We start from the raw sequence: 51,537 nt of genomic DNA, 5'->3' as shown, positions 1-51,537 counted from the left end.
TCCTGACAAGCGCCCACACGAATTATCTGACCAATCTGTTAAAGAGCGCTTGAACGTGTCGTTCAAGTGAGGCGCATATTCTACCGAACGCCGCGTTGAAGTCAATCTTTATTTTGCAACTTTTTCGAAATCTTCCGGCTGCAAAACCTGACTCCAACCACCAATCACAAAACCTTGAAAAAATGTTAAATATCAAGATCTTACTAACCAGCATCTTCTCATCTCAGCTACCTGTTTGGCAGCCTCCTTGGGAAGAGGTGCGCATTCTACAGACTCCCCAAAAGGAGTCAACAGCCCTGCCTTAAAAAAGTGATAATTATTGCAAAAACATACTGAAAACAACAAAGGCGCCACGCGGGCGCCTTTGATTACTACTTAAAATACCTAAAGCCAAACAGCGTACTTAAGCCCCCTCAATAACCAACTCATAGTTATGATAGTCAGAAGAATCATCTAAACATGCAGTATCAGCATACTAAGTTCCAAACCAACCACAGCCACCCCTCCTAAATTAGCCACTTACTTGCAAATCACCGGAAGCAGACTATAGTTATCTGAAGCTCAGGATGAGCTTATGGCATGGAAGGCATTCTCAGGAAGAGAACCCGCATAGGATGGCTGGCTTACCACGGAGGTAATTGCCTTCCTGCTATTTTACATACTCACCAAAGACACTAATCCCCCCCAGCGTTTTCGCTTGCGACAATAAGGTAAATAGCTTGCCAGACAAGCACAGGACTTAAACCCGTCCGCTTTCGCCTTATCCATAAGACAGAACAGTTTAGCACTGGCGCGCCCGCCTGGCTCGCAGAGAAAGGCCTGAGGTTTTCGACCTATCAAAACGGGACGTATCGCATGCTCAGCATGACTGCTGCCAATCGACTATCGCTAAAGCCGCGCAGCACCAGGAAGATTACAAGTAATGAGATATTTTAAACGACTGAATAGGATGATGGTGCCCGGAGCCGGAATTGAACCGGCACGCTCTTTCAAGCGCAAGATTTTAAGTCTTGTGTGTCTACCAATTTCACCATCCGGGCTGGATTCTCCGTTGCAGCTTTTGCTACTGGAGTAGGTGGAGGCCGTAAGTAAGCCCCTGTATCTCGTTGAGATGGGGCGTATTATCCGAATATTCTGAATGATTACAAGTGTTTTATTTCAAAAGCTTACAAATTTTTCCCGAGTCATTATGACAACCTCAAAATACTTGTATTAACACGCTCTTTACTAAAAATTCATCAGATTACATGTATTCTTACCTTTTAACTTATGCTCCATCTACAGCGCCTGTTTTTTATTTCAGCATTTTTTTCAAGTCATCCAGTCCCAATCGGATCGCTTTGCTCACTTCATCATGTCGTTTTGGCAGCTCTTTAGTACGTGTTTCGAGTGCTTCAGCCGTGCTTTTTGCCAACACGTTAGGTATTTCAGAATCAGCAATCATTGCCTGAAAGTTATCACTTTTTAATACCGACAGTTGTACTTGCGTATTTTTGATTTCTGCTTCGGTACGTTTTTGCATTCGTGCTTCAAAGTTATTTAAAGCATCGGCTAACTCTTCAGCTACCTGGTCACTTGAGTTTTCCAGGCTTCGGGTAGTTTTAACGCGAAGATCAGGTATTGAAGGCACACGTAAAATAGTACCTTTTTTCATTTTACTGATGTTTCGTAGTTGAGGGTTTGCTTTTAATAGCTGCTCAACCACTTTTTCACGTTGAGTATCGTTCAGCCTGGCAAATAGGTTTTCAGCAATATCGGCTACATTACGTTCACCACGAAAAGTTGCTATACGCATAATCTATCTCCTTCAAAAGCCAATAATATTCGTCAGATTAATATCAGCAGGTACTGGATCGCCCTGAACGATAATCGGGCCACTCGCGGTATTTCCAATCACAATTGCACGTTTAATCCTTGTAGCTAAGTGCAACGTATCCCGGTCTCGCGCGCCTATCAGATGGTTATTACTGACATTCAATGTTCCTGCTCTAAGATCCCCCAGCAAGAACTGCTTACTTGTCTCGCCGGTCACTTCACAGTGATTTTCTGTGAACAAACAGCTATCGATCTGAGCACACTGATTGAGCGCCACATCGGTCAGGTGTGCACGTAAATGATTACCCCTGACTGATGCAGATGGTACCCGAAAATCAACAGCAGAAACCCCCGTCGCTGTTAGCAGGTAAGCCTCACCGCCCTTCTCTGTGCTAATAAAGCTAGCTTCTGCGAAATATCTCAATTGAACAGCTTCTGGCGACATATTTATTGCCTGCCAATTAATAGAGGTCGGTTTTTGACTCTCATCACCAAGACGCTCAACACTGTTATTCTCAAAACTAAGATGATCAAAAGGGGGCAAAAAATGTGCTGCATTAACCGTGGCGGCGCTGCTAATGCGGTCGGGCCCTATCGCAAAAAACCTATTCCCGGCCACTCGTAACTGACCGGTTGCTGCTGTGCGGATCGCATCAACACCAGGGCTGGTAATAGATAACAACGCAACGCTGCCTATAACATTATCCAGCACATCACAGCGTGAAACACGGATTAGCTGTATCGCAGCAAAAGCGGTATCGTCATCCCTTGCCTGAAGGCCAAGTTTATGACACTGATTAGCGCTAAACGTCAGCAAGTCTGCCGCTGCGCTTTCACTCATCACCAATGCACCGAGCCCAATTTCTTTGATCAGATTTTGCGAAATGATGATACTTTCAATACGACAGTTGATAGTAATAGCATTGCCATTAAATCCTGAAATTCGATTCTCAGATATGATGATTTGATCGATAGCAGCTGGATCAATACCTTGCTGCAATACAATACCCTGGCTACTCTGCCTTCCTGAACCACTTAATTTATTGCCTCTGACGCTAAGACAACCAACACCTGCACGAATACCATCACCCGTGGTAGCGATCGTATTATCAGCAATAAACATCTGAGATCGTTTCAGGACAGCACCCGTCACAACAATGGCGGCATCATTACCGGTTAACATCAGATTAGCTGTCATCCGGCTATTGCCAAAGTGCAGGCTTAGCGCATCGAAACTGACAGCGCGTTGGCTACAAAAGAACAGATTATGTTCGATATGCAACTCACCGGTAATAACGAAATTTACTTTACCGGTTCCGGTAACCGCGATACCACGCTCGGCAATAATGGCACAATGGCTGATATGAGCACCTAAGACCAAGCCGGATAAGCCAAGCCCAACGCTGGTACTACTGTCTACAGCTAGCCCTATCAAGTTGATGTGATCAGCACTCAGATCAATGACATTATGCGCCGCAATGACACTGCTTACCCCAGATTTTCCTGCAGAAGCAATGGCCGTAAAATATTCCAACGAGACACTTTTACTATCAGCAATATTAAAAATACCACCGGGCTCTGTGCCTACCAATGACGTTCTCCACCCCTGACCTCGTATAGTCAGCACTCGCGCACCGATTACGTCCAGAGGACGACCAATGTTATAGGTCCCGATCCCCAGACACACAGTCCCCCCCGTATCTTTAATGCTATCAATCGCCTGCTGGATCGTTCCTGTACCGTTATTATGGCTTTCTGCACTGACACAAACCGAACAACTACAGTCTTCTCCCTCAGCAATCGCAGGCCATAAAGTTCTGAAATCGGTTTCATCGTCAGGGAAACGGACACGTGCCAAGCGCGCATAATGGTGATGAATACCCAACGGTGCTGCCCTATCCAGCAATTCCACACTGGCATCTGCACTGCGTGCGGCAAACACCCAATAATCACCGCTTTTAAACTCACCACCAGACGGATGTAACGCTGCATCAGGACTTAAATCAAAATGCACGACAATACCGTGCTCAATAAACAAACCAGTAGCGGTTGGTGGAATAACGATTTCACCATTACTCCCCGGATCGTTAAGATTCTGCGCAACGCTACCATCGTCACGACGAACCTGTCCGGTATGATCCCAACGACGAACGCGGGTATTGCGGCTTGAATCTGTTGCATTATTGCCGCCAACAGGAAAATTGCAGGGATCATTAATACTGCTCGGTTCTGCAGGTAAAGGCCTATCAAACGCCAGCGTACGTGCAATTTCATCGACACCACCACCGGCTTTAATCCGCCGTAATTCACCCGGCAGGTTATTTAATTCACGCCAATCATCTGTAACCTCTACCCAATCTCCATCGTTAAAACGCAACAGGTCATCACGGCCGATACTTTCAACGGTGATCCGGTCCCGTTCAGGGTTGATATGAGTAACACGTGACGCAACCGTTGCATTATCTCGCGACCATTTAAAGGTGGCGGTTCCCAGAGACCCGCCTGTATGAACCTCAACACGATACAGCTGGTTCTCCAGTCCTCGATACCCGGCGGTTGGCGATATCAAACAGGGATTATCCGCCTCATCGGGAGGCGATCCAACGCCTACACTTAAGCGTGCAGCCGAAGGCTCAGTGGCTTCGCGCCAACCGGGAATATTTTCTTCGGGTGTATCGCGGCTGATATTTCCGACATTCTCCAGCACTTTGACTTGCCAGACCGTCTGACGGCGGCCTGTGGTATCCACGCCAACTGCGGTTTCGATCAAGTCCGGTTGTTCTACAGCACTGACATCACGCTGCCACACATCTACATATGCCAGGTGCGGCCCTCCTTGTGGTAAGGCGCTATTGTTAAAATCATCAGACGGATAGGGTCGTAAATACGGCTGGCTAGCGTAATCAATAGCGGCTGTACCGCTGAGCTCTGCCAATTGTGGATTCCAGGCTAATGGTGCTCCGCCATGATTTTCAGCCAACAAACCATCAACATAGATTCGGCCAGCGCCAATACTGAGCGCACCACCGGCTGCCTCAATAAGAAACCCTTCAGGGGTGATACGTGGCACTACGCTACCATTAAACATATCCAAAGTGCCCGCCTGAAGGCGACGTGACAATTGCGCAACCCATTCATTCCAGTCGGAATCCAACTGAACCCGGCCTTGTTGCATTACGACGCCTAAAAAGTCCTTGCGAGCATCAAAGCGAATGCGACTGAGATCGAAAGTCATAATATGTACTCCCTCACGATTCGTAAAAAATTCCGGCGCGTAACCCTACCCGCAGGTACTCCGCAAGACGTATACGCAGATTAGTGTCGCGCTGAGCGCCGTATAAATGATGAAACATGCCCATCTCGCTCTCGTCATCAGCGCCTCTGATTATTTGATCAGGAGTGCTGCCTGCAAGCTGACCATAAGCAGGCGTGCCATAATGGAGCGATGTAAAACCTGGTGTTACCTGCAGGCCGGCCTCTGCTGAATCCGGTTGGCACTGGTAGCGCGCCGGAACAATAGAGCTGAAAGGCAACCAGGAAAATCGCACACACCCGGCCTGCTTTCGTTCAGCTCTAACCGGCACAACCCAGGAGTCTGTAGCAGAGAGCGCTGCCAACAGAATACTATTTGAAACAAGCGACATTTCACTAGCATGTACTTTACCGATTAGGGTACAAGCAAGCAGCGATAAGACAGCACCAGGCGACTCACCATCTATACCTGCATAGGCAACCGCCTCCGGATTATTGGCATCGATACAGCTGTCCTCTGCCCTCACACTACTTCGTTCATGGCAACGAATAGCACCCAAAATGCATTTTTGAATACCGATATCTACACCATGAATAGCGACTATCAAACTCGCGGCACCCGCTTGTCGCGAAGAACCATCAGTGTTCAATTCAATACCCGGCACCAGCGTACAGTGAATAAGATCTAGTTTGGCAAGCTGATTATCTGCTTCATCCGCGATGTCTAACGGTGCGCCACTGATGACTAAACCATTAAAAATACAGCTACTGTTCTCGCCTCCGGTGACGCTGAAGCCACCCAGATCCAATACAGGCCGACAATTATTACTTGCGCGAATTTCTACACGACCTTCATCAACAACGTTAATCGCAACTATTTCGCTGTAGCGGCTATTATCAGTAATTTCAATCACACCGTTGCCAGCAATCGCCACTAAAGCACTTGCCAATGTTGAATGCTGATCCGGTACACGCACCAAGGTGGTAAGATCCGCCGGAACAGGCAAACTATCACCACGTTCATATTCACCACCGCCGATATCGGCACTAAAACCTTCGTGCCACTTCAGACGGACATCCGATGGATCGTCTGCTTCTGCAGGCAAAGCGACACGTCCCAGTTGCGGATCAATCGCATAAATACCCCCGGGGGGTGGGCTATTAGCCCAACCTACGTCATCATCACTGAGATTACAGATTCGCACCTTATCTCTTTCAATCAAGACACCATCAACAAACAACTGAAGACTAGGATTAGGATTATCTAGCGTCCCTGCAACACTTGCTCTTTCTCCATAATAGCGCTCAAGATGATGATGCATTCGACGCCGGGACAGCGGCCAGGGTACATTATCAGGATCAGCCAGATGGGTGATTTCAACCTCCGCCTGCGGATGATTGTAAATTGGCATATCAAACCCAAGCGGATTAATCCGATAACGATGCGGGCCTTCTCTGTGTGCCGCAGACAAGGTGCGTGGATACGCCTGAATCCGCCACAGATGTAATCCAACGTTAGGGATATTATGCCGTCCTGAAGACTCGATCCGACGAACATTGACGGTGCGATTGGCGGTTTCGAAAGCACTCCCTGTCCACTCCAGAGCTTCTCCCTTGCGTAAATCTGCTGATTGCAGATTATCTAAGCGTGGATGGTTCATATACTGGGTGGTATTTAATCGCTGGAAGTACTCAACCGCGCGTGCATCCCAGCCGGTTACATCGCGGGCTAATTGTTCAAGGACCAGTGCCGTGCCTTTACGACGCCGCAAAGCGATCGTATGTGCAACTTCCGCCCGTGAACTTGCTACCTTGGCAACCACATTATGTAAGCTCTGATAGCCAATCAGATCACCGATATAAGGTACGACCCATTCAGCACATGTCTCAATAAACAGATCATCATAGAGCTGTTCCAAACTCTCATCAGCGACACTGATCTGTTCTGCTAACACGCCAATAAGCTCTTCCAACGGACCTCGCTCAAGACCGTTAGCTTGAGCCATTTCTGCATCCCGGATGCGGTGGATGGCGGGTAAAAGAACGAATAGAGCCTGCGTATCGAAACTCATGGCAACACCTCCAGTTGAATCGCATTTTCATCAACTGTCAGCAGCTCGGCAGCGAGCGGCAAACTGCTCAGTGATGCCACAGGTAAACGTGCAAATAACCGGGGTATAACGTTGGCAGGTGGTGGATCACCCGCGCGATACAACTGGGTAATATGAACGCCTGCAATACCACGCACCGCTTGTGCTACCGCGACCACCTCATCTGCCGATACCGTCTGCCCAAACCGTCGTTGTGCAAAACCAAAGTGGCTACGTATTGCTGCATCGACGTTATCAATTACCGGATCAATTTCATAATCATCCTGAACCTTGATGGATAAGCGGCAACGAAAGCGCGTATCAATATAGTTAGTCATACGCAGCGGTATCTGCGGATCACCATATATCTGTAAAGCACCCAGAAGATTCTTAAATGTCTGACTGGTTTCTGGCACCATCGCACCATCAACACCGGCTATACTGAGAAACATTCCCCGTGCCGGTCCCGCCGGAACCCATAAAGCATGCGCTTTATCAATCCCTGCAAAAGCACGGGCAAAGTTTGCGTAATCTTCAACAGAAACCACCCGATCAAGTGTGAGGACGGTCAATGGCGCGTTATCCCGAGCGCGTGATAATGGCTCGGCATCTTCTCCTCCTGTTGCCGCAACAGGATTAACCGCCTCACTCACGCCCAGCGGTCGGGACAATAAGGTTGTCAGCGTTCCTGCATCAACATTACCCGCTAAGCCGATACCCTTGCGATAACTAACACGCAGATTACTCTCACCACTGGGCAAGCGAGCACCTTCAATGCCATCGCCAAACTGAAGGGTGGTGTGCGCAGTATCATCCTGATTAATCTCATACACTCGCGCATCGGATTCAGCACCATGCAGCATAGGCACTTCAGTCCAAAGCACATCCCCAACCCTAACCTGTAAAGTAGAAGTCCGACCGGTGGGAGTATTGGCACTGACAAACGTCAGTGGTGTTTGCGTTAAGGTAAAATGCTGATTAAAAACGCTACCATTGCCACTGCCCAGTATAGTATTGGCCACCGTTTCACCCTGAGTGGCAGGCGCAACATTGGCGTTAATACGCGTACTGATTCTTTCATAGCACTGCTGCGTTGATGCCGTAAGCTTCAGATAACTACGATTACGATCTTGAGTAATCGCCTCATCGGTATCGACAAGAAAAATGATTTCAGACACCAACGCATCATCTTTATATGCTTTTTCCAATGCGATTTCTGATCCTCTGAGTGCAACCTGACCAACACAGCCATCACGGTCCTGTAAGGTCAAACGGAACCATATGTTGCGTTTACCGAGTAACCGGGCAAAATCCTGCGGGGGTAGATAATTAGTTGTCTCACCCGTCAGACGCTCAGGTGCTTTCATCATTAACAAGCTATCGCCTTCGACCAACAGGCGCTGGCTACCATCGTCACAGCTAAGAATCCGATTGCTGATTCCCCGTAGCATGATGACACGCTGTCGTTTACCACTCAGCGCCAGAGGCTGCCCTGCAAGTAATCCCTCCACATGACCTGCCAGCGCTATGCGCTCACCATAAACCGGATAACTCAGCGGTATTTCAGCCAATGCAAGTTGCTCACTGTCAACATGCACTGACAAACTACGTACCGCATGTTCAAACTCTGCTGGTAAGCGCCCATTCGTTAACTCACCCTCAAGTTCGACCCGCGTGGTTTGTCCAGACATCAGATACTCTGCCCGGCTGGCCGCTACTGCACTATTGATCCGGTACAGCTCGGTAGAATTAGGCACAGACAATAATGCCCAACTTCCTGCTACCACTGAGTCATGGACCCGGCTCAGGTCAATCCTATCCGGGGAACGAACCAATGGAGCGCGTCGTGTCGAAACGTTCACTACTTTACCAACAAGCGCACGCTCAACATCAGCAACAATGCGTTGATAAGCGGATTCAGCACCACTACGAGGTGAACTGAGCAGATCATCAACATCACCCAACAGCGGCAACAATTGCTCTGCAAACTCAACAGGCGCCTGCAGCGATGTTGGCATAAGAGTCTCGATTTTCGCCAGCACGCTACCCGCTGCGGCTTCACTTGCTGAGCTACCACCTGCGCGTGCTACGCCCAAAGCGGCAAAGTGACGTGCTACTTCGGCAATGCTTTCAGGCGTTGCTGCCGGAAACGGAGGTGGTAAATTCTGTGCGATAGTAACCGCTGTGGTCACCAGCGCAGCGACGTCGGCTGTCGCTGCAGCACTCAACGCAGCAACACCCGCGTGTCGGGACTGTTCACGCATTTCAGAAGCCGCATCATTAAGTGCCGCCAACGCTTCTGCAGGATTCAGCAGAGCAGCCGTACCAGCAATCCCCGATTGCGCCTCTTGTGCCATTTTCGCCACGTCCTGGCCTAGTTTAGAAAACATAACACCGGTTGAATTGGCGATTTCATCCTGCATTTGCTTGAGTAACAACACAACATCAGATCCGACGGTAAAGAGGCCTTCGGTCCACTCCTGAACGCTTTCAAATACGCCATCAAAATTTATTATCTTCTGAAAGTTTTCTCCGCTGAATTCAGTACCAATAACCGTTTTAAATGCCTCAATAACCTCTGCCATAATTGATGATGTAGTACTGAGACCATTACTTAAGGAAATATCACCCACTCTGGTTTTTGCTTCTTCAAGAGCTTTTTCTGCTCCTAAAAATGAACCCACGATATTATCCAACAAACTTCCGAGGTCGCCTTTTACCGTTTCTATTGTACCGATAGCTTCAACAACAGCATCACTCCAGATTTGCTCTAAACCAGGCAGTGGGTCTACCGGATAGTTCTCATTCCCAAGCTGTAAAGAATCTATCAATTCGTCTAACACAGCCTCAGCAATAGCGATCCGGTCAGTTAAGCCTTGAGCAGTCAAATCCTGAACTTTCGCGGGTAGCGCTGCAAGACTATCGGCAATTCCTTGTTGAAAAAAATCCCGCGCGATTACACGTGCCAAATCTTCGGCTGTCAATTGCAATGCTTGCAACGACTGCCCCTGAGAGTGAATCAGCGTGCGCGCACGTTGAGTTACTTCATTAACCGCCAGATTAGCCACCTCACTCAGCCCTTCAGCACTTTCGCGCGCCATATTCATGGCTGTTTCAGCGATCTGACCACCGGCCATTACTACACCGCTACCCGCATTAGCCGCTTTATGCATGGCCATTGCTGCTGCACCCTGCGCAGCACCATTAGCGGCGGCTACAATTTCCTCAACGGTAGCAGCCCTGTGCACTTTTGAAATATCCGAACTGCCACTACGACGTTCAGGGTAAAGCGGTGCCAGCACGCTATAATCAGGCCACTCCTCGATATCTGCGGGCCGGATAAGCTCATCCGGACTGAGTAAACCGATATAATCGGCTTTGCTCTCATCAGACAACGCCCGCCAATCCGGTGCGGTATGGCCAAAAACAGCCGCTCGGGTGCGAAACGTATAAATCTGTACGCCTTCACTCGCGGGCAGAACAAATGGCCGACTATGCCCAAGCGCCTGTTGCCAACCGACACACGTCAATTGCCGTGGCATATCGATATTCAGCCGGGTGATCACCCGCACATCCCAACGCTCATCCTGGGGAGCAGCTTCGTGTTCAGCACCCACAATCAGGATCAAATCACCGACGGCCAAGCCACTATCAATACCCTCCAGCCAAAGCTGTGTGTCACCATAGACAGGCAGTTGAAACTCACTCTGTTGAAGCTTGATGGCATTCCATTGCGCACGCGCTGCAGCCGGAGCAACCGTCTCAAATGTTTGTGCTTGTTCATCTTGTCCCGGCACACTCTGGACACGCGTCCCCATCGGGATTTCTATAGGCTTAGCAGGCGCGCCCGGCACACTTTGCAGGGTAAATGCCAGATGAGTACTGGCGGCAACACCCGGCGCTAGTTCATAGCCGATCAGGCGTGCCATCGCACCCACTGATAAACGCTCAGTCGCTGTTCGCAGATAATGTTCATGTGCGTAGCGTTCGGTGTAAAAGCTCAGAACATCCAGAGAGCAGGCCAATGCATCACCGATGGCAAGCGTAAAGTCGCTACTCTCTCGGGTGGTGAGTGCTGCTAATGCCGGATTATCAACACTAGACAGACGTGACTGGATAGACTCAAAAAAATCACTATGACGCCCTATCCGGTAAGGAAACTGTGTCAGCCCCGGCGGATTATCAATACGACGAGGTGTGACTGCATCAACGCCACTGCAGCAATCGCAACCAGGTTTTGTACTATTGTGTCCGTTCATCATTTTCCTCCGTGCAGCTCAAGCCGCAGCACGCCGCGCTCTGGGAAGTTGGGGTTATTATCCAGACGCGCAATTTCAAATCGACCTAGCGTCATATAACCATCCGCTAAGGGTTTAAGATCTTCCTGATTCTGTCGCTGAAAACGTGTGATCTGAACAGAATCGACACCGGCCACATGTCGCGCCGCCGTATACAACGGACTCAGAAAAACAGTTTGGCCGAAACTAAAATTATCCGGATGAAATAAGCCAAGCGAGCCATCAGCGCGAACAGTGCTGCTGAAAATATCCAGCAAACCACGGCGCACATCACTACGAAAATAGTGCGCGTTAACACACACCAGCATGTCGATTTCAAGTGATACATGCAGTGGATCATTGACCTTCAGATCATGGCCAGCCATGCGGTACCGATCCATATGTTCAACAACCGATTTATCAAAACCATCCTCATTAACCTGCATACCGCCATCACGATCAACGGTGGTGAACACCGTATGCCAGCTTCCGGTCCAACGCAGGCTCGCCGCTGCGCGCTGAACACCGTCAAGACGCTCAGCGACACTGGCGTAATCGGCTGGAGTGACTGCGCGCTCCTGTGTACGAAATGCATAAGGCGCATGTCGCCGTACCTCGCTAATCGTTTCAGCCGCCAGACCACCGTATGCTGGCAGTAAATTAGTAACGCGATTAATACGGGTTTCACTACTCACCACATGCACAATGCTATCTGCACCCACATTACCCTGTGGGCCGTTACCAACACGATAATGGGGAGTGAAAACCATACCAATATCCGGGCGGCGACCATGAACATCATCACCGAAACGCACATGGGTGCTCCCATCATTTTCGCTTTCAAGTACAAAGTTTTTATCGATAGCACGGTTAGATAACAACTCACGACTTGGATGCCAATTTTGACTTCCATCATGCAAGCGGACAACAGGTACAGCATCCGCACATTGCCATTCAAACGCTGACTTGGCAGACCCTTGAGGATCAAACGGCAGCTGGATACTGCGACGAATGCCCTGCTCAACAATGGTTTTGGTTATCTGGCCCTGATAAGTCACCGGCCCCTGAGCCAAGTGCGGTTTAAAACGTGGCGGCAAGGGTTGGCGATTCTCCCTGTTACAGCTGTTGTTTTTTCCAGAGCTGGCGGTCGAATAATGTAGCTGAGCAGCGGGAACAGGCTCAGTCGGTGCATCAATAATACTGGCACCATGATCAACCAACACATTGTTCCCAAAGGCAAGGCTGACATTATTCAGTAGTAGATCATCGTGCGCCTGGTCAGTTTGCGAAGAGATACAAAGTGGAAATGGCAGTGCATCCTCGCTATGCCAGCGTATTTCGGTTATCTCAATATCATGCAATGGATCTAGCAGCGGATCAGTACCGTCAAAAGCATTCACTGCAACTAACCTAACGGCATGTCGATGTGTAGGATCGGCATCTTCGGTGGTGCCACTGAGCGCGCCTATGATTTCACGAAAAATAAGTACATCACCCTCAACCAGATCCGGCCAGTGCCCCCGCAAGGTTGCCTGAGTTGCCGCAATGGGTAAGCAGCAACGTTCATCCCCCCATGTATAGAATTCGAATTGATTGTGCTCTGCCCGCAAAGTGATGGTATGCATCGGCTCAAACACTAAGGGTGTCGACTGTAACGCTTTACGATCTTCAGCAGAGCCTGACAAGAAATGTATTGGCGCACCCGGTACATGCGTATAAAAACGTATATCAGGGGGCAAAGGAAATGGCCCACCGTTAACATTAATATGTAACCATGTTCGCGCATTACACCCTTCATGCATGTGGTAATCCACCAGCAGCGCATGCCGGCGAATACTGCTGCGTAAACGGGCAGTATGCAGATAAGCTTCAGTGGCAATGGCATCCAGATGGTAGTGCTGCATATCGCCAACATAGGCAATAAGTTCTGCTAATGTCGTTGCCAGATCAGCAGGACTACGGTCGCGCCAGCCGGGCATCTGCCGGCTCATCCGATCTATAACTAAGCGACGTAAACTGGAAAAATCTCGCGCCAGATAATTAATGGCAGGAGAACTGGCGGGTTCTTGCTGACAATCCGTGTTGTCAGCACAATCAAAATCACTGGGGCACTCTACTTTAAATGTAAAATCAATCGACGATAGCCGTGGATCAAAGTCTGTTAGCGGCGCATCATTGTTGCTACCACTCACCAATTTCAACTGATACTCAGAAAAGTCACCGCTGCTGTCGGTGCGTATCAATAGCACATGATCAGCATCCGGCAACGCCGCGAATACGGTTTGTTCGGCCAACGTCATCAAAGGCGATAAAGGCGCCTCACTGGCAATTTCCAGCCACTCAACAGAGATATGGCGGATGCGCTCACCTCCCTTAATACGCACATTCTCTGGTGTTAATCCTGAGGGCACCGGTTTCAACAATCGCAACATCAAGGTTCGCTGACGAGGGCTGTCTGCAGGCGCATCAAGATCCAGCACTTCAAGCCAATCGATCCCATTCAATGTGGCATGAATCTCAACAGCTGCGCGGCGGTTCTCTTCGCAACAGGTGTAGATCATATGCCACCTCCTTGTGCCGTTTCCTGTAAAAAGGTTTCCTGATAACGGTTACCGGTACGGCGAATCGCATAATTGATATTCACCGATAAACTCGCATCAATAGCAGAGATCTCAACACGCTCGACCGTGATAAGGTCTGCCATCCATTGCTGCAGCGCGCTCTGAACCAAAAACTGCGTTGTCGCGGCCAGTTCAGGGCTATTTGGCGCAAATACCAATTCACGCAGGCCACTGCCAAAATCAGGTCGCATCACTCGTTCACCCGGCATCGTAAATAGCACCTGCTCGATTAACCCCCGAATCCACAGGGCTTCATCATCGTCACGGGTTCGACCTCGACCATCAAACTGTAGGGGAAAATGCACATGTAATGTCATTGTTAACTCCCTATCACTCGCGTTTGCGCGTTAACCGGCATCAGCGGTGTTCCATTGGGCGCACAAACAGCCTGGCTATCCATTAATAGCAGTGGCTGGCCGTTCGATGTCACTCTTGTCGCCGCCACTACCCATTGACCGGTCACACACGGAACCGGGCTGCCTGATACATTGAATGGGCAACCTGCAATGGCATAAACCGCGCTCATGAGCACCGTCGGCTGACCACCCACCAGTACCCGCGGATTAGGGACCGTAGGGGTCGCAGTTCCGCCGTGTGCACATAACACGGTTGCGCCTACATGCAATATCGGTCCTGGCATATCAAATCACCGTGAGTGCGCCGTTATTAATCGTCACAGTGGGGCCGACCAGCGTAATCGCTGCCCCCTTGCCGTTCTGAATATAAATACCCGTATCATTCACAATAAGAGCGGCCCCCGTTGTACTCTTCAACATGATGCCGCCTGTTGGTCCTGGCATATCCGATATGGTCATGCCATTTTGCAGTGGTGTTTGAAAGGTAATCGCGGGTGTAGTGGGCGGGGTAAGCAATGCCAATGCAGGAACCTCGGCGGTACTGCCCCAAAAACAACCCACCCAAATGGGATAATCCGGATTCCCCTGCTCAAACTCCACCCACACACCCGAACCAATAATGGGCAAGGCCACCATGCCATTTTGAATACCCGCCAGTGGTACACATGGCATCGCCCAACTGGTAGGCACTAAGCCAGCCACATCGGGTACCTGTATCTGCAATCGACCCTGCTGCATCGGATCAATATTATTCAGTACCACGCCACGGTATTTGCCAAAATATGTTGCACTCATACAGGCACCCTCGGTGTAATAGAGATCAGGCCATTACGCGTTAAGCTAAAACTCTGTTTGAACTCACCTCGTTTAAGTGTGCTGGTTACACTCCTAACGTAATACAAACCGTCATAAGCCACCCCCACGCCGCGAACCCCCACCAGCTTGCGCGGCTTGAGAATGTGCCCATAGCGCAACACATCCAGACTCCCGGTACCGCTCACCGCATCCAGGGATTTTTTCGCTTCATCCAGCCCTTTGGAAATCGCCTGCATCGGATTCATCTTGGCGGTATCTTTCATCAGCTTGAGATTCGCGATGGGTGTCGGTAATAAACCCAACGGTGGCTGCAAAGGATTCACATTAGGGATCGGAATGGGTATCGGTGCACGCGTCAGTTGATTTTGAATATACACAACAGGCAGCACGCCCTTGGTGGGATCAAAGCTGAAATTCAATGACTCCACATTGGTATGCGCATCCATATCCAAATTGAGTGCCGGTTGCGGAGGCCCTACTTTTATCTCCGGGCCGAAGTAGGCGATATTGGTCAGTGGCGCTTCGCCCGGTTCAATATAAAAAACATAACCCACCTCATTCGCTAACTGCTGTAAATACGCCAGATCAGTTCCTTGTTGAGCAGGTATGTGTTCAACCGGTATAGGAACATCCGGAAACAACGCAGGAACCGGCAGTGGAATGATGCCAAACGCCGCATATTTTGCGCAGATCAACGCAACCCGTGCTGAAACCGGCATAGCAGGATAAGGGAGCCCACTAAAATCAATCAGATCCATCACCTTAGTGAGGTCATCCCCTGTCACCGTAATGCTGCCAGGCTGGCCATTTTGCCCGGCCTGCACTTCGACCTTGGTCACGACACCATCAAACAGAGGGCGCGGTCTGCCGTTCAGTGTGACAATGAGCACCACGCGCAACGGCGGTGTGCCCACACTGGCGTTCTGGCCGACGGCGATCAGGAAAATAGTATTCAGTTCTGATTTATTATTAATTTTAAAGCGCATCTGAAAACCGCTGGCAGAATCTGCAGAACTGGTCACGGTGGCTTCTTCCAACGCATTAATCATCATAGCTGGCACCGGGATCGGCACCACAGGCCCAATCAGCAAGCTCATGTGAATGGCGCTAGACATCGGAGCCTCCGGGCACACCTTCCGGTAAGGTAATACGTAAACGTTGGCCGATGGTCTCTGTTAATTCATTCGGTCTTATCGCACCATTACCGTCACACAATCCCCAATATTGCTGCGGGTCTCCCAGGTAAGTCGCTGCCAGATTATCGAGTCGATCACCTTCAACCACTTGATGCTCCTGTATCGTGGCAAAATTTTCCGGCGCGGGAATAAAACGACGTCGTACATAGGTGATGAGCTCGCCATCCGGTTGCACCCATTGGGCGGTATCCAATCCGTGGTAACGGCTGCCTGGCGCAAAAGCGGAAGGGCTAAGCGCATTTGCCTGCATAAATGCTTTCAAGGGATCAATCATGGTATGCCTCCTATTCCCAACGCATCAAATCCAAAAGTGGCGGCTTTGGATGCCAGCTGCTCACGCGACTGTAAATAGGCCATAAACAAGCCACCACCTTTGTGGTCAAAACCTAAATCATCAATCGTCAGCACACGCAGCCCTAAATTCACTTTGGCTCGAATTGGATTAAGTGATGGATCAAAAGCCTCTTCAGTGATAGAAAATTCAGTCACCTGAACCGGTAAAATACGGCTGGCACCCCAGACAAACAGGGTTAACGACGACTCCATCGGCGCTATCTCCAAGGTACCGGCATTCGCCAGCGCCTTGTTGCTCAGCAAGGCGGCACTGGTGGGGTTAAGCAGTGCTTCCAACACCGCCAGCTGCGGAGCAACCCCGAAGTCGACGACTGATTGATGCTGATCAGGAAATTCCAGCTGATCCGCCGCATCGATCTCGGCTTCCAGCTTCAACGTCTCCATCGCCGGGCCTTTAAGCCGCAGCGCTTCGGCATGAGTAGCGCCCTCTCCTAAATGCTGAGCCTGAAATGTTCTCGTCAATGTACTCGGGTTGTACTGCAGTGAAATCACACGATTTACCCTGCCAGATGCCGGGTCTATGAGTACAATTCCGCCTTTAACAACGCGGGGAGAGTTAGGAAAAGTCGTCATCCGTTTGCCGCTCCTATTTGACTGAAGCTAACTAATTGAAGCTATGTGTTCCAACCTATGTAATTAAAACGATTTTCAATGCCCAACGATTTAGCTTGCCCTGATCGACACCGGCATGATCCGATACCTTGAGTTTCCAGGCACCCTTAACGGTTTCGCCCATGAATACCTGTAAGGCCGTGGTATTGATAAGGCTGTACGTTTTAATGATGTTATTGGCCGAGCCACCCGTACGGTTATGTAGCAAAACAGAGGTTGAGCTAGGTGAAATCAGCTCGACAACCAGATCTCCGATATAGGTATGGGTAATATCCAGCTCGACTTCGATACTATCCAAAAGCCCTGCTTTAGAGACCGACAAGGTCCGTTCAATACCGGCATCCCGATTATCCGGAATACCCATACCGGGGCTGTCTTCAACTACCACAGAGGTGTCCTTCTGACCGCTGATATCTAAAGACCAGCCTTTCAGGCGGCCTCGATCAGCCAAGGCGAGATCCTGCACATGCAGTGCCCACTCCCCCTTCACGGGTTCTCCGGTCAACGCCAGCAAACCGGGTACAGAGGAGATATCAAAATCAACTTGCAGATCGTTGGCACTACCACCGGTACGATCATGTAGAGGAACAACGCTGCCAGAGGGAGAGATCAAGCTGACACGCAGATCCCCAATATAGGTGTGGCTGATATCAACACTCACGGTAATAGCCGAGAGTCCAAACACTTTAGTGCAGTCGATTTTATCCTTGATACCTCTGATATTATTGTCAGGAATACTTTTATTCGGCTCAGAGCTGGCTTTAAATACCTTGTTGCCTACCGGCTGACGGCGGCTTAACGCTTCTGCTACTGCCGCATTTGCATCCACACGGCCATGACCAAACCAAGGGCTCCAGCTACCTTCCGCATCGCCATTGTCAATAAATGCACCATTATTAAAGGGCGCCACGGGAGACACATCCCAGCCGGTATCCGCATCAAAACTTGCGGGGGGCGTACGAGGATAATCACTAAAATTCAGATCTTTAGACGCGGTTTGCTTAAGGATCGAGATCACCTCAAGCGCACTCAAATTTGGGTTTGATGAGATAGTCAGTGCCGCAACGCCAGCCACCAAAGGCGTCGCGCTTGAAGTACCGCCAAAACTATTTGTCACGTTGCCCGATTCACCCGTAGTGGTGGTAATACCCAAGCCCCGGACGGTCATCCGATAATAAGCATGGCTGTTACTGGATGGCGCACAAACACCGATACCCGGCCCATAGTTAGAGTAGTGACTGCGTCTGGCAGTGCTGGCCAATGCAGCAACATGCATCACACCAGGAATTCCTACAAGATTGTTACGAAACACACGCGTCGTATTAACACCCACCCAGACCAGAGCGCCGCCTTGCACGTCAACACCGTGATCGTATGGGACATCCTGATTAGCGGTATGGTTGATCAGGCAATTTTCATTCCCTGCTGCCCATAAAAACACAATCCCTTTACCACGACGACCACCGGTTAATGCCAAACTTTTAATACGGTTAATAACCGGCAACGCCCATACACTGGTAGGCACACCACCCCATGAGTTCGACATCACATCGGCTTTATCAGCAATATAGTTAAGCGTGGTGAGTAACTTAGAATCACTGATAAATAACGAAGGCCCTGACGACTCCCATTGAATCGGCAACAACTGGCAACCCGCTGCTGCACCCACCGTCAGCACCGAGTCAATCTCACCACCAATTACACCACAACAGGAAGTTCCATGATTAGATCCTGCCTTATACATCTGCCGGGGATCCGCGTCGATATCCATGGGGTTTACCAAACGCGAACCACGAAAGTACCCCCATGAAGCAAATTTATCAGGCGAATCAAAATCGTGATGATCCAGCTTGCAACCATCATCAGATACAGCAATAACAACCTCCTCACTGCCAAATCCATCCAATAAGCTCCAGGAATTCTCACATAGGGCGCTGGAACGCACATCAAAATCCGGATCATTCAGATGTGTATGTAAATGCCATTGTCTTGAATAATCAGGATCAGTAGGAACAGAGAACTGCTCAGCACTCATCCGCTGATTCAGGTCATGCTCCGCTGCCTCTATCAAAGGCTCCTCTTCTGTAAGTTTCACCACCAATTTAACCGGATTCATGCCGGTATGATTAGTGAGCTGAAACAGGTAATCCCGATCACTGTACGTGGCAACTTTCACTAATGCATAATGTCCAGCGAGTGCGTCAACATCCTGATCAGAAAGCGCCTCTTTAAAGGTGACAAAAATTCGGTCCGTAATTAAAAACTCAGACCCTGAATCCGCTTCGTAATAAGCATGATGCGTAGGCGCGACAACACGGCTACGCTCCATTAAGGCATCAAGATCTGCGCCACGAGTATTGATTCGGGTGGAGGCGGATGACACCTGCTCAGATGAAGCAATAGCGGCATCGTCCAAACTCGCAGGCAATGCTCTAACCACCATCTGATCAGGACTTTTTTCCAAAGCGACCTTCTCGCCTCCGCGATAGGTGTAAGTTTTAGCTGACTTATTCATCACATGCCTCCTAACCGCTTACTGTTGTCGTTCCTCGTTTTACTTCTTGTCTTAACTTTTAATTTTAATTTCAGATATCAATAATCATTTACATATCAGAGCTCGCTCAGGCAGGGTGCCTCACTCGTGTAATAACAAACCAACGACCATTCACATTTCCTAAGCGGCTTTCATAATTACTAATTTGAATTCGATGACGACTTCCTGCCAGTTGTTGCTCCTGATTACTAGCGGGCCATAAATTATCAAAACGATCGTACTCTTGCCCCCTCAGGTTTAATTCCCAAACATGATCGATATCTAAGCCTGCACGGCTGTATCCCAGCGCATCAACCAGACGTTTGAAGCGCTCTTTTTCAGGATCACTGCGGCTATCGTAAGGGGTGTACTGAAATTCATGACTAACGGCAGGCCAATCATCCACACCAATGCGCTCATAAACAAAGCCATCTGGGTCAGGGCTATATTTCTTTCTATCGCGGCTTGGAATAAGTGATACTGGAAAACGAATTTCGGTCTGACCGTCATCCCTACCCAGCTGTTGAGGGTCATCAGCATTTGGCAAAGCCATATTCAATGGATAAAGGTCGATCGGTTTATACCAGTCAAATGGAAGTGCTTTATCCGGACTAGAACCATCCGGAGCATTAACCTGCACCCGTGTTTCATCCAATATAGCTTGAACCACATCATCCTCATCAACTTCTGCTGTATCAGAATGGTAGCTGCTATCATCTAGCACCTCATCATCGGCAGACCTTCCATCCAAACTATCACCAACACCAAAAGCACCTAGGTCCCAATGTATGCCTGGATTAGGACTGTAACGTAGCCCCCCATTCCAAGAAACGCTGGGGTTATACCGCACCAAAGGCCATGTTTGGCTCCATAAATTAACACCCGCAATACTGAAGCCTGCTGAAAGATCAACCTTAAAGAGAAGACTTGCCCGTCCTCGTAATCCTACCGAAGCGGCTATATCCAAATCTGTTATGGTAGATTTATCAATGGCGACTGACCCTGAAGTTGTTGAATCGCTAGCCGTTGTGTCTGAACTAGCTGAGCCCGAAGATTCTGAATCAGCTACCGCGTTACCCGCTCTTGTTGCCTTCGCTAATATGTCAACATCCGCATCAATCTGCCCAGATAAAATAGCCTCTCCTAATGCATTTAATTCACCCGTTGCAGCTGCCACTTCAATAACACTAAGGTAATCGCCAGTAATTTTTAATTTCCCATTACCAGTCAATCGAATAGCCGCACGAGCTGGCATACTAAAATGAGCCCGCCCACCAACACCAATAGTTGTGCCATCAGAACCGCTATCAACAAGATGAGTTAGACAGAGATTACTTAATCGCCCAGGCCCATAACTTGCTGCAAGATTCCCCGACAACCCACCAGTGGCTTTCGCCACTACCGCCACCCAACCAAATTGGCCCAAAGGTATTTTGTGATTCCAGATCTCTTTTTTGAATTTTTTAGGTTTAAATAAATCTTTTTTTAGTGAATCTGACTTCACTAGGTCACGATCATCTAGCCTAATTGAGCACTGAGGTTTTTTACTTAATTCCCCTTCTTTATCAGCTTTTTTCTCAATAGACTCTTGAGGCGCAGCGGGTACTTCACTTACTACATCAACATGTACACTTGGCTGTTCGCTTAAATACGTCGCCGGATTTTCTTGATCAGCCTCAACTTTATATGTAAATTCAAACGCTTCGCCCTCCTCTGCTCTTTTGCCGAAATCAAGATGGAAATCGTTGTTCGATACAGTCACCTGGGTTTCATATGACCCCATAGGTAATGAACACTCAGTCAAGACATAGGTATAGTTGATAGCAGAGGTCTCTAGACGCAGGCGCTGCTGAGCACACGAAATATAAATTCGTTTGACTTTATCGTGGCCCGGAGAGCGCTCTGGCGTAAAATCAACCGGAGATACATCCTTACTAGAGTTTGGAAGTTTTTTTGTCGATTTAGACTCCGACTTACCAGACTCACCTTTACGCTGAAGTCTCTCGCCACCAACAGGTGAAAAGTCAGCAGAACGACCACCAGACTGCTGCACAACATGTGTCATCTCATGGGCCAGCAATCGTCGGCCGCTATAGGTTTGTGGGGCAAACCGACCTGCAGCAAATACAATATCCTGTTTCACCGTATAGGCTTGTGAGCCCAGCTCCCGTGCTGATTGATCAGCAATGCTGCCGGTATGTACCCGCACACCCGAGAAGTCATAACCAAAGCACTGACTCATCTCCTGCTGCAATGACTCATTAAGCGGTTGCCCCTGACTTACCAATGCCCGATCGACACTCTCTGGCGCTACACCTGAGGCTTCGCCAGATGATATTGAAAATCTCTGAATACGCGGCATGCTCACCGCTGATGAATGCATTGGCATCGATATAACATGCTCAGCGACCCGATCAGCCTCTTGCTCTAACGGGTCATTACTGGCCCCCACCATCAACTTACGTTGCAGCTTATGTTTTTTCTTAGCGCACTCTTCGCATTCGCCCCTTTGCGAATGCTGCCCACAAGCGCACTTACGTTGCAAAACGCGAGACACCGATGACAGGGTTGCCGGCGATTTGTTGCTTGTTTGCTCAGTGCGTTCATAAGACATGATTTGCTTCCACACTCACTAAGTTAATTACGCAGAACCACCACCGCTACCAGTATCCCGGATACCCGCAGCATCTAGGATCGCTATGACTGCTGCCGCTGCCGCTGTCCCTAAGCCAGCAACGACCAGCCCAAATTCACAAGCCCCCGAGGCAAAACAAGCGATAACGGCCGCCGTAGCCGCAGCGCCTAATAATGCAGCTAGCCAGTAAGGTAGTGCATCACTTACTCTTCGGCTCACAGGAGGTGGTTCATCACCAGACTGATCTCGACAGCGACATCCGTATGTAACACCTCCCCATTGGCACACACCCCGCCGACCACTTACCGCGACACAAGGTGCACCTGCGCAGTTTTTATACGTACGCCCTCCACACCCCGCCCGCTGTATCACTCGCGATACCTGACTATTGGTCGATTGCTGAACAACATGGGTCAACTCATGAGCGAGTAAGTGGCGTCCTGCAGCACTATTAGGGGAAAATTGGTTGGCTGCAAATACCACATCACTGCCGACGGTATAGGCTCTGGCATTAATAGCGCAGCTTGATTCATTGGCTTTAGCACCGGTATGAATACGCACAGCCGAAAGATCTATAGGCTTTTGTGCCTGTGTTGCAGCAGAAAAACGAGGTATGCTGGATGACAAAGCAGCAGCCACATGATCAGCTTCTTTTTCATAAATGCTATCTGGTGCACCGAGACGTAAACTACTTGTTGTACTGCTAGCAGCCACACCTCTTTGTACTGATCTGACCGGTGCATTAATCAATGTTTGCGATAAGTGCTGCTCCATAAAGGTACGCGTCTGGCTATTTAATGGCTGCCCGGATGAGCGTAATGCTTCGTATACTACGCCAGGAATCTGACTCCCTTCAGCTTTCTTGTTACTGCATGCCTCGCAGGGACCATTTGCCCTTCTATGCTGCCCACAGGCGCACTTGCGCTGCAAAACCCGTCCTGCTAACAAAGCAGTGGATCGATCTATATTTTTGACTTGAGGTGTACTTAACATAGTCATTTTCTGATCCCCCAATAAACCGCATTGCCAATTTTTTGGCCCATACTTTCCATACTCTGGCTGCGGTTAATGGAAATTTGGCCAGCGTTAACAGGCTGGTTTTCAGGTATACCGGACGCTGCAAAGGCTGTTGCAAATGGAGATTGTGAAGACGTATCGGCTTGATTTTGTAACGTCAACTGATGCGTTAAAACAGCTTCAACCGCCTCTTTTAATGCAAGAGCCTGATGCGGCTGGATATCTAAGCCATTAAGCACGAGTGTATCGATGTGCAAATGAATATTCATACGACAACTCCTTCGGCCTGTTGCCACAAGAAATCGGATTCTTTGGCCGGTCGTTCCAGTTTTTTATATTCGATACGTGCAGCGCTTAACACCAGCGGCATACTAATCTTCACACCTTGCTGTGCCGCCAGAAAGGCGGCGTTCAGTGCGACGTTATGAATGTTGCCGCCTGTCAGGCTCAATTTAGCGAGATGTTGGCAGTCCAGCATGCCCTCAATCGGCGTTTGAGGTGGGAACACCTTTTGCCAGATTTCGGCTCGTTGCTCGATGCCGGGGAATGAAAAATCCACAATAAAACGCAAACGTCGTACAAAAGCCTTATCCAGCGCACTGCGCATATTGCTGGCAAGTATGGCGAGGCCACGATAGGTCTCCATGCGTTGTAACAGATAGTTAATTTCGATATTGGCGTAACGATCATGGCTGTCTTTGACTTCGCTGCGTTTACCAAACAAGGCATCGGCTTCATCAAAGAATAAAATTGCACCGCTATCTTCGGCTGCATCAAATAACTTGCGCAGATTTTTTTCCGTCTCGCCAATGTATTTGCTCACCACAGAGGACAGATCAACCCGATATAAATCAAGCTTAAGGTCATTGGCAATCACTTCGGCAGCCATGGTTTTACCGGTGCCGCTTTCGCCGACAAATAAGGCATTGATACCCAACCCGCGGTTCATCTGGGCACGAAAACCCCAGCCTTCATAAACATGATTGCGGTAAGCCACCTGACCAACAATACTCTGCAGAAGTTCTTTTTGTTCGTTGGGCAAGACCAGCTGATTCCACGTCGCTTTAGTATCAATACGGCGTGCCAGCTGTTCCATACTTGCCCGGGCAGCAAGACGACAGGCCTGCCAGAGTTCACCATTCAAAGCGGTTTTACTGCCTTGGCAGTGAGTCAGTGATTTTTTAGCAAGATGCTGGATCACATCCTGAGAAAAGGAGAACTGTTCGGCTAAACGTTCTGAATGACCGTTATCATCGTCTTGCAACACGTCCCGCCACAATAGCCGTTGTTCTTGTGGTGTTGGCTTACTGATTTCTACACAGATGCTTTGTCCCTGTTTGTCGACACCGACATCTTCTATTCCGACAAAAGCAACGCCGTTACTCCTGTCTAAAAAGCGTTTAAGAAGTCTGCGCTCTGCTTCAACAGGGCTATCCACCTCGATATATAGCGCCAGCGGCATTAACAGCGACTCCCGCTCCCAGAGGCGGACGAAGGTTTCAAAATCGGCGCTTTGCTCGGGTATGGATTTCAGATTAATGGCAAAAAGCTTAAGTCCTAAGTCCTTGGAAATTCGCCAAGCAACCGAGCGTTTACTGACGGCATCATGTCCGAGCAATTCAACAACGGGCGTGTTTTGTCTCCCATAACTGGCTTGTAACGCTTCAATGACCTTATCAACTTCGTGCTGCTGTGATTGCACTAACAAGCCATCGTTATCCTCAAGATCAACCACATCCATTAAAGGCGCTAACCTGTCATCCAGGTAATTGAGCCCTTTCAGGTAGTTAACTATCCGTTCATCTGTGCCCAAAGCAGCGCTTGTCAAAGGCTGCGTGCCTGGCTGGTTAATATCCAACAGACGCCAATAACGTAACGGCGCATGAGGCGTTAAAACATTCCAGTCAGGCTCATCAAAAAGTGCAAACGCCAATGCAAATGTCGGATAGGGCTTATTCGGATCGCCTTGCGCTTTGGCACATAACCCGCTCATACAAGTATCCAGCTCCATTGCAACACACAGCGCCAATACCTGAGTATCGAAAGTGGATAAACCCAGTGCACTCGATAACAACAGCATAGCAGGAGGCGGTTCATGACTTTCACATGCCTGTACTGCATGCCAGGCTTGTTTTACCTCGGCATCATCCGGTTTATGTGAAGAACAGGAAGGTGGCTGTTTAACCTGACAATTGTCGGTTTTTTTAATGCGTTTAAACCAGCTAGCTGAGGACACATCAGGGGGTTGCTGCTCTTCAACAACCGGAGATATCATTCGCTGCAACGAGAGCCGCAACCATGCCAGCATAGCCGCCAAATATGCCTCATTAGCATTCACCCAGTCTGACTGCTGATTCATGAGATGATCACCTCCATCGCACTATCAAAAACCGCAGGGGTAACCGAGCGGTCTATCAGTAAGCTATCGACTCCATCAACTCGCAAACGAATATAACGGGAGCCAACAGGTGCGTTATCAACAACAAAAATAAGTGTATCGGTTTGTGCCGGATGCGCTTGAGATGGTACTTCGCGATCACCCAAAAGCAGTGTTACCCGCTGCTGTGGCAATATTTCAGGACGACAACTGATCGTTAATGTCACAGCGCCTGAACCATTGCGAGGAACTGGGTTTAGCGGTGCTATCGCCGTAATAGCGGGTGCCAGCGTGAGTGGATAACCATTCGTAACTCGCTGCCCACTCGCTTTGCTGATAACGGCCTCAACGGCATAAAAACCTACCCGCCAATCCGCTGACGCATCAGGAATATCAATACGAATCCGGGTACCCGAGCTCGCTGTTAATACAGGTACATCAATAGGATTTACAAGCAGCGGATGTTTAAAGCGTACATTTACGCTATCTCCATCCAAGTAATGGCCGTGAAGAGTCAGGCTATCTCCCAGCACCGCATTTGGCTGCTGGCTCAGTAAAGCAATATCAGTAATCGCAGGGTATGGCGGAATCAGATTTGCCTGCGCTATCACACCATGATCTGCTTCTCCTCTGGTTAAGACCGGCAATGGCGTAATTGACGGGCGCGTACTCTCAATCAGCACTAAGGATACTTCGTAGCCCACTGATAATCGGTATTCTGCCGACTGAAAGCTTGCCCAGAGTTTAGACATCTCATCCAATGACAATCCATCAGCGGTAACACGGATGCGCTCTGTCTGATGATCCAGATCCGAGTCCGGCATGATGCCAACAATATCTGTTGGCCCAAGAATCGGATGATCATGTAGCAAACTCATCAACTGGCCCATTAACTGTTGGCCGGAAATATCATCGTCATTAGCACCGTAGGCGGTAATCAGATATTTAAGCGTTAAAGGCAAAGGCGGATGAGCCGTTTCTCCGTTACGCGTCACTCCAGGCAAAGGTGCATTGTTAAAGGCCGTATTAATCTGCGTACTGTATAAAAAAATATTGATCTGATCATCGTCGCCAGTGCGGGCTTTACTGGGTGGCTGAGTAGTCACTTTAGCCTCATCATCAACCAGAGGATGTAATAAACTTTTCAGTGTGGCGGTCACCGTCGCTAAAGCATCTGGGCTGCTCATACAGGCCCCCTGCTATCACGCTGCTTCAGGTAACTGTCTAATGTCATGACGCCACTGGGTAACGCACTTTTTTTACGCGGTGGTTGTGGTGAATCTGCTCTCACTGCACGCACTTCGACACGGCCGATGGTGACATTGATAACAGGTTCAGCCTGCGCCTGCTGATTCAGTTCTTGCCAGCGATCCTGCAAATCGGCTTGTATTTGGCTGAGCCAATCAGGCGTCTGTAATAACCCGGAATTAAGAAGTGGCGCTGGTGATGAGGTCAGTTGTGATGCAAGTACATGTTGCGGTGTATTCATGAATCCAGCTATAGATTGTGCCGAGTGTAGTTTATTCTGAAGCGTGCTCTTTTGATTTCTATCCAGGACGCCGTGTTGAATACTGTTTTGGGTACTGCCCGGGATGCTATTTTTCGCATTAGGCTGCAAACCCTGCTGCATATCTAACTGCATGCCTGACTGAATAGATGCCTGAATCAAATGCTGCTCATTTGCCGGCAGAGAGGCTCTCGACATGGAGGCTGACTTTCCGGGCATCTGCCCTATTGGCTCCATTGCCGGATGATCAAGACCGCTTTCATTACCACCTGCCTTAGCACTAAGCTTGTTTAACGGCTCATTTGTCCCCTTGTCTGCACTCTTATGTAAGCTCTTATTTATATCCCTATCTATATTCTTATTTCCATACTCACTATCTCTTGCAACTTCCCTGTCCAATTCTTCAAAAACGGCTGCGGTTAACGGCCGAAGATCAGCAGATTCCTCTGGGATTTGTGCATCAGACAAATTTGCCTGACTCATATCTGCTGCTGGCATAAGAGACTCTGAGCCGCTTTCAAATCTTAACTTTTGACGTGGCTGTACTATTACCGCAGCACGATGTAACCCCGCTATCGGCTGAGTCGTCTCCGTTTGGTGGCGTATCATTAAATTCTGAAGAAAATCCATTACGCCCCCATCAAGCCAAGATAGAGTTGTCGGCGAACCGGACTAAGACGGAGAATCTCCTGCTCACTCCAGCCATAGGCTGCGGCTAACTGATAGACCGTTTGCAACATTCGCTCTGACCAATCATTGACCTCCGTCCATAAAAAACTGGCGATATCAAATAACACAGTCCACTCATGTGCGCATTCTGGGCAGGTCAGATTAAGCCTGATATCCGCCTGAGGATCTAATGCTTCGAGACGGGCTGAGAGGGTTTGAAGAACAGCATCAGGTAATTCCTCAAAGTCACATCCATTACCTTCCTGTTCAATCTTCAGCAAACAGCGTGATAACAGCTGCCGTTGTTGAGGTTGTAGTTGATGTAGTTGCTGTTCTTGTAAGTGATGACTGTTGATAACGGCAGCGATATCAAGGCTATTGGGCAAGCGAAACAGCAGCTGATACCCACCTGTATCCAAATCAAACTCATGTAGTTGGGCTTTATGTAGTGGAGCTTTAGTTTGATCAGGCGACAGTAAAAAATCGCTGAGGAGATTCTGCCACTCAAGGCGCTCAGCGCATTCAGGACAAACAGCCGTATTGAGTAATGCCTGTCCAAACAAACACTCACGAAGTTGCATCAGCAAGCCGTCACGTTGGCCGATACTCATTTGCGCAAGATTATCCGGGGGTATTTCGGGAAAAGCAGCGGCCAACAAAATCAATGCCCGCCGCAATAAAGGCTGATTCAGGCCCTGCTCCCATACCGTTAATAATTCATCTGCGCTCAGCACTTTCATTGACTGTCACCACCGCCCGTTAACCGGGTTCCGTGAATTCGGGCTCTGCAGGTTCAGTTACCTCATAATCCCGCTCCCAGCCTTCGTTTTCTAACTTCAACGTCTGAATCGCCACGGCGTTAGCGCTGGCATCCAGCTCAGGCAATGCCTGATACTCAGACACCCAGCAGCGAAACACCTTATAAGCGATAGCCAACTGGCCCGCTTCGTTGTACATCTCAATAACGATATCTTTACGAAAATCCTTGAGAGAGACTTCAGCACCGAGGCCAGAACCAAAATTCCAGATCTTGTTCGCCCACTTCTCAAATTCTGTATCGTGCGTTACGCCTCGCTCCAACGTGATCGCTTCATATTTTGTTTGTCCGGGTGATTTACGCTCGGTGCTGGGGTCGCCACCCTCACGATGCGTCACCGGTTCATTAGTGCGTTTCAACGCACCCACTTTACTGATACCCGCGACATACTTGCCATCCCATCTAATGCGAAACTTGAAGTTCTTGTAGGGATCAAATCTTTGTGGATTTACACTAAACTGAGCCATGATTTACTCCTTCAAACTTCAAGTTGGCCAGCAATCTGCTGGAATTTGATAATGACGAACTCAGCAGGTTTTAATGGCGCAAACCCCACCACGATATTGACGATGCCTCGATCAATATCATTCTGCGTTGTGGTTTCCCTATCGCATTTAACGAAATAGGCCTGGCGTGGCGTTATTCCCTGAAATGCCCCCTGACGAAACAGGTTGTGCATAAAGGCACCGAGATTCAGCCTGATCTGCGACCAAAGCGGTTCATCATTAGGCTCAAACACAACCCACTGAGTACCGCGATATAAACTTTCCTCAAGAAACAACACCAAACGCCGCACCGGCACATACTTGTACTCATCTGCCTGCGCGTCTGCGCCTTTCATGGTGCGCGCTCCCCAAATCACTTTTCCATAAGTTGGAAAGTTACGTAGTGCGTTTACACCGGCCTTATTAATTCCGCCATTCTCAATATCATTCATCGGTGCACTGATAGCCGCCACACCATTTAACGTAGCATCCGTGCCGGCTGGCGCTTTCCAAATACCGCGTGAGCTATCAGTTCGCGCGTAAACACCGGCAATAGAACCTGAAGAAGCCATCGCGTTTTGTCTAAAACTATCGAGCGGATCAGCCACTAATACGCTCGGAAAATACACCGCCGCATTGCGTGATTGAGAAACACCATTGGCCCAGCCGGCAATAGTAGAGAGATTGAAACTGCTAGGCGGATCCACAATGCAAAATGCGCGCTCATCTTCACAGAGCTTGATCGCTGCCTGAATAACAGGATCGGCCTGCCCCTGAGAGAGGTCACGGGTTTCAGGAATACACAACAAATTAAACAGATCCACATCGAGTAACGCGTACATACCGGTTTTAGTTGATTGATTCCCCATCAGCTCAGTAGCCGCACCTTTACTGCCATCATTACCATTTGTCTGCGGTAGTAGGTTACTCACCACATCAGGACGATGTTCTGAATCCCCGGTAAACTCGCGCCCACCCGCAGCTAAACCTAAACCAATACTCGAAGTCAGCCCTCCCGGTGCACCCACAGCAGCCACAACTGAAGAGGATTCATCCGTCGCTAACGAGGCAATTCTGACACTACCAGTTCCTGCCAGGTCTCCATCAAGCCCTGACTCTGCAGCCACCATGCGTGAATCCAATCCCGCCGTCGCGATCGCTGCATTCAGATTGGTTACCAGGGCACTCATATCAGCGAAACTGGCGGAAAGCGCCAATAAAAATGACGCATTACCATCGATGCTGCCGGCTAACGTGGTATCCGTGAGATTGAGAGGAAAAGTAATACTTTTGCTGACAACAAAACCTTGACGCGAAAACACCAAACCCGGTGCCTGAGTTACCCAAATAGTGGCTGAAGCGGCATTAACCACAGACACCACATAGTTAGGAGAATCAGGATTCAGGTTGAGGTTTCGATGAGTCTCAAGGGGTACGGTTTGCGATGCGCCTCCCTGAATGACCAATTGCGACACCACCAGATTAAACTCGGCATCAGGGTTACGTGTTCCGTTATGCTCAATGCTAATACGCAGATCATTACCCCAAACACCGGGGCTAGAAGCAGCAACATCCAGCACAGCACCCGCGCTATCATCTATCTGCCAGCGAACTGGGGCATAACCGGTAGCAACCCTTACGACATAAGCTTCACTCCCACCATTGGCATAAAACTGTTTTATCGCATAGGAAAGCGGACTGCCTCGATCTAAACCACCGTGGCTGCGCTCAAAGTCTGAAAAACTCGTAATATGAACCGCCTTATCAACCGCACCTTTTTTGGTGTAGCCAACAAAAGCAGTAATCGATGTTGCAACCCCAGCAATGGTACGTACACCGCTGGGGACTTCCTCAATATATACACCGGGATAAGTGGGAGATACTGGCATGTCCTTACTCCTCTCTACATTCGAGACCTTTAGCGTTATTTGTCATCACGTAATGGAGCAGCCCCAAAATACAGGTACCTACCATCGGGGCTGGTTTTTCGTTCTATCCGCGATTCTGAAACCAGATAATCTAGTGCCTGCTGTACCAGCAAAGATGTTTCTTCAATACGCTGCCTGGGTATCCACCATCGAGTAATGCCATCAATCGTATCTCCTCCGTGAGGATGGTTACCCAGATAGCGATTTATCTCACTGGCTATGCGCTTAATTTCAGTGTCATCTATGTTGATATTCGACATACCGTCTTCTCATCTTCGTAACAGCAACGCTTTAAGCAAAAGCAATACAAGAGACATGCCAAAAAATAATTATTTGATTAATAACAACTAAATTTAAAATAGTAGAAAAATAGGGGCAAAAAAAACCCAGTGATAGGCCGCAGCGACTGCGTGATAGTTTTTGATTAGGGAGGAATTGTTAATTAATTCAGAGGATTAAACTAAAAAGGGGCACTTTCCGAATAAGCGGGTTATTTTTAACCCACAAGAGTAAGCCTGGTTACTCCTCGCCCTCTCTCAGTCCATGTTTTTTAATTAACTTACCCAATGAGCGCCGCTCTTTTCCAGCAAGCCGCGCGGCTCGGGTAACATTTCCATCGGCTTTGAGAAGCACATGCATTAAATAGCTCTTTTCAAACGCGCCAATAATAAGGCTTTTAGCCTCATTGTAATCGGTATCCCAATTCATACCCGATATATTAATTTGCTGATTAGCCTCTTCCCATTGGCGTGGTGGAGGTACGATAATGCTTGGCCCTTCTGATTCCAGAAAGCCTCTCAACAAAAAATTTTCCAACTCACGTACATTGCCTGGCCAGGAATATTGACGCATCCATGTATAACACTGAACTGATAAAAAGCGCTCATCTTCACCATATTCGACACAGAATCGTCGAATCAAGTGATCTGCCAGTAATGGTAAATCATCAACCCGCTCCCGCAGTGAGGGCATGGTGATCTGCATAATATTGAGACGGTAATACAGGTCTTCTCTAAACTCGCCACTAACAGATAATGCTGCCAAGTCCGCATTGGTCGCCGCGATTAATCTGACATTGGCATCCTCATAACCCTGTGCTCCCAATGGTTTAAATTGATGGTCTTGCAAAAACCGCAGTAACGCCACCTGGGATTTTAAAGAGAGTGCATCAATCTCATCCAGAAAAAGCGTCCCACCTTGCGCTTGAGCCACCAAACCCGACTGGCTCTTTTTAGCATCCGTATAAGCTCCCTGAGCATGTCCAAAGAGTTCGTTTTCAAAGATATCTTCAGGTAATGCGCCACAGTTAACCGGTATAAAAGGGTGAGAGGCACGCGAGCCCATATAATGAATAGCGCGCGCTGCCAACTCTTTACCCGTACCCGTTTCACCCAGCAGTAATGCAGCAACATCATGCTTAGCCGCTTTTTCAATCTGACATAGAGATCGCAAAAACAACGCCGACTCACCAATAAAATTCATCTTAATGAATGCATCGCGAACCGTCGGATCCAGCGCTTTAAATGTATGAGTATTCACTTTCGTCCTCCTTTTAGAAAGTGCATGTTCTAAATATCCCGTTTACCTAACCTCACGAAACGTCTATTAACTAAGCCCCACGAACAAATTTCTTATTTGCCTAAGTTCAGAATCGAAGTCCTACGATCTTCATCATCCGGATACACTCTCCCTGTCAACAAACATGAAAAGATATGCTTGAATACTTTACCTGGGGAGCCTTTCTTCGTACCGGATCGAAAGTAGGAGTGCCCTTTAGGCTTATCGTAACGGTTATTGACATCATCACAGTCTACCGAATAAACATTACGCGGCGTTTCATCCATTTTCTCCGGTCCCGTATGTCCTAAGCGCCGGGAAGCGATCTTATTTTTGAGATTGGATATTTTACTGGCGCGCAATGCCAGATCATCAGAAGCATGATAAACGACAACATTACGAGATGCGTGGCAGATAACTTCTCCTTTCTGTCCTTCATGCAGGGTTTCATTGACAACATCAGCTGCAACCAGGAACGTATTTCTGAAAATTAACGGCACTCCCTGAGGAAGATCATATTTACGCCAAACTGATAAGGTTTCACGCAACACACGATTGCCCATAGAGTGGGCCAGAATATTAATACGTTTCAGGCATGGATCTTCGGCTGGGTTGTATTCTTCAGAACTACGCCAGGCTAAAAACTTTTCCAGAACACGGGCGAAAGGCATTCCACTCTGATCTGCGGCTTTCTGATCATCCCAATAATCCTGAACAACCCCAAGATCATTATCACAAGGCCAGATGATCGGAATGACTAACACCTCCTTACTCTTTTTCTTTTCACACAACAAACTAAACTCTTCGGCACCATCAAACACATCTTCCGGGAGATTAGAAAAACCATGAATATAGATCAGGACCTGCCGGTACTTTGAGTTTTTTAGGCGGGTCATAAAATCAATACTGCCAATCTCCTTGTATTCTTTTTTACCCAATCGTTCACAGAAGAATACAGAGTTGCTTGATGCGTTATTTTCTAAATCAAAATCGAAGCTGCGTCCGATCTCAGTTTCTATGCTCTGCTTGGGAAATCGATTCGTAATAAATAGCATCCCGCCTCCTAACTGAGAGGCCCTAGGCAAGTAACATACCGTTATACATTACGCACGGTCTTCGTTACGAATCTCAGTTTTTATTATCAATTATCTGATACGCATGCTGTATGCCGTTCTTACACAAAATAAGAATGACGATACACTCATGTATAAAGAAGGGATTAATGAAGATAATGCAGTCTTTTACTGCTCACTGATAATAAGCATGCACATTATCATTACTGCTCTGACTTCAACTGCTAACACCACGTCTCATCTTCCAGACTGCTCGGCGCAGCAGCGCAATTCAAGCAAACGTTTGATTTTTAATACTAAAGTATAATAAGAAAGCATTGTTCTTGCCCCGAATACCATAACTGCTGCTTAACAACAGACATCTAATACTCGTTTATCGTGACACTCATGCTACAAACCCAAAGAACAACATATAAAAACGAACTAAAATCCATAATATAGTCAAAAATAGACTACAGTTAACTGGAATGGAAAAAATAAAAGCTTGGAGCTATAAAATGAGTTACACAATATTTAGTAAAGAGGGACGCCCCGTCGGGGATATCCACTCCAAACAGATGAGTCTTAAAGCCGCCAAAGCCCTTGCCGAAAAATGGTTTGGAGCTGGCAGCTCGGTTAAAGCTGAAAAATAAGTACCACGATTTACCGCTTGGGCTGTTATTTCCTCAAAGCTCAAGCGGCCTTCTACAATAAAACCTAAACGTTTACCTCCCCCACTTTTTACGTCCATAGAATAATCAAGCTAGATGCCCTTCTGATAAAAACCAACCCCAAGTGTCTTTACAGAACAGCTAATATCAAATAAAAATAGTGAGTAGGGTATTGTCGATGTCGGGTATGTGTACTTGCATATCGACTCCTGATCTTCCGTGCGAAGAGAGTACTTATAACTCAAATGTCGCGGGTAAATTCAGCCTACGAGGTAGTCACTGCAGTGACAAGTATTGGAAAAGAAAGTTATAAACAACTGGATATCGAACTCGCTAAATGCTCTAAATACAGCAGTGTATGTGGTGATAGGCTATTACTGAACATTTCTTCAATATTAGTTTATACCGTCATGAATTATATCCGGGATGAAATTTTCAGCTTATAAGTAAAAAAGTCATACTATTGACCATTAGGCAAACCTGATTGTTGCTGTTCTCGGAGAGACTTCTTTGTATTGATTCAATGGATTGAGTTTGGTTAAAGCAAAAAAGAGATGCTTTGGCTAAGGAAGAAAGGGAAGAAATGGATGTTTGGACTATTAAGGTTCTTGTTTTTTCGTCAGATGTTACCGCCACCGGGTCAGTGGATTCGCCAGATCCTTCTTTCATGCTGTCTTCTCATGATGTCCGAATGGGCTCTCACCGCTAATAGCCCCCCGCTCGAACCTCTAAAGCTGACGGCACAAGAGTCTTCCTGGCTGAATGAGCACCCTGTACTAAAATTAGGCATCAATCGCAATTTTGCTCCTTATGAATGGATAGATGAACGCGGCACCTATAACGGTATCGCCGCAGATTACATTCACCTTCTTGAGCAACGTTTGGGTGTTAGAATTGAACCGGTAATCTTTAAAACATCATGGTCCGATGGACTGCAGGCGGCCCAGGCTGGCGAGTTCGATATTGTGTCCTGCCTGGTTGAAACTACACAGCTGGAAACCTATCTGTTGTTCAGCAAGCCTTACCTTTCCAGTTTTGCAGTTATTATCAGTAAACAATCTAAGGGTTATATAGATAACCTGCATCGGCTGGACGGTAAAACTGTCGCGATCCACAAAGGCCATTATACTAATAAGCTTCTCAAGCGGGATTACCCCGCCATCAATATTGTAAACACTCCTACTCTTACAACCGCTTTACGGATGGTCTCAGAAGGCCGTGCCGATGCCTTCGTCGGTGATGCTACCGCTGCCAGCTATACCATGAAACAAGAGCGTATTCTGAATCTCAGTTTTTCCGGCCATACCGATTACCAGAGTGATTTCAGAATGGCGGTCAATAAAGATAATCCTGTGCTGTCCTCTATTATTGAAAAGACTCTGGCGAGTATTACTCAGCAGGAGCGTGCCATTATTTATGATCGCTGGAGCGGACTGGAAGCATCCTCAGGGATTCAGCCTAATGAGCTCGTTAAATATACCGCGGCGGTATTTTTGTTGCTGTTGGTGTTCATTTTTTGGAATTACCGCTTAAGAAGATCAGAGATTTCACACCGGGTAAGTGAACAGCGGTTTCGTGAACTGGTTGATACTACTGATGCCATTGTTTGGGAGGCCGATGTTGTCGGGATGAATTTTAACTCGGTAAGCGCTAATGCCGAACGTTTACTCGGTTATAAACGGCAAGACTGGACTCGCAAGGGCTTCTGGCAAGAGCATATCCATCCGCAAGACCGTCAGCGTTCTATCACTTTTTGCCATAATGAAACCAGCCAGCATAGGGATCATGTTCTTGAATATCGTTTTAGTAATAAGCAAGGTGAAACGATTTGGCTGCGGCATATGGTTAACGTGGTGCTGCAAAATAAAAAGCCTCGCTGGTTGCGGGGATTGTTATTGAATATTACTGACCAGAAAATGGCGGAGCAACTAGTTCTTGAAAGTGAGCTGCGTTTTCGACAGGTAATCGAGAGCCTGCCGGCTATTGCGGTACAGGGCTATGATGTTGAGCGCCGGGTAATCTATTGGAATGATGCCAGTGCTGACCTGTATGGTTACAGCAACACAGAGGCAATCGGACGGCGTTTAGAAGATTTGATTATCCCTCCTGAAGCAAAAGAGCAAGTGATTGAAGCGCATCAGAGCTGGCTTAGAAGTGAATCCCCGATACCTGCAGGTGAGGTTGAGTTGCTGAATAAAAAAGGCGCTCGCATTCCAGTTTTCTCCAGTCATGTGATGCTATATTCCGGGGGGCAGCAAGAAATGTATTGTATCGATATCAGTCTCGCCGAGCAGAAAAAAGCAAATGAACGACTTGCTTACATGGCACACTTTGATCCGTTAACTCAGCTACCGAACCGAACTACTTTTTATGATCGGTTAGCGTTTTATATGAAAAAATCCTCCCGCAACCGACATCAGGTGGCTGTGTTATTGATGGATCTTGACCACTTTAAAGAGATCAATGATACCTTGGGTCATGATCATGGCGACCTGTTACTTCAACAGGCCGCTTGTCGTTTGCAGAGCTGTATCAGGGATACTGATACTGTAGCGCGACTGGGCGGCGATGAGTTCACGATTATTATCGATCAACTGGACGATTTCACTATAGTTGAGCGGATCGCGCAAAATATTTTAACGAAAATGAGAAAGCCTTTTAATCTGAATCACAACACAGCTTATGTATCTGCCAGCATCGGAATTGCCTTCTATCCCAGCGATGCAGATAGTATTGATATGCTGTTGAAAAACGCAGATCAGGCGATGTATGCCGCTAAATCCAAAGGGCGAAACAGTTTTTTGTATTTCACGCCTGCTATGGAAGAACAGGCACAGCGGCGCAGGTTACTGATTAATGATCTGCGTAGCGCCATATCTTTACAGCAACTTGAGCTGTTTTATCAGCCGATCATTGATTTCGACAGCGGTGCCATATCAAAAGCGGAAGCCTTGATTCGTTGGCATCATCCTGAACGAGGCCTGGTCTCTCCGGATGACTTTATATCGATGACAGAAGAGACCGGGTTAATTCTGGAAATTGGTGATTGGGTATTTGCTACAGCAATCCAACAAGCGGCCAACTGGCAGGCGCAAGGGCATCACATTCAAGTCAGTATTAATACCTCGCCGGTACAGTTTCGCTCAGATGAATGCGACCTACAGCCTTGGTTAGCCAAGCTTAAAGCCATCAATCTTAATGGTGCAGCGGTGAATATTGAAATTACAGAGGGCGGCTTGATGGAGGCTGGCAGAGCAGTTACTGACAAGCTCCTGGCATTTAAAAATGCAGGCATTGAGGTTTCATTAGATGATTTCGGAACCGGTTATTCGTCACTATCTTATCTTAAGCGCTTTCACATTGATTATCTGAAAATTGATCAGAGCTTTGTTCGTAATCTACAGCCTGACTCGAATGATCATGCATTGTGTGAAGCGATTATAGTGATGGCTCATAAACTCGATATGAAAGTGATTGCAGAAGGTGTAGAAACGGAGCAACAAAGGGATCTGCTGATATCTGCCGGCTGTAATTATGGCCAGGGTTTCCTTTTTTCAGAAGCGCTTCCAGCAACAGAGTTCGCGTTGCTGCTGGACAAACAGGAAGAATATTGAGCTATTCAGTTTCTCCGGCTGAAGCCTGCATCCGGTCTTTTAAAATAACCAAACACCACAGGTTAACCGACGAATAACCTGGTTTTATTCCTATGCCTCTACCTCCTTGCCCGTGCGCCTGCCCTACCCCATTTAAGACCCCAGACAAACGGCAGCGTAATTATAAGACCAGTCAGTGGCATAAAGTTCAAATAAGAGAAAGAGGGAGAGCCAAAACAGTCGCAGTCCATGGCTTACTTATACAAGCGTCTAAGTAAAACAAAGCGCGGTTTGTGTGATAATAAAATGCTAATCGGTGCCAAAAGCCGCGAATTTACAGAATGTGTTAGGAAACGGAATTTCAGGCATAAAAAAAGCCACCTAAGTGACTGATTTTAATGGAGGCGCGAGTCGGAATCGAACCGGCGTTAACGGAGTTGCAGTCCGCTGCATGACCACTCTGCCATCGCGCCATCGCATGCTATACAAAATTTGGAGCGGGAAACGAGATTCGAACTCGCGACCCCGACCTTGGCAAGGTCGTGCTCTACCAACTGAGCTATTCCCGCCCTGTACAACAGTGGGGCGTATTATAGAGAGATCTGCGGTGGTGTCAACCATGTTATCGAATTATTTTTGCTTAAAGATTAACCACTTACAGTTCTTCTGTTAAGTCCGGCCACGCTGACTTGAGGTAAAGGATCATAGACCACAGCGTTAACAGGGCAGCAGCATACAAGGCCGCTACGCCAGCCCATGAGATCATGCTATAAGGCTCAAAAGCTATCAGCACAAAGATTGAGATCATCTGTAATGTCGTTTTTATTTTCCCTATATTAGAGACCGCAACACTGGCTCTTTTACCTAATTCTGCCATCCACTCTCTTAAGGCTGATATGACAATTTCGCGTCCAATAATGATCATAGCCGGAATCGTCATCCAGGATTGAGCAAAGGTTTCTACGAGCAATACCAACGCAATCGAGACCATCAGTTTATCGGCAACCGGATCTAAAAATGCACCCAGAGCGGATGACTGATCCCAACGCCGCGCGAGATATCCATCGAGCCAGTCGGTAACAGCGGCTATGGCGAATATTGCGCCCGATGCCATCGCTGCCCAGCTATAAGGTAGATAGTAACAAAGCACTAAAACGGGAATAAGGCCGATACGTAGCAATGTAAGTAAATTGGGTATGTTCATCGATAACAGCATATAAGCTGGCAACTCCGGGATTAGGCTTCTGGATGTAACGCTGCGTATATCTCATCGGCTAGCGCTGGGCTTATGGTAGTGACTTTTGCAATTTCTTCAACACTAGCGCGCTCAATTGCAGCAATTCCGCCAAAATGTTTGAGTAATTCGCGTCTTCTCTTCGGGCCTACACCGGCAATTCCTTCTAATTTAGATTGATTACGTGCTTTTCCGCGTCGGGCTCTGTGTCCGGTTATCGCAAAGCGATGCGCTTCATCACGTATATGTTGTATCAGATGCAGTGCGGATGAATCGGAGGCCAACACCACTTCCTGATTAGTTTCTGCTATGACCAGTGTTTCAAAACCCGCTTTTCGGCTGGTACCTTTTGCAACACCGATAATCTGTACTTCTGTTATCTGTAACTCTTCCAGTACTTTTACCGCTTGTGTCACCTGTCCTTTTCCGCCGTCAATCAGCAAAATATCCGGTAATACCCCTTCACCCTTTTTGATCCGGGTGTAACGGCGCATTAATGCCTGATGCATGGCAGCGTAATCATCTCCGCCGGTAATGCCTTCAATGTTAAACGTACGGTAATCTTTTTTCAGTGGGCCATTGCGATCAAACACGACACAAGAAGCTACCGTGGCTTCGCCGGAGCTATGTGAAATATCAAAACATTCTAAACGCTTGGGTACTTCTTCTAATGAGAAGACCTCTTGCAATGCAAGGAAACGTTTGTAGATATTCTGTTTACTCGCCAAATGGCTTGCAAGATGCTGCTCTGCATTGGTGAGTGCCAGCTTTTGCCACCCTGCCCGCTCGCCTTTAACCCGCGAGCTCAGGTTAATTTTTTTACCTCGCTGCTGGCTTAAAGCTTCTTCTATACAGGGTTGATCTTCCAAGTCGTGGCTGCAAATAATCTGGTCGGGGATTTCACGTGCACTGCCGATATACCATTGCGCGACAAATGCTGACAAAACCATTGCTTCGCTGTCTTCTATCGACACTTTTGGATGCAATGCCTTACTACCAACCACACGGCCGCCGCGAACAAACAGGACGTGAACACACACGCCTCCCGGTTGAATGGCACAGCCCATGACATCAGCATCACCGCTTTCACCAAATACGTACTGCTGCTCCTGAATCAGCTGTAGGCTGGTAATCTGATCCCGATAAACAACGGCACGCTCAAAATCCAGATTAGCCGCCGCTGTTTCCATCTGCGCCGCCAGCTCTTTCATGATGGTATGGCTTTTCCCTTCCAGAAACATCGACGCATGGCGGATATCTTCTGCATAAGCTTCAGGCGAGACCGCCTCAACACACGGCGCGCTACAGCGTTTTATCTGGTATTGCAGACAAGGACGCGAGCGATTGCGGAAAAAGGCGTCATCACATGAGCGAATCCGGAATATTTTCTGCAGAATATTTAAACTGTCATTAACCGCCGCACGGCTTGGAAATGGTCCAAAATACCGACCTTTTTTACGCTTTGTGCCACGATGAAAGGTTAGCACCGGATAATCTTCTTTTTCAGAGACAAAGATATAAGGGTAGCTTTTATCATCCCTGAGCAGAATATTATAAGGTGGACGATACTCTTTTATCAGGCTCTGCTCTAACAGCAGCGCTTCGGTTTCGCTGTTGGTGACGGTAATTTCTATGTTGGCAATGTGACTCACCAACGCCTTAGTTTTTACCGTTAGGCCGGTGGTTCGAAAATAACTACTGACGCGTTTTTTCAGGTTTTTGGCTTTACCAATATAAAGCAGCTCACCAGCGGTATTTTGCATCTGATAAACACCAGGACGCGGCGTTAACTGTGCTAAAAAAGCCTTACTGTCAAAAACAGGTTCAGCGTTTTTCGCAGCAATCTCTTCGGATACGGCTTCAGGCATAAAAGTTTCAGGCATAAGAAATAAGCATCGTTTATTTTATTGCTCTTGATGCCTTGGTAGCGTCCATATGAATATGTGTGGCTTCGCTATGTACCGCTTCAAGACGCTTACGCGTATCATCCGATATTCCCGCACCACGTGACAAAGACACTTCAAGAAACGCACCAATTTCTGCATAAAAATAAAGCCGCGCATCAAAGTTTCGCGCGCGCTTAAGTTTACAAAGAGCAATCTGAGCGCCATTCATCAATACGGTATTGATATTAGTATCTGATAACAGGGGGAAACGTTTTTGTGCTCTTTGTTCTGTATTGGTAACTTCACTCATATACTTACCTGCTTGCAGCCATTCATTATTTCTTTCCCGATACTTCTCTTGACTCTTTGTCTCGACTCTTTGTCGCTACAACCTTTCCCGAAACAGTCCCGATAGTAATATACTTTAGGGGAGATCATCCTGGATGTGAATCATTAATAGTGAGTATTATATCAGTGAAAGACAGTGTAGTTGTTGATATTAATAAAGATCTGCAATGGCTTGCGGATGCACACCCCATCATGAATCTTCCTGACGGTATTGAGGCATTTATACCCAGCGATCACCTTAAGAACCCACACCATATACCTGCGTCCTGGAGAACCTACCCTGAACCACCCGCATATCGTTTAGGACGACAGTTCGAAGACTGCATAGCACTACTACTTCAACAAAGTGCGGATGCCCAACTACTTCAGAGAAATCTGATCATCACAGGAGAAAACCGAACCTTAGGTGAGCTGGATTGCCTTTATACTAATGCGGCAGGAGAGTGCATTCATCTGGAGTTGGCAATTAAATTTTACCTTTATAGAGGGGATGAAAATGCTCTTGCGAGTGATCTTGTGTATGGTTCTGAAACCGGCTTAGAAAATTTTGTAGGTCCCGGCGGGAAAGATCGACTTGATAAAAAATGGCAGCGCTTAATACAACATCAACTTCCGATAAGCAGCACGCCTGCCGCCATAGCAGCAATGCACAATGCAGGATTAAGCACACCAACCCATCGCCAACTGCTCCTTACCGGCCTGTTGTTTTATCCGTATCAAGATTGGCAAACCTACCCGCTTGCTAATAAGTCACTTAGCCCACAGCACAATCGTGGCTGGTGGTTATTTCAACATCAGATTAATCAACTTTTATGCGAAGCCGAGGTAGCCTTTATAGTTCTACCACGCTGGTATTGGATAGGCGGCCTTCATCATTACGAATCGCCAGCGCCGCTGACTCATGAAGAGCTCATGTACAACGTATTAGAAGATTCAGAACCTAAAATGATTGCCATTATAAAGTGGAATACTCAAGGACAATGCTGGGAGGAATGCAGCCGTGGATTTATTGTACGGAACGATTGGCCTGCTTCACATTCAGGGTTAGGTTCGGCATCAAACAATAAAAGGAAGGGAATGAAGATATAAAAAAGCAGTTATTGAATCTCTCCAATAACTGCCTTGATTAAAGATAATTCAAGTTAAGGATAATACAGGTATCTATAATCAGTGTAGCTATCATTGATCTGGCTACAATTCAGTTAACGGTTATTTAGCGTCGCTGGCGGCCGCTTTTTCGGCGTCCTGTGCTATCACTTTTTTCAACACACCAATACCAACAAAAACCAGTGCTACGCACACAGCAATAACAGCCACACTCGGTGCGATAGAGATCAAGTTGTATTTGTCAACGCCAAACATATAATTATACCTTTAGTCTAATAGTTAATTAAATTCTGGCGCAATTATAACAATCTATTGATCTGACTCAAAACGTTTTACCAAACTTGAGGTATCCCAACGCCCGCCACCCATACTTTGCACTTCAGCATAAAACTGATCAACCAGCGCAGTGACAGGTAATTGAGCGCCATTACGACGCGCTTCATCCAGAGTAATACCCAAATCTTTGCGCATCCAGTCCACAGCAAATCCGTAATCAAATACATCATCAATCATGGTTTTATGGCGGTTCACCATCTGCCATGAACCGGCAGCACCATGCTGAATCACATCAAACACCTGCTCTGCATCAAGACCCGACTGTTTAGCAAAATGAACGGCTTCCGCCAAACCTTGAACTAAACCAGCGATACAGATCTGATTCACCATTTTTGCCAGTTGTCCGTTTCCGGCTTCGCCCAACAAGCGAATCGATTTACCATACGCTTTCATCACTGGCTCAGCTAAGTCAAATGAGACTGAATCACCACCCACCATAACGCTCAGAACGCCATTTTCTGCACCCGCCTGTCCACCTGAAACCGGCGCATCAAGAAAGCCGATACCTTGGCTAATTGCTATCTGGTTCAACTCGCGTGCGACCTCTGCTGAGGCCGTGGTATGATCCACCAGCACGGTTCCTGATGCCATCGCCGCCAAAACGCCGTCAGCTCCGCGAGTCACTTCACGCAGATCATTATCGTTACCCACACAGGTAAAAACAATCTCAGCACCACTCGCCGCCAGCGCCGGAGTAGCCGCCATTGCTCCACCATACGCTTCAACCCACTTATCCGCTTTCGCCGATGTACGGTTATAGACAGTTACATCGTGGCCACTCTTTTGAAGATGACCCGCCATAGGAAAACCCATCGTTCCCAAGCCGATAAATGCTAATTTCATTTCTCTTCCTTATTAGTTCTGTTCAACAAATCGTCTTTCATTCAGGTTGTTTATGCCATACTGCAATTTTTTAAGCTACTCAAAAAGTACAAAAACAAAGTAATATCGACAGCTTGGCACTGCCAGATGAGCGTTGCACTGAGCTCTGGTATTGAGCCTTTATATTGGGCTCTTGTATTGAACCAATCCACAAGCCAACAGCTCTACCCTATATAAGCTTTTTTCATTAACCGGAGAGACATCATGATTATTCGACCTGTTTTATTCAGCTTTTTACTATTGCTCTCCAGCTTAGGCGCCAGCCACACTTACGCGGATGACAGCATGATGTTCAGCGAACTCACCTTCCCAGATTTAGAAGGCCGGGACGTCAGCATGACTGAGTTTCGCGGCAAAGTCGTTTTGCTTAACTTCTGGGCGACATGGTGCCCGCCCTGTGTAAAAGAGATGCCCTCTATGGAAAAGCTAAGACAAAAATATGCAGGACAGGATTTTGAAGTTGTTGCCATCAATGCAGGTGAAGATAGCGAATCAGTTGAGGCGTTTTTGCTGGAAAGAGATATCACCTTTCCTATTTTATTAGATATACGCGGTGCCTCCTTTATGACACTTGGCATACGCGGCTTGCCGATGAGTTTCCTGTTAAATAAAGAAGGCCGTAGCGTGATGACCTTTTTGGGTGAGCGCGACTGGCTAGAGCCTGCTCAAACTAAGCTGATTGAAGCAGAGCTGGCTAACTAACCAAAAGGGGCCTAACAAGGCCCCCTATTAATTACTGCAATTTCTTCTATTACATTCCTTCAATGCAAAGACCTAACCTACCTGCCAACTTTCAGCTAACACAAGTTGTAAGTTATCTTTTGTATCCTGGGGTATCACATTACCGGCGCCACCAGGCACATCGTAAGCAGCCATCGCCGATACCAACTGGTCTACTTGATTATTCAGAAGTACTGCAGGACCTACTTCAATCTGGTCCAGCTGGTAATCGCTCCCTGCGTACCAGTGACTAACAGTTACCTGATTATCAGTTCCTGCCACATCTATCTGTAAGTGATCTTCGTTACGGCTAAGCCAAAGATCTTCAAAATTAACCCCCTCAAACCTTGCCAAATCGACATCGCCAGGTTGAGTATCAAGATTTTCGAGTGTATCCACACCAAAGCCTGCATTAAAGACATAGGTATCACTGCCTTCGCCACCCGATAAAAAATCATCACCTGCACCACTCATCAAAGTATTATCAGCATCATCTCCCAGGATATTTCGACTACTTAGTGCATCGGTTATCGTTACGGTCGCTGTCGGCGTTGTTCTACCAAAAGCGCCATATAGCTGTGCGGCTGTTAATTCACCGCCACTTTCAAATTCAAGTTTTTCAAAGGTGTTGGCAACGGCAAAAAAGTTTTCGATACAGACCTGATCACCGTCACTGGCGATACGAAGTATAAGGTCATCTCCGGAGCTCATGAGTCCGCTTGCCACATCATTAAAGCTGATACCGTCAATAAAGCGGATAACATTAAGTCCTTGTGTATCAATAACCTTATCTTTACCACTATTTGAACCAATAATGTACGTATCGTTGCCGGCACCTCCAAAGAGTTGATCATCGCCTCCTCCCCCTTGCAAGGCGTCATCACCGGCCCCAGCTAATAAGATATCGTTACCATCACCTGCCATCAGTGAATTATCTTTACCATTAGCAAAAAATTCTTTTCCTGAAAGCACTGTTGCCACTGGAGCGGTTTTTCCAAAAGCTGCATACAATTGCGTGGCCGTTAATTCACCCCCACTTTCAAACTCCAGCTTCTCAAAAGTATTAGCAACGGCAAAAAAGTTTTCGATGCGTACTTGATCGCCATTGCTACCAATGCGCAAAATAAGATCCTCACCGGAACTCATCAAACCGCTTGCCACATCATTAAAACCGAGGCCGTCGACAAAGCGAATGATATTTACTCCCTCTGTATCAACTATTGTGTCGCTGCCGTTATTGGCGCCAATAATATACACATCGCTACCTGCCCCACCCATCAAGCGATCATCACCTGTCAAACCGGATAACGTATCATCGCCTTTACCCGCCACTAATACATCATGTGTGGCATCGCCGACTAAGGCATCATTCCCATCAATATTAACAGCAAAAACAATACCGCTATCACTCGTTAAACCTGTGCTTGTTTCAGCAAAGCCCGTATCAGTCTCGGCAGAAGTGTCAGCTCCTTCTCCGGTAGATGTATCAGAAGCAGAGTCATTTGAAGCAGAGTCATTTGAAGCAGGGTTATCAGACGCAGAGCTTTCAGAATCACTAGTACTACTTGAAAACATTCCCGCTATCTCACTGGCACTGATCGCATAGCCACCATCTGAAGGTTGAACATAACTGATCGCATAGTCCCCGCCTAAAAAATGCTTTAGCACAGTTATTTGCTGATTTTCATCATTATCCAGGCGAATTACCAGGTCATCACCCGACTGCGAAAACGACAGCCGCTGACGAGTTATCCCCCCATTGAGTAAAATCCAGTCAGCGCCGCCTCCGGCATTATCAATGACATCTACGCCATCACCCGCGCTATAGTAATAGTGATCATTACCAGCGCCTCCCTGCAAGAAGTCTTGTCCATCTTCCCCCCTGAGAGTATCGTTACCGTCACCCCCTATAAGAAGGTCATCACCGCTATCGTTGCCGGAACCATTCCCACCATAAAGCTGATCATTACCAGCACCACCGTAAAGCTCATCGTCACCGCTAAATGCAAATATGACATCGTTGCCGGCATACCCGTATATATAATCAGCCCGGCCATTTCCGACTAACTGCTCTGCCTGTTCAGTTCCGCTAATCACGTTCTTAACGCTGATAACAATAGTCCCATCAGAGAGCCCACCATTTCCATCAGAAATAGTGTAATGTACTTTTGCATCGCCCGAATAATCGTTATCCGCTATGTAGTGAATATTATTTCCCGCTTCGTTTAAAGAAACACTTCCAGAACGTGAATTTACAGAAATAACATTCAAAGTATCGCCATCAGAATCTGTATCGTTAGCCAATATATCCTGAACATCAATGTTAGTACTTTCACCAGAATTTATACTATAAGAAAGGCTGTCATCATTAGCTTGCGGTTTATAATTAATAACATCCAGATGATTAATGACATCTTCTACATTCCAGGCCGTACCATCCATAAACGTGATATTGAATCCAGAATCAAAGAAACCATCGATTGCAATTGAGCTCCCTTGGAAGTCTATAAGGAGATCTTCACTATTACGCTTTAAAAACAATTCGTCTGGTTTAATACCATCAAGAAATTTTAAAACTTCTGTATTTAAACCATTTTCTTCAACAATGGTTATATTCCCGTCTGCTCTTCCATACTCGTATGCATCATCTCCATTGCCACCCTCTAGTAAATCATCTCCAGAGCCACCGCGGAGCGTATCATTGCCATCTCCACCCCATAAGCGATCATCGCCACTCCCGCCCGATAAATAATCATTGCCGAGCCCGCCACTTAACGCATCATTACCACTATCTCCGTAAAGCTCATCATTACCCTCTCCGCCACTCAGATCATCATCACCTTTACCGCCCATGATCTGGTCATCTCCTCCCTTGCCGCTGATGACATCCCTTAAGTGGCTTCCAACTAAATAATCATCGCCTTCATAATGAACTTCACCATCAAAAACAGAACCGTCTTCAAACTCGACTGAAATACTATTTTGATCAAAAGCATCTGGGGCAAAGTAACTATCCAGCATGACAGTTTCACCGCTAGAGACGACTGTCAGTAGAAGGCCCACTCCTTCACGGGTAGCTCGTATATCGCTGGCAGTTATACCTGTTAAAAATTGAAGCGTTTCAACAGCGCCTTGCTCTTCATAAAAACTAAACTTTTCTTTCCAGGTGATTTTGTCATTGCCGTCGCCTAAACCAAATAGAAAGGTATCACTGCCGAGGCCACCAATGAGCCAATCATTACCTGAGCCGCCCCTAATCACATTATTACCATCACCGCCGGTGAGGGTATTATTCCCATCGATACCCACTATAGTAGTAAAAAGATCATGAAAAATATTCTTGGCATCCCACACAGTGCCGTCAGCAAACTGGACTTGATCAATGCCATTAGCATACTTTACTGGCGTTGCTGACCATCCACGAAACTGGTCTCTATAGTGTCCTAGTATAGTGACCTCTTCACCCGTGCTATTTATGGTGAAAACCAAATGATCCATAATCCGAGTTACTTTTACGTCATTGACACCTATCTCTCCAACAAACTCCAATTTATCAACGCTATCGACACCCCAATCCAGATTATAAATTGACGTATCTCCGTCTCCTTTTGCAAACAGGTAGATGTCATTGCCGCTATCTCCTTGCAAAAAATCTCCGCTTCCGTGCCCCCCATTTAAAACATCATTGCCATTACCGCCGATCAGTTCATCAGTACCATAGCCTCCTGAAAGCGTATCGTCACCAGAGTGCCCCAGGAGCTTATCGTTCCCTGCTCCCCCAAAGAGGAAGTCGTTTCCGTGCTGCTCGCTAGGTAGATGGGCTTCACCATAGGAATAAAAATCCCCTTGAAGCTGGTCGTCACCTTCACCACCATACAGGCGGTCATCTCCTGCTGCTCCTATGACAACATCGTCCCCTGCGCCACCATAAGCAACATCGTTGTCGCCTTCTGCTGAACTTCCGTCAAGGGCCCCACCGACTATCCGGTCGTTTCCTCCTCCCCCATAAAGAGAATCCGCGCCATCACCACCCTCTAGTAAATCGTCACCATTACCAGCATTTATGATGTCATCGCCGCCATACCCATAAAAACGAGTACCTCTATTGATATTTGAGACAGAGCCGCTTTGATATAACTCAAAACCCGGCGTATATTCAAATCCACCGCCGCTACCCCCTCCTATATCCAGCGATGTATTTTCGCCAGAAAGGCTATCTGATAAGACATCCTCAGCAGTATTAACAGACTCTTCGCTTTGCGAGCTGAATGTGGTTACATCGATTGTATTCAACACATCAGATTTTTCAGAGCCCATAACATCTGTCTCATTTAAAATCTCAGTAATAGTATGATTAATACCATTATAAAAAATGGAGTTTATAATCGCGCTATCATATGTCGATTTATGATCCATGTTTGTTATCAGAATATTGCTCTCTGAATTACCGTTAAACTTTATAATTAAATTATCATTGGATAAGACAAGGTTAATACCCGTTACTTCGCCAACAACGTTAATGGAGTTCCATTTATCAACATCATTAATGGTTAGCGTTTCAGCCCCTATCTGATAAACAAATACATCTCTACCGGATCCACCATCGGAAAAAGTCGCTCCTTCGCCACCATCAAGAGTGTCAGTTCCTGCTCCGCCGTAGAGGTAATCCACATCATTACCACCCGACAAGTTATCGTTACCGTCGCCTCCATACAGGGTGTCACTACCACCCCCACCTATAAGCGTGTCGTTGCCGCTGTCACCGTAAAGGACATCATTGCCATGGTATTCATAATCAAGGTTAGCAATGCCATTGATATCTTTTTCAGCACTGGCATCACCATGGATATAATCATCACCTTCGCCGCCATATACAACGTCGCTTCCGGCTGAGCCATACACTTTATCATTACCTTTACCTGCTTCAATAAAGTCATTGCCATAACGAAAAACCGGCGGTGTCTCTTCACGCCCTAATGCAAACTTAATAATATAATTAAAACCAATTGAGTCACCGAGAATATAATCATCACCTAATCCGCCCAAGATGAGATCATTACCACCGCCGCCATTACCAACATCATTGCCATCGCCTAAATCAATATAATCGGCATCTGACAATAGTGGACTATCATCAAAAATGACTCCTCGCACAATGGTATGATGTCCCTCTGTCCAGTGCATATCCCAATCGTCATAACCTACAGCCTCCAGATCTCCAGTAATAAAGTCATCCCCTGCCCCGCCATATAAAGTATCTTTACCGGCACCACCATGGATCAGGTTTCTGCCACTATTCCCTACGATGTAATCATCGCCGCCGAATCCTGACAAAACATCCTTGGATGTTTCCAGATTGGTTGCATTTTGCACTACCGTCAGAAGATCCGCGGCTAAAGAAGCAAACATATAATCGGCTCCTTCTCCACCATAGAGGTGATCATAACCCGCACCACCTTCCAGAATGTTTACACTATCAGCCATCCCGAAGTTTGAACTATATCCGCCACCCCATAATTGATCGTTACCAGTGCCACCTTTAATGTGGTCAGCACCTGCATTACCAACTAGCACATCATCCCCCGCAAACCCTAAAATCAGCTCATCGGCGGCCGTGCCTTCATCCTCAGTCATGTACGTATTATCTTTATCACTGCTCAGGCTGATTGTGTTAGTAGTAGATGAAACAGGTGTGATATCAGAGAGCGTGATATTTAACGATTGTTTATTTTTATCGTAGTTCTCGATGACTAAACCGCCATTAACAGTCAGTCTGTCTTCATTAAGCAGATAGATAAACTGACCATCAGCGCTTGTATACTGATTGACCGGATCTCCCTCTTTTCTGATACCACCGGTAAGTACTACATTGTTAAGCCTAACGGCGCCCTTATGATCTGAATCAGAAATCACATCGGAATCATCTGCAAAATACGTATCAAAATCATCACCGCCTTCTAAGCGGTCAGCACCCTTGCCACCTTCAAGATAATCATGACCTGCATTTCCTTTAAGGGTATCGTTATCAGCCCCACCAAAAAGGTGGTCGTCATTATCCAGCCCTGAAAGGGTATCGGCATCACTGGAGCCAAACAGGTATTGTTTTGATATAGACGCCGCATGAGAGGCTCCAGCAACATGTACCAATGTATCCGAATCAAAATCTTTATAAGTAGAAAGCTCTGCGCCTATTAGCGTCGCAGAATTATCTGTCGTTCTTTGTATATTCAGATAGGTTAGCAATTGAGCTCTGTCTTGCAGGTATTGCTCAGAAAAATTCTCTGCGGCTAAATCACTATGCTTGCTGTAAAGCGACTCACTCCCCGTAACGGCAAATGGATTAAGGTTGTCTAAAGCATAGCGATAGGCAAGCCCTGCTGTTGAATTATCAGCTGCTGCATCAGAAATCGTGTTTATGTTAACGATGCTTAGCCCTTGATACTCTGGCTTGAGCTGTGGGTTTTCAACATGGGGTTGAATCAGTAGTTTTTCAGTAATTAATTTTATACGTGCATGCAACTCTTCACGGTCATCTGTTGAAACAATAGTTCCTCCGTCTCCTAGCAAATCGCCTATCGCATTCACTATTTTTTCTAAACTTTCTGCTGGTTTGGATGCCGCCATTTCCAGATAGTTATTAATACCCTTTTGGTTAAGCGTAGGGTCTATCAAAGATAATATTTGAGATACGGCTAACGAGTCTACTAATAAACTAACGCTGTGATTTAAAAAATCTAATGGTTGCGCTTCTATAAACACGGGAGTGGGATCACCGATAGAAACACCAAGTCCTG

Annotated in this window: 34 protein-coding genes and 3 tRNA genes (1 of these 37 running past the window's edge); 4 read left to right on the top strand and 33 right to left on the bottom strand. The window is 47.3% G+C overall.

From position 1 onward, the window contains the following. Positions 1–953: 953 nt before the first annotated feature. The 25 genes from BM099_RS07075 to BM099_RS06955 form a co-directional block, all read right to left on the bottom strand. Positions 954–1,040: transfer RNA gene (locus BM099_RS07075), tRNA-Leu, on the bottom strand. Positions 1,041–1,294: 254 nt separating this feature from the next. Then, positions 1,295–1,795 (bottom strand): hypothetical protein, encoded by a 501-nt coding sequence (locus BM099_RS07070; RefSeq protein ID WP_090726135.1) that lies wholly within the window; start codon positions 1,793–1,795, stop codon positions 1,295–1,297. 12 nt (positions 1,796–1,807) lie between these two features. Further along, the gene (locus BM099_RS07065; protein ID WP_090726133.1) at positions 1,808–5,050 is read right to left on the bottom strand and encodes a DUF6519 domain-containing protein; all 3,243 of its coding nucleotides are present in this window, start codon (positions 5,048–5,050) and stop codon (positions 1,808–1,810) included. Between the two features lie 13 nt (positions 5,051–5,063). Next, positions 5,064–7,139 carry a hypothetical protein gene (locus tag BM099_RS07060; RefSeq protein ID WP_090726131.1) on the bottom strand — a complete coding sequence of 692 codons (2,076 nt, stop codon included), beginning with the start codon at positions 7,137–7,139 and terminating at the stop codon, positions 5,064–5,066. Continuing rightward, on the bottom strand, positions 7,136–11,416 hold the full coding sequence (locus BM099_RS07055; RefSeq protein ID WP_090726129.1) for a putative baseplate assembly protein: 4,281 nt from the start codon (positions 11,414–11,416) through the stop codon (positions 7,136–7,138). Before BM099_RS07055 ends, BM099_RS07060 begins: the two co-directional genes overlap by 4 nt. Next, entirely contained in the window at positions 11,416–13,995 is a 2,580-nt protein-coding gene (locus BM099_RS07050; RefSeq protein WP_090726125.1) for a putative baseplate assembly protein, read from the bottom strand. The genes BM099_RS07055 and BM099_RS07050 overlap by 1 nt, the downstream gene beginning before the upstream one ends. Then, positions 13,992–14,372, bottom strand: coding sequence for a GPW/gp25 family protein (locus BM099_RS07045; protein WP_090726123.1), 381 nt, complete (start codon positions 14,370–14,372; stop codon positions 13,992–13,994). The genes BM099_RS07050 and BM099_RS07045 overlap by 4 nt, the downstream gene beginning before the upstream one ends. Positions 14,373–14,374: 2 nt before the next feature. Beyond that, entirely contained in the window at positions 14,375–14,695 is a 321-nt protein-coding gene (locus tag BM099_RS07040; protein ID WP_090726121.1) for a hypothetical protein, read from the bottom strand. A 1-nt stretch (position 14,696) separates the two neighbouring features. Further along, positions 14,697–15,206, bottom strand: a complete 510-nt coding sequence (locus tag BM099_RS07035) for a phage baseplate assembly protein V (protein ID WP_090726119.1) — start codon at positions 15,204–15,206, stop codon at positions 14,697–14,699. Next, positions 15,203–16,342, bottom strand: a complete 1,140-nt coding sequence (locus tag BM099_RS07030; RefSeq protein WP_090726117.1) for a hypothetical protein — start codon at positions 16,340–16,342, stop codon at positions 15,203–15,205. Before BM099_RS07030 ends, BM099_RS07035 begins: the two co-directional genes overlap by 4 nt. Then, complete coding sequence (locus BM099_RS07025; protein ID WP_090726115.1) at positions 16,335–16,697, bottom strand: LysM peptidoglycan-binding domain-containing protein; 363 nt, start codon at positions 16,695–16,697, stop codon at positions 16,335–16,337. The genes BM099_RS07030 and BM099_RS07025 overlap by 8 nt, the downstream gene beginning before the upstream one ends. After that, a complete protein-coding gene (locus BM099_RS07020) occupies positions 16,694–17,350 on the bottom strand; it encodes a hypothetical protein (RefSeq protein WP_090726113.1) in 657 nt (218 codons plus the stop codon). The genes BM099_RS07025 and BM099_RS07020 overlap by 4 nt, the downstream gene beginning before the upstream one ends. 55 nt (positions 17,351–17,405) lie before the next feature. After that, on the bottom strand, positions 17,406–19,904 hold the full coding sequence (locus BM099_RS07015) for a proprotein convertase P-domain-containing protein (protein ID WP_090726111.1): 2,499 nt from the start codon (positions 19,902–19,904) through the stop codon (positions 17,406–17,408). A gap of 106 nt (positions 19,905–20,010) precedes the next feature. Next, positions 20,011–22,536 (bottom strand): eCIS core domain-containing protein, encoded by a 2,526-nt coding sequence (locus tag BM099_RS07010; RefSeq protein WP_090726109.1) that lies wholly within the window; start codon positions 22,534–22,536, stop codon positions 20,011–20,013. 27 nt (positions 22,537–22,563) lie between these two features. Then, positions 22,564–23,556, bottom strand: a complete 993-nt coding sequence (locus BM099_RS07005; RefSeq protein ID WP_090726107.1) for an eCIS core domain-containing protein — start codon at positions 23,554–23,556, stop codon at positions 22,564–22,566. Next, positions 23,553–23,843, bottom strand: coding sequence for a hypothetical protein (locus BM099_RS07000; RefSeq protein WP_090726105.1), 291 nt, complete (start codon positions 23,841–23,843; stop codon positions 23,553–23,555). The genes BM099_RS07005 and BM099_RS07000 overlap by 4 nt, the downstream gene beginning before the upstream one ends. Beyond that, the gene (locus tag BM099_RS06995) at positions 23,840–25,933 is read right to left on the bottom strand and encodes an ATP-binding protein (protein ID WP_090726103.1); all 2,094 of its coding nucleotides are present in this window, start codon (positions 25,931–25,933) and stop codon (positions 23,840–23,842) included. The genes BM099_RS07000 and BM099_RS06995 overlap by 4 nt, the downstream gene beginning before the upstream one ends. Further along, positions 25,930–27,138 carry a Pvc16 family protein gene (locus BM099_RS06990; RefSeq protein ID WP_090726101.1) on the bottom strand — a complete coding sequence of 403 codons (1,209 nt, stop codon included), beginning with the start codon at positions 27,136–27,138 and terminating at the stop codon, positions 25,930–25,932. The genes BM099_RS06995 and BM099_RS06990 overlap by 4 nt, the downstream gene beginning before the upstream one ends. Beyond that, the gene (locus BM099_RS06985; protein WP_090726099.1) at positions 27,135–28,088 is read right to left on the bottom strand and encodes a hypothetical protein; all 954 of its coding nucleotides are present in this window, start codon (positions 28,086–28,088) and stop codon (positions 27,135–27,137) included. The genes BM099_RS06990 and BM099_RS06985 overlap by 4 nt, the downstream gene beginning before the upstream one ends. Then, a complete protein-coding gene (locus tag BM099_RS06980) occupies positions 28,088–28,867 on the bottom strand; it encodes a T4 family baseplate hub assembly chaperone (protein WP_090726097.1) in 780 nt (259 codons plus the stop codon). The genes BM099_RS06985 and BM099_RS06980 overlap by 1 nt, the downstream gene beginning before the upstream one ends. Positions 28,868–28,886: 19 nt before the next feature. Then, positions 28,887–29,411, bottom strand: a complete 525-nt coding sequence (locus BM099_RS06975; RefSeq protein ID WP_090726095.1) for a phage tail protein — start codon at positions 29,409–29,411, stop codon at positions 28,887–28,889. Between the two features lie 11 nt (positions 29,412–29,422). Then, a complete protein-coding gene (locus BM099_RS06970) occupies positions 29,423–31,318 on the bottom strand; it encodes a phage tail sheath family protein (RefSeq protein ID WP_090726093.1) in 1,896 nt (631 codons plus the stop codon). Positions 31,319–31,353: 35 nt separating this feature from the next. Then, entirely contained in the window at positions 31,354–31,617 is a 264-nt protein-coding gene (locus tag BM099_RS06965) for a hypothetical protein (RefSeq protein ID WP_090726091.1), read from the bottom strand. A 259-nt stretch (positions 31,618–31,876) separates the two neighbouring features. Further along, positions 31,877–32,896: a sigma 54-interacting transcriptional regulator gene (locus BM099_RS06960; protein WP_198064140.1), complete on the bottom strand. Its 1,020-nt coding sequence runs from the start codon at positions 32,894–32,896 to the stop codon at positions 31,877–31,879. A 92-nt stretch (positions 32,897–32,988) separates the two neighbouring features. After that, positions 32,989–33,969, bottom strand: coding sequence for an alpha/beta hydrolase (locus BM099_RS06955; RefSeq protein WP_090726088.1), 981 nt, complete (start codon positions 33,967–33,969; stop codon positions 32,989–32,991). 515 nt (positions 33,970–34,484) lie between these two features. On the opposite strand from BM099_RS06955, the gene BM099_RS20785 reads away from it, so the two are divergent. Continuing rightward, a complete protein-coding gene (locus tag BM099_RS20785) occupies positions 34,485–34,619 on the top strand; it encodes a hypothetical protein (RefSeq protein ID WP_269750475.1) in 135 nt (44 codons plus the stop codon). A 605-nt stretch (positions 34,620–35,224) separates the two neighbouring features. Further along, positions 35,225–38,251 (top strand): EAL domain-containing protein, encoded by a 3,027-nt coding sequence (locus tag BM099_RS06950; RefSeq protein ID WP_177201102.1) that lies wholly within the window; start codon positions 35,225–35,227, stop codon positions 38,249–38,251. Positions 38,252–38,629: 378 nt separating this feature from the next. Here the strand turns inward: BM099_RS06950 and BM099_RS06945 are convergent. From BM099_RS06945 to BM099_RS06925, 5 genes are all read right to left on the bottom strand, one after another. After that, positions 38,630–38,703, bottom strand: a tRNA-Cys gene (locus tag BM099_RS06945). Positions 38,704–38,723: 20 nt separating this feature from the next. After that, positions 38,724–38,799, bottom strand: a tRNA-Gly gene (locus tag BM099_RS06940). Positions 38,800–38,885: 86 nt separating this feature from the next. Further along, on the bottom strand, positions 38,886–39,434 hold the full coding sequence (pgsA, locus tag BM099_RS06935) for a CDP-diacylglycerol--glycerol-3-phosphate 3-phosphatidyltransferase (protein WP_090726204.1): 549 nt from the start codon (positions 39,432–39,434) through the stop codon (positions 38,886–38,888). A 32-nt stretch (positions 39,435–39,466) separates the two neighbouring features. Next, positions 39,467–41,332 (bottom strand): excinuclease ABC subunit UvrC, encoded by a 1,866-nt coding sequence (uvrC, locus tag BM099_RS06930; RefSeq protein ID WP_232348992.1) that lies wholly within the window; start codon positions 41,330–41,332, stop codon positions 39,467–39,469. A 31-nt stretch (positions 41,333–41,363) separates the two neighbouring features. After that, positions 41,364–41,660 carry an excinuclease ABC subunit C gene (locus BM099_RS06925; RefSeq protein WP_090726082.1) on the bottom strand — a complete coding sequence of 99 codons (297 nt, stop codon included), beginning with the start codon at positions 41,658–41,660 and terminating at the stop codon, positions 41,364–41,366. A 149-nt stretch (positions 41,661–41,809) separates the two neighbouring features. Here BM099_RS06925 and BM099_RS06920 point away from each other — a divergent pair, with 149 nt between their 5' ends. Further along, positions 41,810–42,787: a DUF1853 family protein gene (locus BM099_RS06920; RefSeq protein WP_143083741.1), complete on the top strand. Its 978-nt coding sequence runs from the start codon at positions 41,810–41,812 to the stop codon at positions 42,785–42,787. A 120-nt stretch (positions 42,788–42,907) separates the two neighbouring features. On the opposite strand, the gene BM099_RS20405 is transcribed toward BM099_RS06920, so the two are convergent. Both BM099_RS20405 and BM099_RS06915 read right to left on the bottom strand, forming a co-directional pair. After that, positions 42,908–43,060 carry a hypothetical protein gene (locus tag BM099_RS20405; protein WP_177201101.1) on the bottom strand — a complete coding sequence of 51 codons (153 nt, stop codon included), beginning with the start codon at positions 43,058–43,060 and terminating at the stop codon, positions 42,908–42,910. A 54-nt stretch (positions 43,061–43,114) separates the two neighbouring features. Then, on the bottom strand, positions 43,115–43,984 hold the full coding sequence (locus BM099_RS06915; RefSeq protein ID WP_090726078.1) for an NAD(P)-dependent oxidoreductase: 870 nt from the start codon (positions 43,982–43,984) through the stop codon (positions 43,115–43,117). A gap of 243 nt (positions 43,985–44,227) precedes the next feature. Between BM099_RS06915 and BM099_RS06910 the strand changes: the two genes are divergently transcribed. Beyond that, positions 44,228–44,725: a TlpA disulfide reductase family protein gene (locus BM099_RS06910; RefSeq protein ID WP_090726076.1), complete on the top strand. Its 498-nt coding sequence runs from the start codon at positions 44,228–44,230 to the stop codon at positions 44,723–44,725. Positions 44,726–44,797: 72 nt separating this feature from the next. Here BM099_RS06910 and BM099_RS06905 read toward each other — a convergent pair whose 3' ends face one another. After that, positions 44,798–51,537: the 3' portion of a calcium-binding protein gene (locus BM099_RS06905; RefSeq protein WP_090726074.1), read on the bottom strand. 730 nt of this gene lie beyond the right edge of the window; only the last 6,740 of its 7,470 coding nucleotides appear in the window; its start codon lies beyond the right edge, outside the window; it ends in the stop codon at positions 44,798–44,800.

It is taken from the genome of Neptunomonas qingdaonensis, from assembly GCF_900113275.1.
GTDB classification, from domain to species: Bacteria; Pseudomonadota; Gammaproteobacteria; order Pseudomonadales; family Balneatricaceae; genus Neptunomonas; species Neptunomonas qingdaonensis.
The sequence above is the reverse complement of the archived record's forward strand: the minus strand, read 5'-3'. Positions and strand labels throughout refer to the sequence as shown.

Coding starts and splice junctions, on each gene's coding strand:
- BM099_RS07070 (WP_090726135.1), bottom strand. CDS start 1,795: ATGCGTATAGCAACTTTTCGTGGTGAACGTAATGTAGCCGATATTGCT.
- BM099_RS07065 (WP_090726133.1), bottom strand. CDS start 5,050: ATGACTTTCGATCTCAGTCGCATTCGCTTTGATGCTCGCAAGGACTTT.
- BM099_RS07060 (WP_090726131.1), bottom strand. CDS start 7,139: ATGAGTTTCGATACGCAGGCTCTATTCGTTCTTTTACCCGCCATCCAC.
- BM099_RS07055 (WP_090726129.1), bottom strand. CDS start 11,416: ATGAACGGACACAATAGTACAAAACCTGGTTGCGATTGCTGCAGTGGC.
- BM099_RS07050 (WP_090726125.1), bottom strand. CDS start 13,995: ATGATCTACACCTGTTGCGAAGAGAACCGCCGCGCAGCTGTTGAGATT.
- BM099_RS07045 (WP_090726123.1), bottom strand. CDS start 14,372: ATGACATTACATGTGCATTTTCCCCTACAGTTTGATGGTCGAGGTCGA.
- BM099_RS07040 (WP_090726121.1), bottom strand. CDS start 14,695: ATGCCAGGACCGATATTGCATGTAGGCGCAACCGTGTTATGTGCACAC.
- BM099_RS07035 (WP_090726119.1), bottom strand. CDS start 15,206: ATGAGTGCAACATATTTTGGCAAATACCGTGGCGTGGTACTGAATAAT.
- BM099_RS07030 (WP_090726117.1), bottom strand. CDS start 16,342: ATGTCTAGCGCCATTCACATGAGCTTGCTGATTGGGCCTGTGGTGCCG.
- BM099_RS07025 (WP_090726115.1), bottom strand. CDS start 16,697: ATGATTGATCCCTTGAAAGCATTTATGCAGGCAAATGCGCTTAGCCCT.
- BM099_RS07020 (WP_090726113.1), bottom strand. CDS start 17,350: ATGACGACTTTTCCTAACTCTCCCCGCGTTGTTAAAGGCGGAATTGTA.
- BM099_RS07015 (WP_090726111.1), bottom strand. CDS start 19,904: ATGAATAAGTCAGCTAAAACTTACACCTATCGCGGAGGCGAGAAGGTC.
- BM099_RS07010 (WP_090726109.1), bottom strand. CDS start 22,536: ATGTCTTATGAACGCACTGAGCAAACAAGCAACAAATCGCCGGCAACC.
- BM099_RS07005 (WP_090726107.1), bottom strand. CDS start 23,556: ATGACTATGTTAAGTACACCTCAAGTCAAAAATATAGATCGATCCACT.
- BM099_RS07000 (WP_090726105.1), bottom strand. CDS start 23,843: ATGAATATTCATTTGCACATCGATACACTCGTGCTTAATGGCTTAGAT.
- BM099_RS06995 (WP_090726103.1), bottom strand. CDS start 25,933: ATGAATCAGCAGTCAGACTGGGTGAATGCTAATGAGGCATATTTGGCG.
- BM099_RS06990 (WP_090726101.1), bottom strand. CDS start 27,138: ATGAGCAGCCCAGATGCTTTAGCGACGGTGACCGCCACACTGAAAAGT.
- BM099_RS06985 (WP_090726099.1), bottom strand. CDS start 28,088: ATGGATTTTCTTCAGAATTTAATGATACGCCACCAAACGGAGACGACT.
- BM099_RS06980 (WP_090726097.1), bottom strand. CDS start 28,867: ATGAAAGTGCTGAGCGCAGATGAATTATTAACGGTATGGGAGCAGGGC.
- BM099_RS06975 (WP_090726095.1), bottom strand. CDS start 29,411: ATGGCTCAGTTTAGTGTAAATCCACAAAGATTTGATCCCTACAAGAAC.
- BM099_RS06970 (WP_090726093.1), bottom strand. CDS start 31,318: ATGCCAGTATCTCCCACTTATCCCGGTGTATATATTGAGGAAGTCCCC.
- BM099_RS06965 (WP_090726091.1), bottom strand. CDS start 31,617: ATGTCGAATATCAACATAGATGACACTGAAATTAAGCGCATAGCCAGT.
- BM099_RS06955 (WP_090726088.1), bottom strand. CDS start 33,969: ATGCTATTTATTACGAATCGATTTCCCAAGCAGAGCATAGAAACTGAG.
- BM099_RS20785 (WP_269750475.1), top strand. CDS start 34,485: ATGAGTTACACAATATTTAGTAAAGAGGGACGCCCCGTCGGGGATATC.
- BM099_RS06950 (WP_177201102.1), top strand. CDS start 35,225: ATGTTTGGACTATTAAGGTTCTTGTTTTTTCGTCAGATGTTACCGCCA.
- pgsA (WP_090726204.1), bottom strand. CDS start 39,434: ATGAACATACCCAATTTACTTACATTGCTACGTATCGGCCTTATTCCC.
- uvrC (WP_232348992.1), bottom strand. CDS start 41,332: ATGCCTGAAGCCGTATCCGAAGAGATTGCTGCGAAAAACGCTGAACCT.
- BM099_RS06925 (WP_090726082.1), bottom strand. CDS start 41,660: ATGAGTGAAGTTACCAATACAGAACAAAGAGCACAAAAACGTTTCCCC.
- BM099_RS20405 (WP_177201101.1), bottom strand. CDS start 43,060: ATGTTTGGCGTTGACAAATACAACTTGATCTCTATCGCACCGAGTGTG.
- BM099_RS06915 (WP_090726078.1), bottom strand. CDS start 43,984: ATGAAATTAGCATTTATCGGCTTGGGAACGATGGGTTTTCCTATGGCG.
- BM099_RS06910 (WP_090726076.1), top strand. CDS start 44,228: ATGATTATTCGACCTGTTTTATTCAGCTTTTTACTATTGCTCTCCAGC.